Origin of the sequence: Arthrobacter celericrescens (genome assembly GCF_003614925.1) — a bacterium.
In the GTDB taxonomy this organism is placed as follows: domain Bacteria; phylum Actinomycetota; class Actinomycetes; order Actinomycetales; family Micrococcaceae; genus Arthrobacter; species Arthrobacter celericrescens.
This window is the reverse complement of record NZ_QYLP01000099.1, coordinates 55,212-102,427: the sequence shown is the minus strand read 5'-3', so window position 1 is coordinate 102,427 and position 47,216 is coordinate 55,212. Positions and strand designations below refer to the sequence as shown.

The 47,216-nt window shown below is 66.7% G+C and carries 42 protein-coding genes and 1 pseudogene (1 of these 43 only partly in view); 11 read left to right on the top strand and 32 right to left on the bottom strand.

Translation table 11 applies throughout. The features are described 5' to 3' along the window. A pseudogene (locus tag D3654_RS20870) lies at positions 1–107 on the top strand (UDP-glucose 4-epimerase GalE); the annotation flags it as partial. Positions 108–207: 100 nt separating this feature from the next. On the opposite strand, the gene D3654_RS18960 reads toward D3654_RS20870, so the two are convergent. The 3 genes from D3654_RS18960 to fdxA all read right to left on the bottom strand — a co-directional run bounded on the left by D3654_RS18960 (position 208) and on the right by fdxA (position 3,225). Further along, complete coding sequence (locus D3654_RS18960; RefSeq protein ID WP_120523006.1) at positions 208–1,491, bottom strand: citrate synthase; 1,284 nt, start codon at positions 1,489–1,491, stop codon at positions 208–210. A gap of 244 nt (positions 1,492–1,735) precedes the next feature. After that, positions 1,736–2,884, bottom strand: coding sequence for a succinyldiaminopimelate transaminase (gene dapC / locus D3654_RS18955; protein ID WP_120523005.1), 1,149 nt, complete (start codon positions 2,882–2,884; stop codon positions 1,736–1,738). A 14-nt stretch (positions 2,885–2,898) separates the two neighbouring features. After that, entirely contained in the window at positions 2,899–3,225 is a 327-nt protein-coding gene (fdxA, locus tag D3654_RS18950; RefSeq protein WP_018776555.1) for a ferredoxin, read from the bottom strand. Between the two features lie 169 nt (positions 3,226–3,394). On the opposite strand from fdxA, the gene D3654_RS20590 reads away from it, so the two are divergent. Further along, positions 3,395–3,595 carry a putative acetyltransferase gene (locus D3654_RS20590; RefSeq protein WP_245413330.1) on the top strand — a complete coding sequence of 67 codons (201 nt, stop codon included), beginning with the start codon at positions 3,395–3,397 and terminating at the stop codon, positions 3,593–3,595. Positions 3,596–4,510: 915 nt separating this feature from the next. On the opposite strand, the gene D3654_RS18945 is transcribed toward D3654_RS20590, so the two are convergent. Both D3654_RS18945 and typA read right to left on the bottom strand, forming a co-directional pair. Further along, positions 4,511–4,885 carry a hypothetical protein gene (locus D3654_RS18945; protein WP_120523004.1) on the bottom strand — a complete coding sequence of 125 codons (375 nt, stop codon included), beginning with the start codon at positions 4,883–4,885 and terminating at the stop codon, positions 4,511–4,513. 27 nt (positions 4,886–4,912) lie between these two features. Beyond that, entirely contained in the window at positions 4,913–6,841 is a 1,929-nt protein-coding gene (typA, locus tag D3654_RS18940) for a translational GTPase TypA (RefSeq protein ID WP_120523003.1), read from the bottom strand. A 283-nt stretch (positions 6,842–7,124) separates the two neighbouring features. On the opposite strand from typA, the gene D3654_RS18935 reads away from it, so the two are divergent. Continuing rightward, positions 7,125–7,967 (top strand): SGNH/GDSL hydrolase family protein, encoded by an 843-nt coding sequence (locus D3654_RS18935; RefSeq protein WP_120523002.1) that lies wholly within the window; start codon positions 7,125–7,127, stop codon positions 7,965–7,967. Between the two features lie 106 nt (positions 7,968–8,073). On the opposite strand, the gene D3654_RS18930 is transcribed toward D3654_RS18935, so the two are convergent. The 5 genes from D3654_RS18930 to D3654_RS18910 all read right to left on the bottom strand — a co-directional run bounded on the left by D3654_RS18930 (position 8,074) and on the right by D3654_RS18910 (position 15,517). Continuing rightward, positions 8,074–9,771, bottom strand: a complete 1,698-nt coding sequence (locus tag D3654_RS18930; RefSeq protein ID WP_120523001.1) for a dipeptide ABC transporter ATP-binding protein — start codon at positions 9,769–9,771, stop codon at positions 8,074–8,076. A 12-nt stretch (positions 9,772–9,783) separates the two neighbouring features. After that, positions 9,784–10,725, bottom strand: a complete 942-nt coding sequence (locus D3654_RS18925) for an ABC transporter permease (protein WP_120523000.1) — start codon at positions 10,723–10,725, stop codon at positions 9,784–9,786. Next, complete coding sequence (locus D3654_RS18920) at positions 10,718–11,644, bottom strand: ABC transporter permease (RefSeq protein WP_120522999.1); 927 nt, start codon at positions 11,642–11,644, stop codon at positions 10,718–10,720. The genes D3654_RS18925 and D3654_RS18920 overlap by 8 nt, the downstream gene beginning before the upstream one ends. 120 nt (positions 11,645–11,764) lie before the next feature. Then, positions 11,765–13,444 (bottom strand): peptide ABC transporter substrate-binding protein, encoded by a 1,680-nt coding sequence (locus D3654_RS18915; RefSeq protein WP_120522998.1) that lies wholly within the window; start codon positions 13,442–13,444, stop codon positions 11,765–11,767. 237 nt (positions 13,445–13,681) lie between these two features. Beyond that, positions 13,682–15,517: an ABC transporter ATP-binding protein gene (locus tag D3654_RS18910; RefSeq protein ID WP_162943797.1), complete on the bottom strand. Its 1,836-nt coding sequence runs from the start codon at positions 15,515–15,517 to the stop codon at positions 13,682–13,684. 82 nt (positions 15,518–15,599) lie between these two features. Between D3654_RS18910 and D3654_RS18905 the strand changes: the two genes are divergently transcribed. After that, positions 15,600–16,229: a PH domain-containing protein gene (locus D3654_RS18905; RefSeq protein WP_120522997.1), complete on the top strand. Its 630-nt coding sequence runs from the start codon at positions 15,600–15,602 to the stop codon at positions 16,227–16,229. A gap of 61 nt (positions 16,230–16,290) precedes the next feature. Here D3654_RS18905 and D3654_RS18900 read toward each other — a convergent pair whose 3' ends face one another. The 5 genes from D3654_RS18900 to D3654_RS18880 form a co-directional block, all read right to left on the bottom strand. Then, positions 16,291–17,403 carry an ABC transporter permease gene (locus tag D3654_RS18900; RefSeq protein WP_120522996.1) on the bottom strand — a complete coding sequence of 371 codons (1,113 nt, stop codon included), beginning with the start codon at positions 17,401–17,403 and terminating at the stop codon, positions 16,291–16,293. After that, on the bottom strand, positions 17,400–18,941 hold the full coding sequence (locus D3654_RS18895; RefSeq protein ID WP_120522995.1) for an ABC transporter permease: 1,542 nt from the start codon (positions 18,939–18,941) through the stop codon (positions 17,400–17,402). The genes D3654_RS18900 and D3654_RS18895 overlap by 4 nt, the downstream gene beginning before the upstream one ends. Before the next feature lie 175 nt (positions 18,942–19,116). Next, a complete protein-coding gene (locus D3654_RS18890; protein ID WP_120522994.1) occupies positions 19,117–20,895 on the bottom strand; it encodes an ABC transporter family substrate-binding protein in 1,779 nt (592 codons plus the stop codon). 253 nt (positions 20,896–21,148) lie between these two features. After that, positions 21,149–21,667 carry a DUF1877 domain-containing protein gene (locus D3654_RS18885; RefSeq protein WP_120522993.1) on the bottom strand — a complete coding sequence of 173 codons (519 nt, stop codon included), beginning with the start codon at positions 21,665–21,667 and terminating at the stop codon, positions 21,149–21,151. A 77-nt stretch (positions 21,668–21,744) separates the two neighbouring features. Next, positions 21,745–23,511 (bottom strand): GNAT family N-acetyltransferase, encoded by a 1,767-nt coding sequence (locus D3654_RS18880; protein WP_120522992.1) that lies wholly within the window; start codon positions 23,509–23,511, stop codon positions 21,745–21,747. Between the two features lie 85 nt (positions 23,512–23,596). Between D3654_RS18880 and D3654_RS18875 the strand changes: the two genes are divergently transcribed. Further along, positions 23,597–24,376 carry an alpha/beta fold hydrolase gene (locus D3654_RS18875; protein WP_120522991.1) on the top strand — a complete coding sequence of 260 codons (780 nt, stop codon included), beginning with the start codon at positions 23,597–23,599 and terminating at the stop codon, positions 24,374–24,376. 75 nt (positions 24,377–24,451) lie between these two features. On the opposite strand, the gene ychF is transcribed toward D3654_RS18875, so the two are convergent. Continuing rightward, on the bottom strand, positions 24,452–25,537 hold the full coding sequence (gene ychF, locus D3654_RS18870) for a redox-regulated ATPase YchF (RefSeq protein ID WP_074588433.1): 1,086 nt from the start codon (positions 25,535–25,537) through the stop codon (positions 24,452–24,454). A gap of 103 nt (positions 25,538–25,640) precedes the next feature. On the opposite strand from ychF, the gene D3654_RS18865 reads away from it, so the two are divergent. Then, positions 25,641–26,870, top strand: a complete 1,230-nt coding sequence (locus D3654_RS18865; protein ID WP_120522990.1) for a DNA recombination protein RmuC — start codon at positions 25,641–25,643, stop codon at positions 26,868–26,870. A gap of 15 nt (positions 26,871–26,885) precedes the next feature. On the opposite strand, the gene D3654_RS18860 is transcribed toward D3654_RS18865, so the two are convergent. Both D3654_RS18860 and D3654_RS18855 read right to left on the bottom strand, forming a co-directional pair. Then, complete coding sequence (locus D3654_RS18860) at positions 26,886–27,971, bottom strand: 4-hydroxy-3-methylbut-2-enyl diphosphate reductase (RefSeq protein WP_120522989.1); 1,086 nt, start codon at positions 27,969–27,971, stop codon at positions 26,886–26,888. A 47-nt stretch (positions 27,972–28,018) separates the two neighbouring features. Continuing rightward, positions 28,019–28,915 carry a hypothetical protein gene (locus D3654_RS18855; RefSeq protein ID WP_162943796.1) on the bottom strand — a complete coding sequence of 299 codons (897 nt, stop codon included), beginning with the start codon at positions 28,913–28,915 and terminating at the stop codon, positions 28,019–28,021. A gap of 213 nt (positions 28,916–29,128) precedes the next feature. On the opposite strand from D3654_RS18855, the gene xseA reads away from it, so the two are divergent. Beyond that, positions 29,129–30,481, top strand: a complete 1,353-nt coding sequence (xseA, locus tag D3654_RS18850; protein ID WP_120522987.1) for an exodeoxyribonuclease VII large subunit — start codon at positions 29,129–29,131, stop codon at positions 30,479–30,481. After that, on the top strand, positions 30,478–30,741 hold the full coding sequence (locus D3654_RS18845) for an exodeoxyribonuclease VII small subunit (RefSeq protein ID WP_120522986.1): 264 nt from the start codon (positions 30,478–30,480) through the stop codon (positions 30,739–30,741). The genes xseA and D3654_RS18845 overlap by 4 nt, the downstream gene beginning before the upstream one ends. Positions 30,742–30,757: 16 nt before the next feature. Here the strand turns inward: D3654_RS18845 and D3654_RS18840 are convergent, their stop codons facing one another. The 9 genes from D3654_RS18840 to D3654_RS18800 form a co-directional block, all read right to left on the bottom strand. Continuing rightward, positions 30,758–31,621 (bottom strand): polyphosphate kinase 2 family protein, encoded by an 864-nt coding sequence (locus D3654_RS18840; RefSeq protein WP_120522985.1) that lies wholly within the window; start codon positions 31,619–31,621, stop codon positions 30,758–30,760. Between the two features lie 49 nt (positions 31,622–31,670). Continuing rightward, positions 31,671–32,891: a pyridoxal phosphate-dependent aminotransferase gene (locus D3654_RS18835; protein ID WP_120522984.1), complete on the bottom strand. Its 1,221-nt coding sequence runs from the start codon at positions 32,889–32,891 to the stop codon at positions 31,671–31,673. 121 nt (positions 32,892–33,012) lie between these two features. Beyond that, positions 33,013–33,975 (bottom strand): ABC transporter substrate-binding protein, encoded by a 963-nt coding sequence (locus tag D3654_RS18830; RefSeq protein WP_120522983.1) that lies wholly within the window; start codon positions 33,973–33,975, stop codon positions 33,013–33,015. Beyond that, entirely contained in the window at positions 33,972–34,715 is a 744-nt protein-coding gene (locus D3654_RS18825; RefSeq protein WP_120522982.1) for an ABC transporter permease, read from the bottom strand. The genes D3654_RS18830 and D3654_RS18825 overlap by 4 nt, the downstream gene beginning before the upstream one ends. Continuing rightward, complete coding sequence (locus D3654_RS18820) at positions 34,715–35,422, bottom strand: ABC transporter permease (protein ID WP_120522981.1); 708 nt, start codon at positions 35,420–35,422, stop codon at positions 34,715–34,717. The genes D3654_RS18825 and D3654_RS18820 overlap by 1 nt, the downstream gene beginning before the upstream one ends. Continuing rightward, entirely contained in the window at positions 35,422–36,507 is a 1,086-nt protein-coding gene (locus tag D3654_RS18815) for an ABC transporter ATP-binding protein (protein WP_120522980.1), read from the bottom strand. Before D3654_RS18815 ends, D3654_RS18820 begins: the two co-directional genes overlap by 1 nt. A gap of 133 nt (positions 36,508–36,640) precedes the next feature. After that, entirely contained in the window at positions 36,641–37,819 is a 1,179-nt protein-coding gene (gene rsgA / locus D3654_RS18810) for a ribosome small subunit-dependent GTPase A (protein WP_120522979.1), read from the bottom strand. A 250-nt stretch (positions 37,820–38,069) separates the two neighbouring features. Next, a complete protein-coding gene (locus D3654_RS18805; RefSeq protein ID WP_120522978.1) occupies positions 38,070–38,522 on the bottom strand; it encodes an NUDIX hydrolase in 453 nt (150 codons plus the stop codon). A gap of 61 nt (positions 38,523–38,583) precedes the next feature. Continuing rightward, positions 38,584–40,380 carry a glycoside hydrolase family 35 protein gene (locus D3654_RS18800; protein WP_120522977.1) on the bottom strand — a complete coding sequence of 599 codons (1,797 nt, stop codon included), beginning with the start codon at positions 40,378–40,380 and terminating at the stop codon, positions 38,584–38,586. Between the two features lie 49 nt (positions 40,381–40,429). On the opposite strand from D3654_RS18800, the gene D3654_RS18795 reads away from it, so the two are divergent. Further along, positions 40,430–41,461, top strand: coding sequence for a pirin family protein (locus D3654_RS18795; RefSeq protein ID WP_120522976.1), 1,032 nt, complete (start codon positions 40,430–40,432; stop codon positions 41,459–41,461). A gap of 32 nt (positions 41,462–41,493) precedes the next feature. Here D3654_RS18795 and D3654_RS18790 read toward each other — a convergent pair whose 3' ends face one another. Next, positions 41,494–42,429: an N-acetylglucosamine kinase gene (locus tag D3654_RS18790; RefSeq protein WP_120523015.1), complete on the bottom strand. Its 936-nt coding sequence runs from the start codon at positions 42,427–42,429 to the stop codon at positions 41,494–41,496. 25 nt (positions 42,430–42,454) lie between these two features. After that, positions 42,455–43,432 (bottom strand): LysR family transcriptional regulator, encoded by a 978-nt coding sequence (locus D3654_RS18785; protein ID WP_120522975.1) that lies wholly within the window; start codon positions 43,430–43,432, stop codon positions 42,455–42,457. Positions 43,433–43,527: 95 nt separating this feature from the next. On the opposite strand from D3654_RS18785, the gene D3654_RS18780 reads away from it, so the two are divergent. After that, positions 43,528–44,763, top strand: coding sequence for an MFS transporter (locus D3654_RS18780; RefSeq protein WP_120522974.1), 1,236 nt, complete (start codon positions 43,528–43,530; stop codon positions 44,761–44,763). A 21-nt stretch (positions 44,764–44,784) separates the two neighbouring features. On the opposite strand, the gene D3654_RS18775 is transcribed toward D3654_RS18780, so the two are convergent. Next, a complete protein-coding gene (locus D3654_RS18775) occupies positions 44,785–45,948 on the bottom strand; it encodes a trans-sulfuration enzyme family protein (RefSeq protein ID WP_120522973.1) in 1,164 nt (387 codons plus the stop codon). A gap of 131 nt (positions 45,949–46,079) precedes the next feature. On the opposite strand from D3654_RS18775, the gene D3654_RS18770 reads away from it, so the two are divergent. Then, positions 46,080–46,583, top strand: a complete 504-nt coding sequence (locus D3654_RS18770) for an Lrp/AsnC family transcriptional regulator (protein ID WP_120522972.1) — start codon at positions 46,080–46,082, stop codon at positions 46,581–46,583. A 15-nt stretch (positions 46,584–46,598) separates the two neighbouring features. Here D3654_RS18770 and D3654_RS18765 read toward each other — a convergent pair whose 3' ends face one another. Then, positions 46,599–46,826: a 2-nitropropane dioxygenase gene (locus D3654_RS18765; protein WP_120522971.1), complete on the bottom strand. Its 228-nt coding sequence runs from the start codon at positions 46,824–46,826 to the stop codon at positions 46,599–46,601. Further along, positions 46,823–47,216: the 3' portion of an ArsR family transcriptional regulator gene (locus tag D3654_RS18760; protein ID WP_120522970.1), read on the bottom strand. It continues 260 nt past the right edge of the window; the window shows 394 of its 654 coding nt (coding positions 261–654); its start codon lies beyond the right edge, outside the window; its stop codon occupies positions 46,823–46,825. Before D3654_RS18760 ends, D3654_RS18765 begins: the two co-directional genes overlap by 4 nt.

Genomic DNA, 47,216 nt, shown 5'->3' with positions numbered 1-47,216 from the left:
CCGCCCTGGCAGACCTGGGCTGGTCCACCACCAAAACCATCGACCAAATGACCGAAGACCACTGGCGCTGGCAAAAAAACAACCCCCACGGCTACAACGCTTCCTGATACCGGAAGACGCCAGGCACAACGAAAGCGGCCGCCCACTTCGAAAAGGTGGGCGGCCGCCGTCGTACTGTGTTTGTTTGGGGTTTGTTTGCGCCGCCGGCTACAGGGCCGGGTAGTCGCGCTCCGGCTCCCCGGTGTAGAGCTGCCGCGGGCGGCCGATCTTCGTGGCGGGGTCGGTGATCATTTCGCGCCACTGGGCGATCCAGCCGGGCAGGCGGCCGATCGCGAACAGCACGGTGAACATCTTCTCCGGGAAGCCCATGGCCTTGTAGATCAGGCCGGTGTAGAAGTCGACGTTCGGGTAGAGCTTGCGCTGGATGAAGTAGTCGTCCGCCAGGGCCTTCTCTTCGAGGCGCATGGCGATGTCCAGCAGTTCGTCGTTGCCGCCGAGCTTGCCGAGGATCTCGTGCGCGGTGGCCTTGATGATCTTGGCGCGCGGGTCGTAGTTCTTGTAGACGCGGTGTCCGAAGCCCATGAGGCGGACGCCGTCTTCCTTGTTCTTGACCTTCTCCATGTAGTCCTCGGGCTTGATGCCGTCGGCCTGGATCTGGCGCAGCATCTTCAGCACGGCCTCGTTGGCGCCGCCGTGGGCGGGGCCGAAGAGGGCGTTGATGCCGGCGGAGACCGATGCGAAGAGGTTGGCGTTGGCCGAACCCACCAGGCGCACGGTGGAGGTGGAACAGTTCTGCTCGTGGTCCGCGTGGAGGATGAGGAGCAGGTCCAGGGCCTTGACGATGATCGGGTCCAGCTCGTACTGCTCTGCCGGCAGGCCGAAGCTCAGGCGCAGGAAGTTCTCCACGAGGTTCATGGAGTTGTCCGGGTACAGCATGGGCTGGCCGATGGACTTCTTGTGCGCGTACGCGGCGATGACCGGCAGCTTGGCCATGAGGCGGATGGTGGAAACTTCCACGTGGTCCGGGTTGAACGGGTCCAGGGAGTCCTGGTAGAAGGTCGACAGCGCAGAGACGGCCGAGGACAGCACCGGCATCGGGTGCGCGTCGCGCGGGAAGCCGCCGAAGAAGCCCTTGAGGTCTTCGTGGAGCAGGGTGTGGCGGCGGATCTTCTGGTCGAACTCTTCCAGTTCGGTGGGGGTCGGCAGGTTGCCGTAGATCAGCAGGTAGGACACCTCGAGGAAGCTGGAGTGTTCCGCGAGCTGCTCGATCGGGTATCCGCGGTAGCGCAGGACGCCGGCATCGCCGTCGATGTAGGTGATCGCCGAGGTCGTGGCGGCGGTGTTCATGAAGCCGGGGTCGTAGGTGACGGCGCCCGTCTGCTTCAGCAGCTTCGAAACGTCGTAGCCCTCGTTCCCCTCGACAACTTTGATCCGCGGGAGTTCGAGTTCGCCGCCGGCGTGGCGCAGGGTGGCGCTGGTGGTCTCAGTCATGGAGTCCCCTTCATGAGGCTCTTGGCCTCCGTAGAAAGCTTGATCCAACCAACTTCCGGTGGCGCCCGACCGGGCGCATCCCGCCGGTTGTGGTCCGGGCGATTGGACTGCTTTCCTTCGAAAGCCACCATCAATAGTCAGTAATAAGCTACCCCCAGCGCCCGGGAGGAACTAATCCGGGAAGCCCGGTTACCGCGCCGAAGCCGCTGAATGTGCCGCAGCTCACAGCGCGGGCGGGGCGGGCTCAGCCGCTGGCGCCCAGGCGCTCCACCGCGGCGTCGATCCGCTCGTCCGAACCGGTCAGTGCCACCCGGACGAAACCGTTTCCGGCGTCGCCGTAGAAGACGCCGGGGCCGACGACGATGCCGAGTTCCGCGAAGCGTTGCACCGTGTCCCAAGTGGCTTCGCCCGCGGTTGCCCAGAGGTATAGGCCCGCCTTTGACTCGTGGATCTGCAGGCCGAATCCTTCAAGCGCGGGCAGCAGCCGTTCCCGGCGGGAACGGTAGAGGTCCTTCTGCGCCAGGACGTGCCCGGCGTCGCCCAATACCACGCGCATGGCTTCCTGCACCGGGTAGGGCACAATCATGCCCGCGTGCTTGCGGCTGTTGACCAGGTTGGCCACGATGGCCGAATCCCCCGCCACGAACGCGGCACGGTAGCCGGCAAGGTTGGACTGCTTGCTCAGCGAGTAGACGCTGAGGAGTCCGTCATTGGAGCCGCCGCTGACGCGGGGGTCCAGGATGCTGGGCACCGCTTCGCCGCCACGCTGGGCGTCCCACTCCCCCCAGCCGAGCTCGGCGTAGCATTCGTCGGAAGCCACCACGGCCCCCACCTGGCGGGCCTGCTCCACGATCGCCTTCAAGGACGCAGCGTCGCGGACGCTTCCGGTGGGGTTGCCGGGCGAGTTGACCCAGACCAGGCGCACTTTGGCGCGGGTCGCGGCGTCGAGCTCGTCAAGATCGTCCGCGGCGACGGCGGTGGCACCGGCGAGGGTGGCGCCGATGTCATAGGTCGGGTACGCGACCGTGGGCCGCACCACGACGTCGCCGGGACGCAGCCCCAGCAGGAACGGCAACCAGGCCACAAGTTCCTTGGAACCGATGGTCGGCAGGACATCCTTGGGGTCGAGGCCCGGCACTCCGCGGCGGGTAGCGAACCACGCGGACACCGCCTGGCGCAGGGCTTCGGTGCCGTGGACCGTCGGATACCCGTGCGAGTCCGAAGCCGCCGCCAGGGCGTCCCTGACCAGCTGGGGCGTCGGGTCGACGGGAGTCCCAATGGACAGGTTGACTACACCGCCCGGATGTTCCGAAGCCTTGGCCAGGTACGGGGCCATGGCTTCCCACGGGTAATCGGGCAGGTCAAGGCCGAAGGACGGCGCCGCGGAGATCAAAGGGGCACCCGGTCCTAGTGGTCCTGGTTCTGCGGGGGCAGGGCGGCGATGAAGGGGTGGTCCTTGCCGGTGTTGCCGATCTTGGCGGCACCGCCGGGCGAGCCGAGGTCGTCGAAGAACTCGACGTTGGCCTTGTAGTAATCGGCCCACTCTTCCGGGGTGTCGTCCTCGTAGTAGATGGCCTCCACCGGGCACACGGGCTCGCAGGCGCCGCAGTCAACGCATTCGTCCGGGTGGATGTAGAGGGACCGCTCGCCTTCGTAGATGCAGTCGACCGGGCATTCTTCGATGCATGCCTTGTCCTTGACGTCCACACACGGCTGCGCGATTACGTAAGTCACGTCCCTTGCCTCTCCAGAGTTGCTCCAGGCAGGTGCCCGGATGGTGCATCCGGCCTTGTCCGCCGGACCTGTTGAATTCTGAGCCTATTATCCAACAAGCCCGACGCACGAACCTAGCCGGGCGTCCTACTATGAACTGGTGAACCCGTCCCGTCCCCAGGATTTCCTCTTGACCGCCGCTGAAGGAACACGCGTGGTGGTGCGTTACCGGATCGAAGGAGGCTTCACGGACGCACTCGGTTACCTGCTCGCCTCCGCCGCCGGTTCCTGCACCATCCGCACCCGGCAGTCCGACGTCGAGATCCCCCTGGACCTGGTGGTGGCGGCCAAGGCCGTGCCGCCGCCCCCGCCGAGGAGGAGTGCGCGCTGACGTGGCCCCGCCCGCACGGACATGTCCGCTTTTCGCGAGGAGGCCTGGACATAACAGGGAAATGCGCAAGGTTCTGACCGCAAGGGTTGGAATTCCAAGCCGTGTTGTGATGTTCCAGCGTCTTCGGTCTTCTTCGAAACTCTGTTTGTCCATGTGGAATTCCGCGCCGTCCGCCTCGATGCCAAGCCTTCCATCGACCATGAGTTCAAGGTGCCCCATACCAGGAACGTTCACCTGGGACTCCACATGGAACCCTGCCCTGATGGCGGTCAGCGACAGCCGCTTGAGGGCGACGGCCGATTCAACGATGACCAGACCCTCCGGCTCTGGCAGGCAACCCATGGCCAGGACCACCGAATCCAGCAACGTCGGCGGGGACGGAGTCCTGTGGCAATGAAATCCCGGGTACCTCCGGCTGTGCGGCACTGCGATGTGGGGTTCGCCCGGAGTCCGTAGGACCCACAGCCCGGCAAGCTCCGCTGCCGAAACGCAAGCGGGCTCAGCCGGGAGCGCGCGGATGGCACGCAGTGTTGGGTTGGCGCCGTGCGACGCGTAGACACCACGCGCAATCCTGGACACTTGTCCGCCGGTCAGAGCCGCCTGGATCTGACGGTTCGAAATGCCGGCCATGGAAAGGTGCTTGGCGCGCGCTACACCTCCGTAAACGGATAGCACGTCACTGATGTTGACCATGAAGCCATGCTTCCGCGCAGCCAAAGAGCTCGGAAGTCCCCGGCGGGCGTATGTGGATAAGCACATGCGCTGCCTCGGCATCAAAGGGTGGACATGTCCCTCCTTGGCCGGTCCGCCGCGAAGGACGCGAAGGACATGTCCGGCCAACGCCATGACGATTGGACATGTTAGTGAGATGTCCAATCCTGGTCTCCGGGGCAGGACATGTCCGGCCTGGAGGTATCAGCGCCGGCGCGCAAACACCCGCCCCACCATCAGCATCACCAGGGTGACGCCGGCGATCCCGTACACCCACAGGTTGCCCGGAACGTCGGCCAGTATCAGCTGTTTCCCGGGCCCGGCCGCGGCGAGCACGCCCACCAGGACGTAGCAGGCGACGCCGGCCACCGCCGTCGGGATCAAGGACCGGTAGCTTCCCGCCAGCAGCAGTTCCAGCGCCGCGAGCAGCAGCAGCGCGGCCACCGGTCCCCAATAGAGTTCGACGCCGGCCAGCAGCACCGCTTGCCGGTGCAGCGCGGTGCCGGCGAGGGCAGCAAAAAGGGCCACCGGAAGCGCTGCGGCGATGCCGCGGAACGCTCCGGTGACCCTCTTTCTCATTGCTTAAACCGGACTGCTGCCGGGCCCTTAGGCCTTGGCGCGGGCGCGGGCAGCCTTGGCACGCTCGTTGGAGTCCAGGATGACCTTGCGGATGCGGATGTCCTCGGGGGTGACCTCGACGCACTCGTCTTCGCGGGCGAACTCGAGGGACTCTTCGAGGGTCAGCTCGCGCGGCGGGGTCAGGTTCTCGAAGGAGTCCGAGGAAGCGGCACGCATGTTGGTGAGCTTCTTTTCCTTGGTGATGTTGACGTCCATGTCGTCGGCGCGGGAGTTCTCGCCCACGATCATGCCTTCGTAGACCTCGGACGTGGGCTTGACGAAGAAGGATCCGCGTTCCTGCAGGTTGATCATGGCGAACGGGGTCACGACGCCCGCGCGGTCGGCAACCATCGAACCGTTGGTGCGGTACTCGATGGGGCCGGCCCACGGCTCGTAGCCCTCGGCGATGGAGGAGGCGATGCCTGCGCCGCGGGTGTCGGTGAGGAACTTGGTGCGGAAACCGATCAGGCCACGGGCGGGGACGATGAACTCCATGCGGCACCAGCCGGTACCGTGGTTGGCCATGTTCGTCATGCGGCCCTTGCGCGCGGCCATGAGCTGCGTGACGGCGCCAAGGTATTCCTCGGGCACGTCGATGGTCATGTGCTCCATCGGCTCGTGGACCTTGCCGTCGATGGTCCGGGTGACCACCTGCGGCTTGCCCACGGTCAGCTCGAAGCCTTCGCGGCGCATCTGCTCCACGAGGATGGCCAGGGCGAGCTCGCCACGGCCCTGGACTTCCCAGGCGTCCGGACGCTCGGTGGGAAGGACCTTGATGGAGACGTTACCAATCAGTTCCTTGTCGAGGCGGTCCTTGACCTGGCGGGCCGTGACCTTGGCACCCTTGACCTTGCCGGCCAGCGGCGAGGTGTTGATACCGATCGTCATGGAGATCGCGGGGTCGTCCACCGTGATCAGCGGCAGCGGCTGCGGGTTCTCGACGTCGGTGAGGGTTTCACCGATGGTGATGTCCTCGATGCCGGCGACGGCGACGATCTCGCCCGGACCTGCGGATTCTGCCGGCACGCGATCCAGTGCCTTGGTGGCCAGGAGTTCGGTGATCTTCACGGTCTTCAGCTCGCCGTTCTGGCGGGCCCAGGCAACCTGCTGGCCCTTGCGCAGCGTGCCGTTGTAGATCCGGAGCAGGGCAAGGCGGCCGAGGAACGGCGAGGCGTCAAGGTTGGTGACGTGTGCCTGCAGGACACCCTCGGGGTTGTACTTCGGAGCGGGGATGTGCTCGATGATGGTCTTGAACAGCGGCTCGAGGTCTTCGTTGTCCGGTGCGGAACCGTCAGCGGGCTGTTCGAGGGACGCGCGGCCCACCTTGGCGGCGGCGTAGACCACGGGAACTTCCAGGACCTTGTCCAGGTCCAGGTCCGGGACCTCGTCGGCCAGGTCGGAGGCCAGGCCCAGGAGCAGGTCCATGGACTCGTGGACAACCTCGTCGATGCGGGCGTCCGGGCGGTCGGTCTTGTTGACCAGCAGGATCACCGGCAGGTGAGCGGCGAGGGCCTTGCGGAGCACGAAGCGGGTCTGCGGGAGCGGACCTTCGGAGGAGTCCACCAGCAGCACGACGCCGTCAACCATGGACAGGCCGCGCTCCACCTCGCCGCCGAAGTCGGCGTGGCCGGGGGTGTCGATCACGTTGATGGTGATGGTTTCGCCGTTGGACGACGGGCCGTTGTAGGCAACCGTGGTGTTCTTGGCGAGGATGGTGATGCCCTTTTCGCGTTCCAGGTCGCCGGAGTCCATGACCCGGTCTTCAACCTCGCCGTGCGCTGCGAAGGAGTTGGTCTGCTTGAGCATGGCATCGACCAAAGTGGTCTTGCCGTGGTCAACGTGGGCCACAATCGCTACGTTGCGGAGATCACTGCGCGAGGCAGTGTTCGCGGCAGTTTGGGTGGTGGTTTCAGACATGCGTGATGGCTCGATTCAGTGGTGAAGTCAGCTGTGGTATCGCGCCATTTCCAGGGACGGAACGCACGACAATCAGACCCTTTGCACAGGGCACCTCCCTAAATTCTAAATGCTGCGGCAAGGGTTGGCCTAACGGCAAGCTGCCTTCCGGGCCAAAAGTGTCCGCCATCACAACCCTCCGCCTCGGTTTGTTGCAGAACAGAAATACGCGGGCCCTGTCTTTTGGGATCCCGATGCCCCAGCATTGCAATGAAGATCGCAGCAAGCCGCCAGGAGAACCCCAATGCGAACCCGACGCGCCGCCCTTCTCGGCGCTGCCCCCCTCCTTGCCCTCGCCTTGGTCTGCTCCGGATGTACACAGCCGCCCGGAAGCGAGGCCACGGCAACAAGCAAACGAACCACCGTCCCCGTTGCCGCATCCGGCCAGCCTGTCGCCGCCCCCAAACCGCAGGCGGGGCTGTCCGAACCGGATCCGGCGAGCCTTCCGCCGGGCTCCGTGTTCCGGAACCCGCGCAACAACCGCGACGAGGTGGTCCTGGCCGACATCCGCCACACCGCCGTGCTCATCGGCGACTCCCAGTCCGAGCCGGAAGGCTCCTGGCCCCGGAGCGCCCTCGCCGCCGTCGGCTACACCGTGTTCTACGCGGGCAAGAGCGGAACAGGCTTCGTCGCACACAACGGCAGCACCGGCAATTACATCGACGCCCTGCAGAACGGTGACTGGCTGCTCCCCTACGGCACCCCGCCCCTCATCGTGGTGCAGGGCGGAGGCAACGACGTGCGCCAGGGCGCCGACGACGCCCGGATCACCGAGAACGCCGACCGGCTGCTCTCGGCCCTGCGGAGCCGCTACCCCGGCAGCCGCCTGCTGATGATCGGCACGCTGTCCCGCGGTGCCGCCAACGGCGGCGGCAGGCGCGCGGAAGTCGATGCCCTGCTTGGCCGGATCGCCGACAATGCCGATGTCCCGTTCATCAGCGTCGGCGACTGGGTCACCCGCTACGACGTCGCCGGGGACCTTGTGGACGGCATCCACCTGGCAGCCCCGGGGCACCGGAAACTCGCGGCGGTCCTCACCCGACGGCTTTCCGAACTCGGCCTGGCGGCCGACGACCCGGAGTCCTGAAATCCGGAAGTCCGGTCCCGCAACAAACACACTGGAATAACGTACGACGGCGACCTTCCGCCCTTGAGGCGGGAGGTCGCCGTCGTGCGTCAGGCGGAAAGCGGTGCTACGCCACGGCGGGCGGGAGCAGGAGGCTCGCCCCGGGAATGGCGTTCAACAGGGCCCGGGTGTAGTCCTGCTGCGGCGCGTCGAAGACGTCGTCCGTGGTGCCGGTTTCGACCAGCTTGCCCTTTTCCATGACGCAGACGTGGTCCGCGATCTGGCGCACCACGGCGAGGTCATGGGTGATGAACAGGTAAGTCAGGCCCAGCTCCGACTGCAGTTCCGTGAGCAGGTTGAGGACCTGTGCCTGGACGAGGACGTCCAGCGCGGACACGGCCTCGTCGCAGATGATCACCTCGGGGTCCAGGGCGAGCGCCCGGGCGATGGCCACCCGCTGGCGCTGGCCGCCCGAGAGCTCGTTCGGGTAGCGCTGCATGGTGCCCTGCGGCAGGGCCACCTGGTCGAGGAGTTCACGGACCTTCTTCTCCCGGCTGGCCGCGTCCCCGATCTTGTGGATCCGCAGGGGCTCCTCGATGGTGCGGTAGATGTTGTACATCGGGTCGAGTGAACCGTAGGGGTCCTGGAAGATCGGCTGCACCCGCCGGCGGAACGTGAAGAGCTCCTTGCCTTTGAGCCCCGCGGTGTCCACGCCGTCGAAGATGATCTGCCCTTCGGTGGGGCTCTCCAACTGGAGGACCATCTTCGCCACGGTGGACTTTCCCGAACCGGACTCGCCCACGATCGCGGTGGTGGTGCCCCGCTTCACGCTGAAGCTGACGTCGTCCACGGCGGCGAAGTCGGTACTCTGCCCCAGGCCCTGGCGCAGCTTGTAGACCTTGCGGAGGTTCCGGACCTGCAGGACATCGTCCCGGCCACGGCCCGTGGCTGCCGGAGCCAGCAGGTCACCGGCCTCGATGCCCTGCTCCTTCGCGGACTGGATGCGGCGGGAGGCCAGGGACGGCGCGGACTCAACCAGCCGCCTGGTGTACGGGTGCTGCGGGTCGCGGAGCAAATCCAGCGACGGCCCGGCCTCGACCACGTTGCCCTGGTACATGACCACGACTTTGTCCGCACGCTCGGCGGCCAGGCCGAGGTCGTGGGTGATGAGCAGCACCGAGGTGCCCAGCTCCGTGGTCATCTTGTCCAAGTGGTCCAGGATCCTGCGCTGCACGGTGACGTCCAGGGCGGACGTCGGCTCGTCGGCGATCAGCAGTTTCGGCGCACAGCTCAGGCCGATCGCGATCAGGGCGCGCTGGCGCATGCCGCCGGAGAACTCGTGCGGGTACTGCCGAGCACGCCGGCGGGCGTCAGGCAGTCCCGCTTCAGCGAGGACGCGGGCGACGTCGTCGGGACCGTCGGGGCGGCCGTTCGCCTTGAGCGTCTCCCGCACCTGGTAGCCGATCTTCCACACCGGGTTGAGGTTGGACATCGGGTCCTGCGGGACCATGCCGATGTGGCTGCCGCGCAGTTCGATCATGCGCTTCTCGGACGCATGGGCGATGTCTTCGCCGTCGAGCAGGATCTGTCCTCCGGTGACCCGGCCGTTGCCGGGCAGCAGGCCGATGGCGGCGAGCGCCGTCGTCGACTTCCCGGAACCGGACTCCCCCACGATGGCGACGGTTTCGCCCGGCATGATGCTCAGGTGGGCGTTCTTGACGGCCTTGAACTCGCCGGCACCGGTGGTGAAGGTGATGGCGAGGTCCTTGATTTCAAGGATCGGCCGGTCCTGGACCGGGGTTTCCTCGATCTTGACGGTACTCATCTTTTCGCCTCCCTAGCGCTGGCGGCTCTTGGGATCAAGAGCATCGCGGACGGCGTCGCCGAGCATGATGAAGCTCAGGACGGTGATGGACAGGGCACCTGCCGGGTAAAGCAGGATCGACGGGTTGGTGCGGATGGAGGCATTTGCCGCCGAGATGTCATTGCCCCAGGACATGACGCTCGTGGGCAGGCCGATGCCTAGGAAGGACAGGGTTGCCTCCGCGACGATGAACACGCCGAGTTCCAGCGTGGCGAGCACGATCACCGGCGCGAGCGCGTTCGGCAGCACGTGGCGCACCAGGGCACCGAAACGGGAGACGCCCAGGGAACGGGCCGCCGTCACGAAGTCGGCGTTGCGGACCTCGATGACCGCGCCCCGTGTGATGCGGGCCATCTGCGGCCAGGCAAGCATCGAGATCACGAACACTACGGTCCAGACGCTCTTGTTCTCGCGGAACAGCGGCAGCTGGGTGATGACCAGGGCGCCGAGGACGAGGGGCAGGGCGAAGAAGATGTCGCCCAGGCGGGCGAGCACGGCATCCAGCCAGCCCCCGTAGTAGCCGGCGAGCGCACCGAGCGTCACGCCGATCACGAGCACGCACAGCACCGACAGCACACCCACGGACAGGGAAGCCTGGGTTCCATGGATGACGCGGGCGTAGACGTCGCAGCCCTGGAGGGTGAATCCGAAGGGGTGCCCGGCGGTGGGGCCGGCTTCGGAGTTGGAGAGCTGGCAGTTGTTGTTCGGATCGACGCCCGTGAAGACTCCGGGGAAGAAGGCGACGAACAGCAGGAAGAGGATCATCAGCGAGGAGATGATGAACATCGGACGACGGCGGAGCTTGCGCCAGGCGTCCGCCCACAGGCTCAGGGGCGCCTGGTCGGTCCGCAGGGAATCGGTGGCCCGCAGCGGGGTGTCCTCCACGGGGGCCACGAAGTGCTTGGTGTTACTCATAACGGATCCTCGGGTCGAGCCAGGCGTACAGGAGGTCAACGAGCAGGTTGGCGACGACGAATACCAGGACCAGCACGCTCACGATGGCAACCACGGTGGGGCCTTCGCCGCGCTGGACGGCCTGGTAGAGCTTGTTGCCGACGCCTGGCACGTTGAAGATGCCCTCCGTGACGATGGCGCCGCCCATCAGGCCGCCGAGGTTGGCGCCCAGGTAGGTGACCACCGGAATCATGGAGTTGCGCAGGATGTGTGCCAGGACGACGCGCGGCCGGGACAGGCCCTTGGCGGTGGCGGTCCGGACGTAGTCGGCGTTCATGTTCTCGATGACGGAGGTCCGGGTCAGGCGGAGCACGTAGGCGAAGGACACCAGGCCGAGCACGACGGCGGGCAGGATCAGGTTGCCCCAGTTCGCGCTGGCACCGACCGTGGGCTTGGCCCAACCGAGCTGGACGCCGAAGACCAGCTGGAAGACGAAGCCGAGCACGAAGGTGGGAACGGCGATGACGACGAGCGACGCCACCAGGACGGTGGAGTCGAAGAGCTTGCCTTTGCGCAGGCCGGCGAAGACGCCGAAGAGGACGCCGAACACGGCCTGGATGATGAGGGCTTCGATCGCGAGCATCGCGGTGACCGGGAAGATCCGGGCGAGCGTTGCCGCGATGGGCTGCTGGGTGAAGTCGACGCCGAGGTTGAAGGTGAAGAGGTTCTTCAGGAAGAGCCCGTACTGGACCCAGAAGGGCTGGTCGAGGTTGTACTGGTTCCGCAGCGCGTCGATGACGCTTTGCGGGGGCTGGCGGTCTCCGAAGAGGGCCGCTATGGGGTCTCCGGGGAGAGCGAAGACCATGTAGTAGACGAGGAGGGTGGTTCCCAGGAAAACGGGGATCACCTGGAGGAGGCGTCGGATGATGTACCGGATCACGGCTGGCTCCTCCTTCCGATGCGGTGGAGTGTCATGGAATGCCTTCCTGCGCAGCAGGCAGACGGGGGCCCGGCTTGTGGCCGGACCCCCGCGCCTGGGGGCAAGTTCAGATGCCTGGGGTTACTTGGCCTCGATGTTGTAGTAGAGGACGCCGCCGTTCCAGCCGGTCTCGGCCTTCACGACGTTGTTGCTCCACACGATCGGGGTGGCCCGGTACCAGAGCGGCAGGCCGGGCAGGTCCTTGAAGAGGATCTCCTGGGCCTTGTTGAACTTGGTGCTCGCCTCATCCGGGGTCTTGGCTGCCAGGCCCTCCTTGAGCAGCTTGTCGAACTCGGGGTTCGAGTACTTCTCGTAGTTGGAGGATGCACCGGTTGCCCAGACGGGACCGAGGAAGTTGTAGAGCGACGGGTAGTCACCCTGCCAGCCGGCGCGGGTCAGGCCGGGCAGCTTCTGGGACTTGCGCAGGTTGAGCACCTCGGCGAACTTCGCGAAGGGCTGGATTTCGGCGTTGATGCCGAGGTTGTTCTTGAAGCCGTTGGCGACGGCTTCGATCCATTCCTTGTTGCCGCCATCGGTGTTGGAGGCAATCTGCAGCGGCTTGGAGCCGTCGTAGGGCTTGATCTTCTCGGCCTGGGCCCACAGGTCCTTGGCCTTGGCCGGATCGAACGTCAGGACCTCGCTGCCCGGGATGGAGTCCGAGTAGCCCTCCAGGAGCGGAGCGGTGAAGTCCTTGGCCGGGGTGCGCGTGCCGTTGTAGATGACCTTGGTGATTTCCTCGCGGTTGATCGCGTAGGACAGGGCCTGGCGGCGGAGCTTTCCTGCCTCGCCCTGGAAGTTCGGGTTGTAGCCCGGGATGTTCAGGGTGGCGTTGTTGGCGTTCGGCTTGGTGGAGTTCCGGTCCGGGAAGTCCGTGGTGTAGGTCTTCAGCGCGTTGGACGGAACGACGTCGCTCACGTCAAGGTTGTCGCCCTGCAGGTCCGTGTAGGCGGGGCCCGGATCGGTGTAGAACTTGAACGTCACGCCGCCGTTCTTGGCGGTGCGGGGGCCGTTGTAGTCCGGGTTCTTGACCAGCGAAATGGACTGGTCGTGGACCCATGCGCCGTCCTTGGCGAACTTGTACGGGCCGTTGCCGATGGGGTTCTCGCCGAACTTCTTGGGGTCCTTCATGGCCTCGGAAGGAAGCGGGTAGAAGGCCGAGTAGCCAAGGCGCAGGGACCAGTCGGCTTCGGGCTGGGTGAGCTTGACCGTGATGGTGGAATCGTCCTTGGCCACGAGGCCGGACATGGTCTGGGCCTTCGGCGCCGGGGTGCTGGTGGTCTTGCCGTCCGCGCCCTTGGATTCCTTGACCGCGCTGACGTCGGCGTAGCCGTCGATCGATTCGAAGAAGAAGCCGTTGTTCTGCAGGTTGCTGCTCAGTGCCGCGAAGTTCCAGGAGTCAACGAAGGTCTTGGCAGTGATTGCCTCGCCGTTGGTGAACTTGGCGCCCGGCTTGAGCTTGATGGTCCAGTTCCGGGAGTCCGGGGACTCGATGGACTCGGCCAGGGCGTTGACCGGCTTGCCGCTCGGATCGTAGGCGCGGAGACCTTCAAACAGGAGCTCGACCACGCGGCCGCCATACACCTCGTTGGTGTTTGCCGGGAGCAGCGGGTTCTGGGGTTCATTGCTGTATGCGGTGATGATCTTGCCGGGGTCGCTGGCGGCCTGGCCGCTGCCACCGCCGTTGCCGCCGCCGCATCCGGTAGCCGCTAGCGCGACAATGGCCGCTAGGCCGAGAGCTTTGGAAGTGCGCGTGAAACGCATTCCGCCTCCTATGGGTAGTGGAGTCAGTGAGACAGGGGAATTTCGTGATTCCCCCTGGGGCCGGGCACAGGCTTCTCCTGTGACCTGACCGACATGCAGGTGTAATGCTAACCACACTTCGTCCGAAATATGGAATTGACTTGCGAAGGCCCGCAGATCATGCATTGACCGCCTCCGGGCACGCGAAAGTGCCCGGCAGCGCAATGCACTGCCGGGACGTTTTCGCTGATCAGAGCCTTATTCGATACCCGCCGCGAGAAGCTGGGCGCGCAGTTCGCGGCGTTCGCGCTGCTTCTCAGGATCGGGGAGCGGAACGGCGGCAAGCAGCCGCTGGGTGTAGGCCTCCTGGGGGTTGCGGAGAATCTGGTCGCGGGTGCCCTGCTCCACGATCCGGCCCCTCTGCATCACGCAGATCCGGTCGGCGAGCACATCGACCACGGCGAGGTCGTGGGTGACGAAGAGGCAGGCGAAACCGAGTTCGCGCTGCAGCCCTTGGAAGAGCTCGAGCACCTTGGCCTGGACCGAAACGTCGAGGGCCGAGGTCGGCTCGTCAGCGACCATGAGCTTGGGCTGAAGGGACAGCGCCCGGGCGATGCCCACGCGCTGCTTCTGGCCGCCGGAGAGTTCATGCGGGTAGCGGTTGCGGTAGCTGCGCGGCAGTTCCACCTGGTCGAGGAGCTTCTCGATCCGGCCCTGCAGTGCAGCGCCCTTGGCGACGCCGGCCAGGAACATCGGTTCCCCGATGCTTTCGCCGATCGGAAGCCTCGGGTTCAGGGACGACGACGGATCCTGGAACACCATGCCGATGTCCCGGCGGATCCGGTGCAGTTGCTTGCCGTTGCGTTTCGCGGCAGAGATGTCCTGCCCGACCACCCGCATGGTGCCTTCCGCAACCGGAAGGAGCCCGACGGCGGCCCGGCCGATGGTGGTCTTGCCCGAGCCCGACTCCCCCACCAGGCCCAGCACCTCGCCTGGATAGATCACCAGGTTTGCGCCCTCAACGGCGCGGAATGCCGGGACCCGGCCCTGTTTGGGGTACTCGATGGCAACGTCCGTCAGTTCGAGGACCGGTTCGCCCTTCCGCTTCGTCTCTTCGGCGGCGGCGACCTTGAGCGCCTCCTCGTTCTCCCGTTCGCGGCGCGCCAGTTCCTCAGGGTCCACCGACTCAAGCTCGGAGTGGGTGGCCGCGGCCAGCGCGGCCGTAACGTCCACATCGGCGCTGTCGGCACCTTGTCCGAGGTGGGGAACGGCCGCCAGGAGGGCCTGGGTGTACTCGTGCTGCGGGTTGCTGAAGATCTGCTGGGCGGTGCCGGTTTCCACGATCACACCCCTGCGCATGACGGCGATCCGGTCCGCAAGGTCCGCCACCACACCCATGTCGTGGGTGATCAGGATGATGGCACTGTCCAGCTTGTTGCGAAGGTGCCGCATGAGGTCCAGGATCTCGGCCTGGACCGTGACATCCAGCGCCGTGGTGGGCTCATCGGCAATCAGCAGCTTCGGATCGCAGGACAAGGACTGAGCGATCATGGCACGCTGGCGCTGGCCGCCGGACAGCTGGTGCGGATAGGACTTGAAGGCCTTCTCCGGGTCCGGGAGTTCGACGAGGTCCAGCATGTGCAGGGCCCGTTCCTTGGCTTCGTCCGGCGAGATCGCGTTGTGGAGCCGGAGGGTTTCCACGATCTGCGCGCCCACGGTGTACACCGGGTTCAGCGCCGTCATGGGTTCCTGGAAGATCACGGCGACGTCCTTGCCGCGCACTTCGCGGATCCTTCCGGCGTCGGGGCCGATCAGTTCCCGCCCGGAAAGCTTCACGCTGCCCCGTACGCGGCTGTTGCTCGGCAGCAGGCCCAGCAGCGCCATGGAACTAGCGCTCTTGCCCGAGCCGGACTCGCCGACGATCGCCAGCACCTCGCCCGCCCTGACCTCGTAGTTCAGGCCGATGGCCGCGGGAACCCATTTCTTCTCCACGCCGAAGTCGACGCTGAGGTCCCGGACTTCGAGGACCTTCGCTCCGGGAGCCGTCTTGTCCGTATCTGTTTCCAAGGGGATTGCCCCGGAGTTGTCAGTCATTGTTCTGGGTCTTCCCTTCCAGCCGGGCAGGACGCCGCATGGTGATTAGTGCAGCGGCCCGGAATCCTGAATCATTGGGGGCATGAGCCGAGAGTCCCATGCCGGAAATGCCGAAATCTTCACAGCGCGCAGCAGCCGGGTGTTCGCCGGAATCTGCTGGGGCACGGCGGCCATCGGAATTGCCGCCACTCTCGCTGCCGCGGGACCGGCCGGTTTGCCGGGCACCGCTCCCCTGCTGTTCATCGCGTACATGGGCTGGCTGCTCTTCTGGCGACCCGCCGTCGTCGTACGCGACACCGGGGTGACGCTGGAGAATCCCTACCGCACCATCACCGTCCCCTGGGAGGCGCTCGCCACAGTGGACACCCGGTACGCCCTGACCTTGGTGACCCCGCACGGCAAATACGCTGCCTGGGCTGCGCCGGCTCCGGGAATCTGGGGCGGCCGCAACGCCCGCCCCGAGCACCTCAGAGGCCTTCCGGGAGGCAGCTACGGCCCGGGACAGTCGGTCCGCCCCGGCGACCTCCGGAACACCGATTCCGGCGCGGCCGCGCTCATGGTGCGCTCCCGCTGGGAACAGCTGGTTGAGGCGGGACGGATCGAGGCCGGACGCGCGGACACTACCCAGGTCACTGTGGCTTTCTCCTGGCCGCGGATTGCGGTCACCTTGGTGCTGTTGGCCGCGGGCGCCTGGGCGGTCTTCGTTCTGTAACTTCACAGTCATTGGCTTCACGGTCGTTGGCTTCACAGTCGTTGGCTTCACAGGCCGGCGCTCAGCTTTCCTTGGAGTCCGCTGCAGCGGGGCCGGATGCTGCGGGCGACGCCGGTGCCGTCTCGCTCGAATGACGGCCCGAGTCCGTGGCACTCTTGGCGCGGAACTTCTTCTGCCGCGGATCGAAGGCGTCACGCAGGCCGTCACCGATGAAGTTGATGCTCAGGCAAATCGCCACGATGAACAGGCCCGGGAACCAGAACAGCCAAGGGCGGGTGGAGAAGGCTTCCTGGTTCTGCGAGATAAGCAGGCCCAATGACGTGTCCGGCGACTTGACGCCCACGCCCAGGTAGCTCAGTGCGGTTTCCAGCAGGATGGCCGCGGACATCGTGAGGGTAATGTTCACGATGAGGACACCGACGGCGTTGGGCAGGATGTGCTTGAAGATGATCCTGGCATTGGTCGCACCGGAGATCCGGGCTGCATCCACGAACTCGCGTTCGCGCAGCGTCAGGAATTCGCCGCGGACCAGGCGGGCCAGGCCCACCCAGCTGACGAGGCCCAGGAAGATGCCGAGGACCACGACGCCGTTGCTTGCAGCGAAGCCGGCGAACCAGCTGTCCGCGTCACGCCGGCCGGCCATCTGCGCGACGACCGCGGCGAGCAGAAGCACCGGGATGATGATAATGACATCGGTGAGGCGCATGAGGATGGCCTCGACCCAGCCGCGGAAGTACCCGGCGAGTCCGCCCACTACGGCACCGATCAGGCCGGCGATGGATCCGATGATCACCATGATGATGATCGACTGCTGCGCACCGCGCATCGTCATTGCGAACAGGTCGCGTCCGATGCGGTCCTGGCCGAACGGGTGCTCGCCCCAGGCCAGCGGCCACAGGGACGCGGAGGGCACGCCGTCGTTGACCAACGGCGAAACGTCCACGTGGTTGTACTTCCACCAGCCGGGGATGCCGGCGAAGCCCACCGAGGTGAAGGCCATGATGAAGATCAGCGCGAAAGCGGCCAGGCCTATCAGGGCACCGGTGTGGCCGAAGAAACGCTTGCGGACGATCTGTCCCTGACTGAGGCCCTGGTATTCGGCGCCCGGTCCGGGAACGGTTTCGTGCTGGACCTGCTGGGCCAGGGCGACTTCCTCTTGGGTTGGCTGGCTCATGCTTTGATCCTTACGCGCGGGTCGAGTGCGGAGTACGCCAGGTCCGCAATCAGGTTGAACACCATGGCGGTGACGGCCACGCACAGGAATACGCCCATCACCGGGTTGGGGTCGATATGGGTGATGCCGTCCAGGAACAGGAAGCCCATGCCGTGGACCGAGAAGACTGACTCGGTGATGACGGCGCCACCGATGAGGGCGCCGATGTCGAAGGCCACGATGGTAGCGAGCGGGATCAGGGCGTTGCGGAAGGCGTGTCCCATGATCACGGACCGTTCGGACAGGCCCTTGGCCCGGGCGGTCCGGATGTAGTCCATGTTCATGATTTCCAGCATTGAGGAGCGGGTGAACCGAGTGTAGCTGGCAAGGGATACGAGGATCAGCGCCACCGTCGGGAGGATCAGGTGGGTGAAGGTATCAATGGTCAAAACCCAGTAGTCACCCTGCAGGTTGGGGGTGCCTGCACCGATGGTGGCGATGGGACGGCCGCGGACCCTGCTGTTGTTGAAGTAGGTAGGCCAGGCCTGCATGAAGCGGTCCAGCGCTACCAAGCCACCCACCAGGAACGCGGTGATGCCCGCGGCGCGCATGGACTGGCCGCGGTCGTAACCACCCATGAGGTAGCCGACACCGACGCCGACCAGCACAGTCGCGATCGCCAGCAGGAAGATCATCAGCCCGGTGGCCTGGGCCAGGAGCGGCTGGATAACGAACCATGAAACCACGCCTAGGCCAGCGACGATCAAGGATGCCTGAAGGGCTTTGCGGTTCTTCAGGCCGGAAACCAGTGTGGTCACCGCGAAGGCCATGCCCACGCCCGCAATGCCGATCACGACGGGTCCGAGGCCGGGGTTCTTGAACCACAGGGTTGCAGAAAAGTACACCATCACGGCGGTAACCAGGGCGAACACCACGCCACCGGAGATCAGCCTCCGCTTGATTTCGCCGCCGGCGGCCACTGCGACGACGACTCCGAGCACGATCCCCGTGCCCAAGGACACGGGCAGGGGTATGACCGGGTTGCGCAGGAAGTTGTTGAAGCCGATGGCCCCGAACTCCTTCAACAGGACTGCAACCCAGAAAATGGGGAGGGAGAAGAACAGGAAAGCCATGAAGGTCACGCCGTAGTCCAGGGCGCTGTACTGGCGGAGGGCGGTCACGATGCCCAGCGTGATGCCGATGAGGATGGCAAGCACCGTGGCGCCGGTGACCAGCGTCAAAGTCTGGACAAGAGCGATGCCCAGGGCTTCGGTGATGGGTTGACCGGTGACGCTCTTGCCGAGGTCACAGGTGCCGGCGAAGGGAACGAGGCATTGGGCAGCCCCTCCCAGCCATTTGAAGTAGCGCAGCGGGGCGGGCGTGTCCAGGTCGAGCAACTGGCTGCGCGCGTCCATGAGTTGTTGCCTGTTGGGGGCATTGCTGGCACGGAGGTCGGCCAGCGGATCACCTGACGACGCTGTCAGGAGATACACCAGGAACGATGCCCCGAGAAGAATGAGAGCGGCGGTTGCCAGTCGCCTTACGACGTAGCTCAGCATGTTGTGTATGAACCTCTGTATCCGGCCCGGGGTTGACCCTGGCCTGACGCAGTAACCGGTGGACTGGCCTTCGTTTTGCTGGAGGCCGCCACTGTACTGCTTTCTTGGCAGAAAGCGCCGGGACCATGTTTCGCGGTCCCGGCGCCTGCTGCATGTGGATTTCTAAGGAGCGGGCCTACTTACGTGCCCAGTCCCAAACGTTCCACCAGACACCTGTCTGGTTCGGCATGGCGGTCACACCCGAGATCTGGTCCGAGTATGCCTTCACGTCGGGAGACTGGAACAGCGGCAGACCGTAGCTGGTGGACCAGATCGCGGCATCGATCTTGGTCTGGAGCTCATCCTGCTTTGCCTTGTCCGTGGTGATGATCAGTTCATCCATCAGCTTGTCCGCGTCCGGGGACGACAGTCCGTTGAAGTTGGAACCGCCTCCGGTCTTGAAGATCTGCGGGGTGCCGGTGACGCCGACGCCCGAGTTGATCCAGCCGAAGATGGTTGCGTCGTAGGAGCCGTCACCCAGGTGTGCACTCCAGTCAGCCTTGCCGAGGCCGCCGTCGACGATCTTGAAGCCGGCCTTGGTGGCGGATTCGCGGATCAGCGAGAAAGCGTCAACACGGTTCGGGTTGTCCTTGTTGTACATGATGCGGATCGTCGGGGTCTTGCCGGCAAGGAGCTGCTTGGCCTTGTCGACGTTGACGTCCTGGTACTCGGAGGAACCGTTGTTCTTGACCGAATCAGCGTAGGCAGCCTGCGCCGGAACGAAGATCTGCGAGTCCAGCGGGGTTGCCTCCGGGTCGATCTTCTTGATGATCTTGTCGACGATGTCCTTGCGCGGCACGGTCAGCATGAACGCGGTACGCACATCCTTGTCCGCGAACGGACCGGAGTAGTTCAGGTCGAGGTGGTCGTATGAGAGCTGCTTGCCCTGGAGGAGCTGCACGCCGTCGAGGGCCTTGATCTGTTCCACCGTGTCCGCCGAAGCCTGCGGGTTGATGATGTCAACTTCGCCGTTCTTCAGTGCCTGGACCTGGGCCGGGGCGCTGCCGATGGTGCGGACCACGATTTCGTCAGCGTGCGGAGTGGGACCCCAGTTGTAGTCCTTGTTCCGGACGAGGGTCAGGGACTGCTCGGCGACGACGTCCTTGACGATGTAGGGGCCGTTGGAGAGGAACAGGTTCGGGTCCGAGGGCAGGGTCTTGGAATCGAAGCCGGTGCTCCAGAAGTCCGCAACCTTCTTCAGCTGTGCGTTGACCGGCTTGGGTGCTGCCGGGTCACCACGCTTGACGCTCTTGAAGAGGTCCACGAGCGCCTGGGCATCCTTCAGGCCAGCCTTCTGCGCGACTACGTGCGCAGGAATGTCGATACCGCCGTTACCCGCAAATCCCAGAGCGAGTTCCCAGTCGGCGAAAGGCTTGGAGTACTTCAAGGTGATGCTTCGGTTATCCTCGCCGATTTCCGGGAAGTCCGTCAGGTTCAGCCCGGAAGTGTCGGCCGCCGTGAGGAAGTAGGTGGTGCCGGTCTTCTTCTCAGCGTTCGAGTCATCGTAGTACGCGGAACCGGAGGCCCAGGTCAGCAGCAAGTCTGCCGCACTGACCTGCGTCCCATCGGACCACTTAACGCCCTCGTTGACGGTGTACTTGACCGTCAGCGGATCGTCGGAGAGCTTTTCGTACTTGCCGAACTTCTCGTTCTTGACGATATTCAGTTTGTCGTCGATGTACAGGAAGTTCGAGTGGGTGGCGTACCCGATGTGGCCGTTGACGTCGGAGTTACCGTCCGCCGTACCAGAGTTGAAGCTGCTGAAACCGTTGGTTTCGGCAACACCGATGGTTCCGCCTTCTTGCGCCCCGCCAGACGTAGGGCTGGGGCTGCCGGTGTTTCCGGCGCAGGCGCTAAGTGCGAGCGTGGCGATTGCCAGGACCCCCACCGCTTGGGAAATACGTCCGAAACGCATTCCGCCTCCTCTTATTAGTGTGGAAAGCCGGCGTTGTTGACCCCGGCGGACAGGACGATACCCAGAGAGCAGCTGTGTCCCGTCTCACATGCTCAGAAGCCTAGTCTTCGATGGTGGGCTTTGGAACGAAAGTGCCCTCTCAGAACCGGATGTTTATCGAACTGCAACAGTTGCTTCATTTCCATTTCATACGGGTACCTATTTCGACCCTGAGGGCTGGCTGGCGCGCGGAAGCACGGCAGTCACTTGCCGTTTACCCGATCATGTAGACCATTCCGCGGCCCTCGGCTGCCAGGCCTACGGCGAAGGTCTGTGCTGTCCGCAGGTACCCCAGCGCATAGCTGACCTCCCCCTCAACTCCCTCACCGAAATACCGTATGCACCGCAGCCGGTGCTCCACGTCCGATTCGGTGATGCCGCCAAGGTCCCGCGCGATGGCCGGAAGCTCCGACGGTGTTAACGCCCGGATCCAGGGTTCCCAGCCCAGGCCCTTCATCACCACCTCGCCTTCGAACATGCGGTAGGCAGGGCGGGCTTCCGCGTCCGTTTCCCCGGGTGCCGCGACATGCTGCAAATGCCGCCAGGCCTTGTCGAGGTACAGCATGTCCCGCTCGGGGACCCGCTGTTCTCCGGTCACGTAGCTAAGGCGAGCGCCGGGCTCAAGCCCCCAGGCATCGGCGAGCGGGTCTTCTGACAGAACCTTGCGGGGGTCGGCAAGCACCTGCTCGGTCACGTCTCCGTCGAATGCATATGCGTAGTATCTGATTCCCATTCGCCAAGCATTGCCGGACTGCGGGCAGCGTGAAACCGCCGCATTCGTGTATGTGGATAACCTCCCAGTGAAGGCCCCTAGATGTTCCGCTTCAAGCCTACGTGGGCAGTCCGATATCCGAGCCGGGTGTAGAAGGCCCGGGCCCGTTCACGCGCCTCGTCGGTGGTCACCTGCGCCAGTTGCGCCCCACGCGCACGCCCGAAATCGTGTGCCCACTCAAGCATTGCGGTGCCCAGGCCACGTGAACGTTCCGTGGCGGAAACCCGCAGTCCCTCGACCTGCAGTCGGGAAGAACCGCCCCGGGAAAGACCCGGAATGATCGTCAGCTGCATCGTGCCAACGATGCGATCGGCGCCATTGCGTACAACTCCCAGATAGTTGGAACGGTCGCGCACAACCATGTTGTAGGCAGCCTCGTATCGTTCGAGCTCGACGCACTCACGGTCGGGTCCGAACTCGTCATCTGCGAGCAGCGCGGCGATGGCTGCAACGTCATCGCGAGTCGCCCGCTCCAGCCTGAAGGTCCTGCCCGACACCCGCAACAGCCCCCGAACCGAGGATCGCGCACTTGCCTGCAAACGAGCGACCAGCAGATCGAGCCAGCCACCGACGTTTGCTCGAGCCTCAACAGTGTCGGGATAGCGGCATCTCAAATGCAGACCGGACTCGTCCAGGATGAACCAAAGCATCACGCCGTCGGTGTCGATTGCCGCGCCCACATATTGGGCGTCCAGTCCGACGGAGTCGATTCGCACCGGCAGCCTGCGCAGATCCAGCCAGGAGATCGCGAACATGCCAGGAGCCACGGGCATCCCGCCCCATGGAGCGAGCACGTCAGCGAGCGGCCACGAGCCAAGCTGCACAGCTTCCTTTACCGCGGCGGCCGCAGCGCGCGGCTCTGCGACTCCCGACTCAAGTACCGAATTGGTTATGAACCAACCGACTGAGTCATGCCAGTTGCTGTCGAAGCGGCTGTGCACGGGAAAGACCGCCCGTAGCGGGGTTCCCGCCAACTCACGGGTCACTGCGGTCATCGCGACAACAGCGAGTGCGAGCGTCGAGACACCGTCGTCGCGAGCCTGCGCCGCAAAGGCGGCACCGTCGTCGAGATCGAATACATCGCGCACTTCGACACGCTCGCGCTGCGGGCCGGGCGCACCCAAGGGCAGGGGGAAGCGCGGCATGACGCCACCGCTGTCCCCGATGATGCCCTCCCAGCGCTGACGGACGTAATCCGGCGCCGTATTGCGATCCAGCAGTGCTTGGGTGTGCTCTTCGAATGCCGGCACTGGCCCGGGCAACAGTCCACGGCCCGGCTTCCCTGCATCGAGCGCCGCCAACAGGTCGCGCGCGATCACCAGCATGGACCACATATCGACGTGCGCGTGGTCGGCCGCAATCACCACGGTAAGTCCGGCAGCGGTGTCTAATACGCACAGCCGGTGGGAGGGCTGTGCGTAAGGCGAACAAGCGGCGTCGAGGACGTCCCGCACCGCGTCATTGACGGCCTGACCGGGAGCGATCTGATGCTCCACCCAGGTTCCCGGACCGATCCCGATTTCGTGAAGCTCCGGCTCACCGTCCGCACCGGGCACGAATGCGGTCCGCAGTGTGCCATGACGGGCGACGACGGCCAGCCAGCCATCGGCAATTGACTCACGACCGGTTGGGGTGGGCAGCCGGAAAGACAATGCCATCCAGGAGCCCGGGCGTTCGCCAGCCCCCACATGGAGCCGCTGGTCAAACGAGACTGGAAGCCGTCGCTTGGGCGCAGACACACTGACGTCGTAGCCCCAAAGTCGTCCGAACGGTAGTCGCAGGTGCGTGACGTTGGTCAGGCGCATGGCTGTATCCTATCGCCCCGGTTAATCTGAGTACTCAACGCGGCCGCCCGAGGTGATGCGGCCAGCCATGAAAAGAGGAGGCCTGATGCCCACTTTCGAGGTTCCCGGGGCCGAGCTCGCGGTCGCTTTGAGCGACGAAGGTGGACACCCGGTTGTCCAACTGCATGGCCTTACTTCAAGCCGCGCGCGGGATCGCGTGCTCAGCCTCGACCTCGGCCGGGGGCTGAGTGGAACCCGGCTGCTGCGGTACGACGCGCGCGGCCATGGCCGGTCGACGGGGCGGAAAGTCCCCGAGGACTATCAATGGCAAAGCCTGGCCGAAGACCTCCTGCGGCTGCTCGATCACTGGTTCCCCGGCGAAAGCGTCCACGGGGTGGGTCCCTCCATGGGTGCGGCGACACTTTTGCACGCCGCCTCCCGTGAGCCGGACCGCTTTACCGGGCTCACGCTGATGGTGCCGCCCACGGCGTGGGAAACGCGGGCTGCACAGGCTGGAAGCTACCGGGCTGCCGCCGGGCTTATCGAATCTGTGGGGGTCGAGGCATTCCTTGCTGCCACCCGCGGAGCGACCCCGCCGCCGGCCACACTTGGTGCGCCGGAGACGGTGCCGGATGTTGCCGACGCCATCTTGCCGTCCTTGTTCCGCGGCGCGGCATCCAGCGATCTGCCTGCTGCTGAGGCCGTCGCCCGAATCGACGTGCCGACGACGATCCTGGCGTGGATCGATGATCCAGGCCACCCGCTGTCAACCGCGGAATCCCTTGCCACCCTGCTCCCGCAAGCAACACTGACGGTCGCCCGCACCCCGGACGACGTCGAAACCTGGCCCGGCATCCTGAGCCAGGATGTCGCCGGCCGGTGGTGAGGGCTGAGGGCAGATGCAGAAACGCCCGGGATGCGCGAAGCATCCCGGGCGTTTTCATGCAGCAGCCGAACGGACCTAGACGTTGAAGCGGAACTCCACCACGTCGCCGTCGGCCATGACGTATTCCTTGCCTTCGATGCGGACCTTGCCGCGCGACTTTGCTTCGGACATCGAACCGGCGTCGATGAGGTCGTCGAAGGAGACGACTTCGGCCTTGATGAAGCCACGCTGGAAGTCGCTGTGGATCACGCCGGCGGCCTGCGGAGCGGTGTCACCCTGGTGGATGGTCCAGGCGCGGGTTTCCTTCGGGCCGGCGGTGAGGTAAGTCTGCAGGCCGAGGGTGTGGAATCCGACGCGGGCCAGCTGGTCCAGGCCGGACTCTTCCTGGCCGTTCATTTCCAGCATTTCGCGGGCCTCTTCCTCGGAAAGCTCCACGAGGTCGGACTCCAGCTTCGCGTCGAGGAAGATGCAGTCCGCCGGCGCAACGAGGGCACGCAGTTCATCCTGCTTCTCCGTGCTGCCGAGGATGCCTTCGTCCGCGTTGAAGACGTAGATGAAGGGCTTGGCCGTCAGCAGGCCGAGCTCCTTGAGGTGCTCCATCTCGAGCTTGTCGCTCTTGATGGAAGAGAAGACGGTGTCGCCGCGTTCCAGTACCGCCTGCGCCGCCTTGACCGCTGCCAGTTCCGCGGCGTCCCGCTTCTTGATCTTGACTTCTTTTTCGATCCGCGGGATGGCCTTCTCAATGGTCTGCAGATCGGCCAGGATCAGTTCGGTGTTGATCGTCTCCATGTCGGAACGCGGATCCACCTTGCCGTCGACGTGGATGACATCGGGATCGTCGAATACCCGAACCACCTGGGCGATCGCTTCGGCCTCGCGGATGTTGGCCAGGAACTGGTTGCCCAGGCCTTCGCCTTCGGATGCACCCTTGACGATGCCTGCGATGTCCACGAAGGACACGGTGGCCGGCAGGAGCCGCTGCGAGCCGAAGATATCGGCGAGCTGCTGGAGCCGGGGATCGGGCAGGCTCACGACGCCGACATTCGGTTCGATCGTTGCGAACGGGTAGTTCGCCGCGAGGACCTGGTTGCGGGTCAGTGCGTTGAAGAGGGTTGATTTGCCGACGTTGGGCAGTCCGACGATGCCAATAGTAAGAGCCACGAGGATTGATTCTACCTGTTGCAGGGGCTGCCACGCGTTGCCGTTCCGCGCCCGGGGAGACGCCGATCCCAAAAATGTCCGAGCCTTCTGCGAAGGTGGGGGCATGGATGGATTTGTGGTCTTGTTGGCGTTGTTCATGCTGCTGCTCGGGGCGGCGCTCGGCCTGGGAGGCGGCTTTATCGCCTTCCGGCGCCGCAGTGCCGCATTGGAGGCCGATTTCGACGGCGTCTCCGCGCGCCTGGCGGAAGTCTCCGCCGGTTATGCGGCAGCCGACGCCGAGCGGAACCTTCTGCTCGCGCAGAACCGTGAGCTTGGTGCGGCACGGAACCAGGACGGCAGCGTGCTGCGCGCACTGGCGCCGGTGGCGGAGAAGCTCTCGGCGGTCCAGCAGCAGGTCTCGCTGCTGGAACGGGACCGGCTGGAACAGTACGGACAACTGGCGCAGCAGTTGCAGGAGGCACGCCTCTCGGACGAGCAGCTCTTGCGCTCCACCCACGCCCTGGCCTCGGCGCTGCGCTCCAACAGCGCGCGCGGGCAATGGGGTGAGGTCCAGCTACGGCGCGTGGTGGAGGCCGCGGGCATGCTGCGGCACGTCGATTTCCAGGAACAGGTCCACGCGGTGTCCGGCGACGCTTCGCTGCGTCCGGACCTGGTGGTCCAGCTTCCCGGCGGCAAGCAGCTGGTGGTTGATGCCAAGGTGCCGCTGGCTGCCTACCTGGCGGCGCAGGAAAGCGCAACGTCCGGCACGCAGGGCGGCAACGGTTCGGTCCAGGGCAGTGAGCTGCTGGTGGCACATGCCAAGGCGCTGAAGTCCCATGTTGATTCCCTGAGTTCCAAGAAGTACTGGGACATTCCCGGCAACTCCCCCGAACTGGTGGTGTGCTTCCTGCCCGCGGAGTCCATTCTGGCCGCGGCGCTGGAAGCGGACCCTGCCCTGCTCGACCATGCGTTGTCCCGCAACGTGGTGCTGGCCTCCCCCGGCACGCTGCTGGCGGTGCTGAAGTCGGTGGCCTTCACCTGGCGGCAGGATGTGCTGACGGACAACGCCCGGCAGCTGTTTGAACTTGCCCAGCAGCTCTACGACCGCATGGGTACCTTGGGCGAGAATGTGGGCCGTCTGGGCAGTTCCCTGAAGACGTCCGTGGACCGCTACAACGCTTTGGTCGGAACGCTGGAGGCAAGGGTCCTTCCCACGGCACGGAAGTTGAACGCCATGGACACCGAAGGACTGGCGGTACCCGCCGCCGTCGAGGTGGTTCCGCGAGCCCTTGCCGCACCCGAGCTCCGGGAAACACCGGAACTCCGGGCGGGCGACGAGGAATCCGCGGCTTAGGAGGGAGCCCGAAGGTCAGGAGTTGGGACGGTTCCCGCGTCCGCCCAGGGCGCGGGAAACATCCCCGGCGGCCTTGAGCGTGGCGCGCAGTTCCTTCGGCAGGGAGAAAAGCAGGTCCTCCTCGGCCGTGACGACTTCCTCGACGGAGCCGTACCCGTACTCGGCAAGCAAGCGGAGGACTTCCTGGACCAGGACTTCGGGAACGGAGGCACCCGAGGTGACGCCGACCGTGGCCACGCCTTCGAACCAGGCTTCGTCCACCTCGTTGGCGAAGTCCACGCGGTGCGAGGCCTTGGCGCCGTACTCGAGGGCGACCTCCACGAGGCGCACCGAGTTGGAGGAGTTCGCCGAGCCCACCACGATCACCAGGTCGGCCTGGGGAGCGATCTTCTTGATGGCCACCTGGCGGTTGGTGGTGGCGTAGCAGATGTCGTCGCTGGGCGGGTCCTGCAGCGTGGGGAAACGCTCCTTGAGCAGCCGCACGGTTTCCATGGTCTCGTCCACGCTCAGGGTGGTCTGGGACAGCCAGATGGTCTTTTCCGGGTTGCGGACCGTGACCTTGTCCACCTCGTGCGGACCGTTGATGATCTGGATGTGGTCAGGGGCCTCCCCCGCGGTGCCTTCGACTTCCTCGTGGCCGTCGTGGCCGATCAGCAGGATGTCGTAGTCCTCCTTGGCGAAACGCACGGCTTCGCGGTGGACCTTGGTGACGAGGGGGCAGGTCGCGTCGATGGTGCGCAGGCCGCGGTCTTCGGCGGACTGCACCACGGCGGGCGACACACCGTGGGCCGAGAAAATCACGAGGGCACCTTCGGGCACCTCATCGGTTTCGTCGACGAAGATCGCGCCCTTTTCCTCCAGCGAGGTGACCACGTGGACGTTGTGGACGATCTGCTTGCGGACATAAACGGGCGGGCCGTAATGTTCCAGGGCCTTCTCTACGGCGATGACCGCGCGGTCGACGCCGGCGCAGTAGCCACGGGGCGCGGCGAGAAGGACGCGCTTGGGTCCCGAAACGGGGGCAGCAGCCAGCACTTCTTCCGGGGACCTCCGCCGGCGCGGGATGGTGGGCATCGGTACGGACACTGCGGAGCTGCTCATCCCTCCATGCTACCGGGAGCGCACGGAGGGTCAGGCCGCGTCGAAAGTCACCTTGCCGCAGGCCGGATGCTCCTTCTGCGCCGCAGGACCAGGCCGACGACGCCCGCGAGGAACACTGCACCGCCGCCCAGCGCCGTCGCAGCGACCCAGGGGGCAAAGCCGGCAATCGATGAGGCAATGAGTTCGCGGGCGAAGAGGGAACCCATGGCGCTCTCCCCGAGTCCGGCGGAAGCGAGTCCGCCGAACAGTACCGCGGACGCCTGCCAGACGCCGGCGAGGACCGCCAGGCCGATGCCGGCGCACACGAGCACCGCAGACCGTCGTCGGGCCGTCAATACTGCCAGGGCCAGTGCCATCGCGGCTCCGATGCCCGCCGGCCACCACATCGGGGCGTAAGCAGCCACCCGGTCCACCGCCTGCCGCTGGGACGGGCCGCCGAGGCTGACGACTGCGGTGTCCGGCACCGTAAGTTGCACGCCGGTGGCGGCGCGGAGTTTGTCGCCGAGAAGCTGCACCAACGGGCCAAGGTCGAGGACCAGGGAAGTCTCCGCGGCGGACTCCCCGGAGGCCGGATCGCCGGGCTGCGTGGACCCGCCGGCGGAGGACGCCGCGGGTCCGGCGAAGTTCAGTCGGTGGCTCCTGCGGACGGTTTCGTTCCAGGCCTGCGGATACTCCGGCCAGCTGCTCATGTGCTGCGCCGCGTCATTGAGCAGCGAGGCTCCGAGCTCTTCGGCCGGCGCCGGCAGCTCGAGCCCGGCTTCGATGTTGCTGACAGCGATACCGGCCAGCCGGGCTTGGAAGGCCGGATCCTTCCCCAGCCGGTCCGTCAGCTGCACGAAACCGTCTTCACGGACGATGTTGCGTTCGGTCCAGGCCGCCGGGACGGCGAATCCAGTCAGGAGAAGGGCAAGTATCACTGCGAGCGCAGAGACAAAGGTACGCAAGGGGAATCCTCGGGTCGGGGCCAACTGCCATCCTACGGGTGATTGTCAGTGCTCCCTGCAAGGGTATGGATAGAGTTGACGAGCACGGCGGGCCTTCGCAGGTCGCAGCCAATCGACCCAGCAAACAGAGCAATCAGGCAGCCAGAGCAGCAAGGACGGAACCCATGCATCAGTCGTCGCCCGGCCGGGTAACCGCCCATGGCTGCTGAGGACATGGGCGCCACGGGCGCCGGCGGTGCCGCGTCCGGCGATGCCGAGGCACAGCCGGAAGCGTCGACCCTGCCCGCAACGGCCGCCGAAACAAGCCCGAACCATCCGTGGCCGCTGCACCTTTTGTCCCGGAAGCTGAAGGCGCACATCGAACGGGCCCCCGCCGTCTGGATCGAAGCGCAGATCATCGAGCTCAACCGCCGCGGCGGCAGCGCGTTTGCCACGCTCCGGGACACCGACGCCGAAATCTCGCTGCCGGCGTCGCTCTGGTCCAATGTCCTTGACCGCCAGAAGACGCCGCTGGAGCGCGGCTCCCGCGTCGTGGCGCTGGTGAAGCCCGAATTCTGGATGAAGACCGGCCGCCTGAACATGTCCGTCCGGGACATCCGTCCTGTGGGGCTCGGCGATCTGCTCGCCAGGATTGAGCGGCTGCGGCAGGCCCTGGCCGCCGAGGGACTCTTCGCGGATTCAAGGAAGAAGCCGCTGCCCCTCCTTCCGCACCGCATCGGACTCATCACCGGGCGGGACTCGGACGCCAAGAAGGACGTACTCCGGAACGCCGCCCTGCGCTGGCCCGCCGTCGAGTTCGACGTCCGCGAGGTGGCAGTGCAGGGAAACACCGCGGTCGGCCAGGTCCTCGCTGCGCTCCGGAAGCTCGACGCCGATCCGCACGTCGACGTGATCGTGATCGCGCGCGGCGGCGGCGCCCTGGAGGACCTGCTCCCGTTCAGCAACGAGGAGCTCATCCGGGCCGTGGCCGCGGCCGCCACCCCCGTGGTCAGCGCGATCGGCCATGAAGCGGACCGGCCGATCCTCGACGACGTCGCGGATCTCCGGGCATCGACCCCCACCGACGCCGCGAAGCGCGTCGTGCCGGACGTGTCCGAGGAACTGGCCAAGGTGCGCGTCGCCCGGGAATACCTGAACCGTTCCATCCTCCGGCTGCTGGACCGGGAGAGCGACCGGCTGCACGCCCTGCGTTCCCGGCCGGTGATGGCCTCACCGGAAGTGATGGTGACGGCGCGGGAAGACGACATCAGCAGGCTCCGGAAGCATGCGCACACAGCGGTGAGCTCCGCCGTCGTCCGTGCCCTGGACCAGGTTCACCACCTCAAGGCGCGGGTGCGGGCGCTCTCCCCGCAAATGACGCTGGACCGCGGCTACGCGGTGGTCCAGGTGGCCGGCCCGGACGGCGCCGGCCATGACGTCGTCAGGACCCCCGGGCAGGCTCCCCATGGCACGCCCTTGACCGTCCGGGTGGCGGAAGGCCGGTTCGGCGCGGTCGCCGACGGCGTCCTGCCGCCTGCCCCGTCCGAGGCAGCAGAACGACCCGCATCCGAGAGAGGATCCCAATGACCGCAGAGAACGGCTCCGAAGAAAACGCCGGCAAGCAACCGGGTGCACCGGCCCCGGATGCCCTGGGATATGAGGAGGCCCGCGAGCAGCTTGCCGCCGTGGTGGCCAGGCTCGAGGCCGGCGGTGCGAGCCTGGAAGAATCCCTTGCTCTCTGGGAGCGCGGCGAAGCCCTGGCCAAGCAGTGCGAGGAATGGCTGGAGGGGGCGCGACGGCGGCTTGCCAGCGCAAGGGAAGCCACCAACGGCGGCGACGACAACTAGGAACCGGCAGGCAGGGTCAGGACGCGGCGACCCGTTCGCGCTCGGCCTCGACATCGAATTCCGCCGCAGGCCACTGCAGTGACAGCCCTTCGAGTGCCGTAATCAGCAGTCCCTGGACGGCGATCCGGGCGAACCATTTCCTGTTCGCCGGGACCACGTGCCAGGGCGCGACGGCGGTGGACGTCTTGTCGAAGACCTTCTGGAAGGCATCCATGTAGGCATCCCAGTGGGCACGTTCCGCCAGGTCGCCCGGGCTGTATTTCCAGTGTTTCGAGGGATCGTCCAGCCGGGCGAGCAAGCGCTTCTTCTGTTCGTCCCGGCTGATGTGCAGCATGACCTTGACGATGGCCGTTCCCTGCTCGGCGAGCCGGGCCTCGAAGGCGTTGATGGCCGCGTACCGGCGTTCGAGCTCAGACTCGTCGGCCCAGCCGTGGACCCGGTGGATCAGCACGTCCTCGTAATGGGAGCGGTCGAAGACGCCGACCATCCCGGCACCCGGAACCGCCGTCTCGATCCGCCAGAGGAAATCGTGCGACTTCTCCTCGTCCGTGGGAGCTTTGAACGCAGTGAGCTCCACGCCCTGCGGATCCATGGCCGCCACCACGTGGCCCACGATGCCGCCCTTGCCCGCAGTGTCCATGGCCTGCAGGATCAGCAGCACCCGCTTGTTGCTGCCGAATTTGCCCTCAGCGAAGAGCATCTCCTGCAGTTCCTTGACGCGGCCGTCGAGGTCAGCCAGCAGTGTCTCGCCGTCGCTCTTGGCGCCGGGGTAGCCCGGCGTCGAGTCAGGGTCGACGGAGGACAGCAGGAACCCCGGCGTGATCGCCAGGGTTCCTGCCGGGTCCTGCTCGAATTCCAGCGCTTTCCCTTCACCGGCCACGGGCTCTCCCTGGGGTCAGGCCGCCCTGCCGGCGGCGTGTCCCAACAGGCTAGTTGCCCGGGTAGCGCCCGAGGAAGTCCGCCATGCGGCCGATGGCTTCTTCGATGTCCTTGACGTTGGGCAGCGTGACCATGCGGAAGTGGTCCGGCCGCACCCAGTTGAACGCCCGGCCGTGGGAGACGAGGATCTTCTGTTCCTTCAGCAGGTCCAGGACGAACTTCTCGTCATCGCGGATGTGGTAGACCTCGGGGTCCAGCTTCGGGAAGAGATACAGCGCGCCCTTGGCCTGCTGGGTGCTTACGCCGGGGATGGCGTTGAGCAGTTCGTAGGCCTTGTTGCGCTGTTCGAGCAGCCGGCCGCCGGGAAGGATGAGGTCGTTGATGCTCTGGTAGCCGCCGAGCGCGGTCTGGATGGCGTGCTGGGCGGGCACGTTGGCACAGAGCCGCATGTTGGCCAGGAGGTTGATGCCTTCGAGGTAGTCGGCGGCTTCCTTCTTGGGTCCGGAAATGGCCATCCAGCCGGCGCGGTAGCCGCACACCCGGTAGGCCTTGGACAGTCCGCTGAAGGTCAGGCAGAGGACGTCTTCGCCCGTCAGGCCGGCGAGGTTCACATGGACGGCGTCGTCGTAAAGGATCTTTTCGTAGATCTCGTCGGCGAACAGCACCAGGCCGTGCTTCTCGGCCATGGCGACGATCTTGCGGAGGGTCTCCTCCGGGTAGACGGCGCCCGTGGGGTTGTTCGGGTTGATGACCACGATGCCTTTGGTGCGCGGCGTGATCTTGGCTTCGAGGTCGTCCAGGTCGGGCTGCCAGCCCGATTCCTCGTCGCAGAGGTAGTGCACCGGACGGCCGCCTGCCAGGGACACGGACGCGGTCCAAAGCGGGTAGTCGGGCGACGGGATGAGGACCTCGTCGCCGTCTTCGAGCAGCGCCATGAGGGACATGGTGATGAGTTCGCTGACGCCGTTGCCGAGGTAGATGTCGTCGACGTGGATGTTCTGGATGCCGCGGGTCTGGTAGTACTGCGAGACGGCGGTGCGGGCGGAGAAGATGCCACGGGAATCGCTGTAGCCCTGGGCGTTCGGCAGGTGGCGGATCATGTCCACCAAGATCGCGTCCGGCGCTTCAAAGCCAAACGGTGCCGGGTTTCCGATGTTCAGTTTGAGGATGCGGTGCCCCTCTGCCTCCATCTGCTGGGCGGCCTGAAGAATCGGTCCACGGATGTCGTAAAGGACATTATGAAGCTTGGTGGACTGCTTGAATTCTGCCATTCATCAAATATGCCACACCGGTGATGGACTTCCCGTGAGAGCTGCCTCACAGAAGCACGACGGCGGCGGGCGGCTCCCGCGGGTGCCGCTCGCCGCCGTCGTCGGCCGATAACGGGGCTGGTTACTTCACGATCCCCTTCTCCTTCAGCCAGGCCGCCGCGGCGTCCTTGGGGTTCTGCTTCTGGTCACCGCTGACCGCCCGGTTGAGGTTGATGAGGTCCTCGGTGGTGAGGACCTTGGACACCGCGTTGAGTGCGTCCTTGGCTTTGTCCGTCATCTTGGCGCTGTTGTAGAGGGGCACCACCTGCTGGGCCTTGAAGTTGTTCTTCGGGTCCTCGAGCACCACCAGGTCGTTGTCCTGGATGGACGGCGTGGTGGTGTAGATGTCCGCCACCTGGACCTCGTCGGTGAGGAGCGCCTGCAGGGTCAGGTTGCCGCCGCCGTCGTTGAGGGGCTTGAGGCCCTTAAGCACGCAGTTGTAGTTGGCCTTCAGGCCCGGGAAGCCGTAGGCACGGGTTTCAAAGGTTGCCGGTGCAGCCATCGTGAGGTCCTTGCAGACCTTGGCAAGGTCGGTGATGGACTTCAGCTGGTACTTCTCGGCGGTGGCCTTGGTGACGACCATGGCGTCCTTGTTCTCGGCTTTGGAAGCATCCAGCACGCCCAGGCCCTGCGGGAGCTTGCCCGGCAGCGCCTTGTAGACGTCGTCCGCGGACACTTCGGGAGCGTTGGCGTCCAGGTAGGACAGCAGGTTTCCGGAATAGTCCGGGGCGAGGTCGATCGAGCCGTCCTGCACGGCCTTGAAGTAGATCTCCCGGGAACCGATGTTGGGCTTCGTGCTGGCGGTGACGCCGGCGGCGTTGAGCGCCCCGGCGTAGATTTCGGCGATGATCTGGCTTTCGGGGAAGTCCGCCGAGCCCACCACCAGCGGCCCGCCGCCGCCCGTAGTCGCGCTGGTGCTTGGGGAGGACAGCGGGCTGCCGCCGCAGGCGCTCAGTGCAACGACGAGGCCTACGCCCACCAGGCCGCCGAGTCCGCGGCGGGTGAGCGTGCGGGGCCGGGATGCGAAGGTGCTGCTGTTCTTCATCGGGTTCCTCCTTGAAAGTCAGGGCCGGCCGGTGCCGCCGCTGCGGTGTCTTCGGCAGGCCGACGGCCGCCGCGGGAATCGGTGGACAGCCCCGGGGAGAGGATCATCCTCTGCCCTGCAGCCAGTATGAGGTCGACGGCGATTGCCAGCGCCGCGATGAGCAGGGACCCGCCGAGCATCCGCGGGAAGTCCTGGAGGACCAGGCCATCAAAAAGGTAGCGCCCCAGTCCGCCGAGCGGAAGGTAGGCGACCACCGAGACGGTCGCGATGACCTGCAGCACGGCCGTCCGGACGCCGCCGGCCAGGACGGGCAGGCCGTTGGGAAGCTCCACCCGGAACAGGATCTGGAGTTCCGTCATCCCCATCGCGCGGGCGCCGTCCACCACGGCGCGGTCCACGCTGGAGATGCCGGCGTAGCTGCCCGCAAGCAGCGGCGGAACGGTCAGGATCACCAGTGCCCACACCGGTGGCATGAGCCCGCTGCCGGCCAGCAAGGCGAAGAGGACCAGCAGGCCCAGGGTGGGAAGGGCGCGCAGGGCTCCGGCGACGGCGACGGCGACAACCCGGCCCCGGCCGGTGTGGCCGATGAACAGCCCCAGTGGCATGGCGATTGCGGCGGCGATGACAAGGACCAGTGCCGAGTATTGAAGGTGTTCGAGGAGCCGGACGGCGATGCCGCCGCTGCCGCCCCAGTTGGCCGGGGACGCCAGCCAGGCGAAGGTGTCGGCGAAGATGTCCATCAGCCGGCCCCTTCGTGGATCCGGGTTTCGGACATGGCTGCCATCAGGGCCGCGCTTCCGGCGGCGGGCATGGCGGCGGCCCGGGTCCACGGGGTGAGGACCCGCTCCAGCAGGACCAGGAGCGCATCCATGAGGAGGGCCAGCACCAGGATCCCCAGGATGCCCACCACCACTTCGGTGATGAAGGTCCGCTGCAGGCCGTCGGTGAAGAGCACGCCGAGGTTGCCCACGCCCAGCAGCGCGGCCACGCTCACCAGGGAAATGTTGCTGACCGACACCACGCGGAGCCCCGCGAACAGCACCGGCAGGGAGAGCGGAATGTCGATCCGCAGGAACCGTGCGGACGCGGTGAAGCCCATGGCCGTTGCTGCCAGGAGCAGTTCCTCGTCCACCGAGTCGAACGCGTCCATGGCGGCCCGGACCAGGAGTGCCACGGCGTAGATGGTCAGTGCCACCACCACATTGACGGGGTCCAGGATCCGGGTGCCCAGCACGGGCGGCAAGATGATGAACAGGGCCAGGGAGGGAATGGTGTACAGCAGCGAACTGGCCGTCGTCACGGCCGTACGCAGCGCCCGCCTCCCCCGCGCAAGCTGGGCCAGGGGCACGGAAATGACCAGGCCCAGGACCATCGGAACCACCGCGAGCACGAAATGCTGGCCGGCCAGCCCGAACACCGTGCCGCTGTTGGCCAGGAACCATTCCATCAGTCCGGTTCCTCCCGCCGACGGCGGCCTTCCTCTATCAGCACCAGGATTTCCTCCGCTTTGAGGACGCCTGCGAGCCGCCCGTCGCCGTCGACCGCCACGCCCAGGCCCGACGGCGAGGACAGGGCCGCGTCGAGGGCCCGGCGCAGGCTGTCCCCCGGGCGGAACAGCGAACCACCGGGAACCAGCCCGCCGCCGTCGCGCGGTGACGCCCAGCCCAGGGGCCGGGAGTCGTCGTCGAGCACCAGGGCCCATTCGCTGTTGCTGCCGGCCGCCGCGGCGGCATCGACCGTCTTGGCCGGATGCAGCCGGACGGAATCGGCGGCATTGAAGGACAGGCGCCGGAATCCACGGTCGCGGCCCACGAAGGACGCCACGAAATCGTTGGCCGGTGCCCGCAGGATTTCCTCGGGCGCGGCGTACTGGGCGAGCCTGCCGCCGACAGCGAACACCGCCACCTTGTCGCCGAGGACGGTGGCTTCATCGATGTCATGGGTGACGAAGACGATCGTCTTGTCCAGCTCGCGCTGCAGCCGCAGCAGTTCCTGCTGCAGTTCGTCCCGGACCACGGGGTCGACGGCGCTGAACGGCTCGTCCATCAGCAGCACCGGCGGATCCGCGGCGAGCGCCCGGGCAACCCCGACCCGCTGCTGCTGCCCGCCGGACAGCTGCGAGGGGTACCGCCGGCCGAGCCCGGAGGCCAGCCCGACGACGTCGAGCAGTTCCGCCGCGCGCCGCCGGGCCTCCGTTTTGGGGACACCGTTCAGCCGCGGAACCGTCGCGATGTTGTCCAGCACCGTGCGGTGCGGCATGAGGCCGGCGGACTGCATGACGTAGCCCATGGACCGGCGCAGCTGCGCCGCCGGTTCCGCCGAGACATCCTTGCCCGCCACCGTGATGGTCCCCGAGGTGGGTTCCACCATCCGGTTGATCATTCGCAAGGACGTGGTCTTGCCGCAGCCCGACGGTCCCACGAACACCGTGATGGCGCCCTGGTCGATGGACATGCTCAAGTTGTCCACCGCAGGCTGGCCGCCCTGATACTGCTTGGTGACGCTCTGGAACTCAATCATGGCTTCAGCCATTTCCGGGCTTACCTCGCTGTCGGCGAATCGGTGGAGCGGTCGGGCGGGCATTCAAGACGATGGTGCAATCAGCCTAGTCACCCCCTGTGACGATGTCAGCCACGGCGCGGCGGCCGTAAGGGATCGGCAAGGTTCAGCCGCTCTTGCGGTTCCGTCCCTTGCCGCGCAGCTCACCTCCCTCGTGCCGGTACCGTTCGGCGGCGCGCTGGCTCAGCCCCGCCCGCACGATGTTCTGGTGCCATTCGCGCTGGTAGGCACGCCGGGCGGCGGCGTCCTGTTTCCGGGCCAGGGCTGCGAGCTCGTCCTGGAGCTTGCGGTAGCTTTCCCAGTGCCGCAGCTCCACCCGGCCGTCGGCGAGCGCTGCCTGCACGGCGCAGCCCGGCTCGCGGTCATGGGCGCAGTCGGCGAAACGGCACTGGCCGAAAAGCTCCTCCAGGTCGGCGAACATGTCCTGCAGCCCGCTCTCCGCGTCGAAGAGCCCGAAGCCGCGCACGCCCGGGGTGTCCATCAGGACCGCTCCTCCGGGCAAGGGAACGAGTTCACGGGACGTGGTGGTGTGCCGGCCCTTGCCGTCACCGGCGCGGACCGGCCCGGTTTCCTGGATATCGCGGCCAGCCAGCGCGTTGATGAGGCTGGACTTCCCGGCACCGGAGGGCCCCAGCAGCACCACGGTGCCGCCGGGCGGAACGTGCAGCATGAGCTCGTCGAGCCCGTCGCTGTGTTCGGCGGACGTGGTGACCACCTCGACTCCGGCCGCGTGCAGCATGACCTGCCCGACGACGTCGTCCGCCAGCTCGGCGAGGTCCGCTTTGGTGATGATCACCAGCGGGGTGGCACCGGAGTCCCAGGCCGCGACGAGCGTGCGCTCGAGGCGGTTGGGACTCAGCGGCCGGTCCATCGGGACCACGACGCCCACCACGTCGATGTTGGCCCCGAGGACCTGTTCTTCGGTGGATGCGGCCAGTGCCCGCTTCCGGCCCAATGAGGTGCGGCGCGGCAGGACTTCGACGACGGCGGGTTCCCCCGCCCGGTTGCTGCCGAGCCATACCCAGTCGCCGGTGACCGGTGCGGGCCCGTGGCTGGGATAGGGCAGGTGGCTCAGCCCGGACGGTCCGGCGACGAGGACCCGGTTGCGGTCGAGCCGGACCACCCGGCCGGCTTGTTCGTCGCCTTGGACTTCGTCGTGGCCTGACGGCGGGTGGGCGCGGAAGTACTCCGCGGTTTCCGGGGTGAAGCCGTAGGCGGCCGGCCCGTCAAGGTTGGTGGTGTTTGGTGTTGCGGGACCCTTTGCGGGTCCGGAAGTGATTTTCAATGGTCAGCCTCTGGAGAGGCCCGGCCGCCAGGGCGTGCGAGAAGCGGAGGCTCAGTGCACGACGGATGCCGGGGCAGGAATGATGATGTGCTGAGTGCGCGGTGCGCGCGAAAATTCGGCAATCATGGTTCCACCTCCTCGGCTTGGGGCCGGCCGGTCGCTTTGTTCAAAACCTCCCCGTTCAAGGGGCCGGCAACTCATTCAGGGTAGCCAGCGGGACGCTGCATGGCCAGAGCTTCCGCGAAGGAATTCAGCCGAGCCGGCCGTTGAGGGGGCGTTCGCGGTGCAGGCGCAGGCCGATGTCCACGACGGAAACCCTGTCCAGGCCCGGCACGACCTCAAGCGGGATCCAAGCTGCGTGGGTGGTACTGCCGTCCACCTCGTGGGTGAGTTCACCGCCCGTGATCCGCGCTTCGAAGATCATCCTCAGGGCCTGGAAAGGGCGGTCTTTTCCGTCGAACCGGGGCTCGTCCGGCCAGTAGCCCACGTCCGTTCCGAGCATGGCCCCGATCTCGGCGTCATAGCCCGTCTCCTCCAGGATTTCCCGCCGGCACCCGTCCACCGGGTGCTCGGCAAGGTCGAGGCCGCCGCCCGGCAGGGTCCAGCCTTCCTTGCCGTTCTCTTTCCAGTACGCCAGGAGGATGGCGCCGTCCCGGACAATGACTCCGTAGGCGGCAGGTCGGGTGTCGAATCGCATGCTCACGAAGGACAGCTTAGGCCCCGAAGGGCCGCAGCCGCCGGGACCGCCCGGCGCGGGCAGGCCGTCAGGCGAGCACCGCCGCCTCGATCTCGGAAGTGTCCGGCGCGCCGAGTTCGGCGGATTCGCGGAGTTCGACGACGGTGCCGGGCTTGTCGAGTTCGAGCACCTTGACCGTGTTGTTGCCTGCCCGGACCAGCGGCGCGGGGACGTAGACGGTGCGCTGCGGCCCGGTTTCCCAGTAGCGGCCGAGCAGGAACCCGTTGATCCAGAGGAACCCCTTGCCTGAGTCCGGGAGGGCGATATAGGTGTCAGCCGGTTCCGCCACTTCGAAGTCCACCCCGGGCAGCCGGTCCAGCTCCGCCTCGGCCCATTCCGAGAGGGCCACAGGGACCTGGCTCCAGTGGAAGGTGTAGCGCTGGTTGACCAGCACCCCGCCCAGGATTCCCTTGCCTTGCCCGGTGAGTGGGCCGTAGTTGATCCGTCCCAAGTTCTCCACCAGGATGTCCAGTTTGGCCGGGACCCCGGTGCCGGTGACCGTCAGGCCTTCGGCGCTCGTGACGTCGTCGAGGATTCCGGCGAAGGCGCCGTCCACCCAGACGTGGGCGCGGTCGTGGAGGCCGGTGATCTTCAGTTTCGACTCCGTGGGCGCGTCAGGGCGGCCCGGCAGAACGGCCTCCGCGGAGTACAGCACCAAGCCGGCGTCGAGGCCCAGTTCCTCGAAGGACAGCGGCTTGACGCTTCGCACCGGGCTTGCCGAGCTGCGCAGGAGTTCCCTGAGCTCCGGTGCCGGCCCGAGGGGCAGGGTGGCGGCCGGGAGCACGGGGGCTTCGGCCAGCAGCTCGGGGGCAAGGACGGGAAGCTCGGTGATGCCCTGCGCCCGGAAGAATTCGGTGCGCAAGGCATGGAACTTCCCGGTCAGGGCGCCGTTTTCGGCGATGGGCGCGTCCGAGTCGTAGCTGGTGACCGTAGGCTGGATGCGGGTGCCGTCGTGGTTGGCGCCGGAGCCGAGGCCGAAGTTGCTGCCGCCGTGGGCCATGTAGATGCAGACGGAGCCGTCCAGGTCCAGGATCTTGCGGACCTCGGAGGCCGCCTCGGCCGCGTCGCGGACGTGGTGTTCCTCGCCCCAGTGGTCGAACCAGCCGCCCCAGAACTCGACGTTGAAGAACGGCTCGCCGGGCCGGCGGCGCTGCCACGTGGCCACGGCTTCGTCGCCCCGGCTGCCGAGGGTCGCCGTCGCCCAGGTTCCGTCCACGGCGCCGCCGTCCAGGAAGTAGTCCGTGCCGCCGTCGGCGGTGAACAGCAGCTCGCTGATGCCGCGCTCTTCGAGTGCACGGCGGTTCCAGCGGATGTAGTCGTGGTCGTCGCCGTAGCTGCCGTATTCGTTTTCGATCTGCACCGCCACCACGGGTCCGCCATTGCAGGCCTGCCGGGCGGCGATGATGGGCAGGAGCTGGTCGAACCATTCTTCAATGGCTGCGGTGAAGCCGGGGTCCAGGCAGCGCAGGCCGATGCCCGGCGTTCCGGTGAGCCATGCGGGGAAGCCGCCGTTGTCCCACTCGGCGCAGATGTACGGCCCGGGCCGGACAATGACGTCCAGTCCCTCTTCTGCTGCGAGGTCGAAGAAGCGGCCCAGGTCCCGCCAGCCGGTGAAGTCCGGGGCCTGTCCTCGGTGCGGCTGGTGGAAGTTCCACGCGACGTAGGTGTCCACCGTGTTGGCGCCCATGGCCTTGAGCCTGCGCAGCCTGTCCTGCCAGTGGTCGGGGTGTACCCGGAAGTAGTGGATGGCTCCGGCAAGGATGCGGTAGCGTTCCCCCGAGCGGTAAAGGACGGCGTCGCGGTAGCTCAAAACGGCGTTGTTCACGAAAAACAGAATAGTACATTTCTTAACAAATCAGCACATGGAGTGTCTCGTGACCAACTTGGAAACGGCCCCGGCCCAAGAACTCTGCCCTGCCGGGCACCCAGGCACGGGACCGTGCGTCCAATTGTGGCCGGAGCGGGAGGTGCCGCTGGGCGGAGTCCGTGCGATGAACGTATCCCGCACGCTTCCGCAGCGCGGGCTGCCGACCGTTGGCGCATGGTGCTTCCTGGACAGCTTCGGCCCGGACCGCGTGGCCATGAGCGTGCTGCCGCATCCGCACATGGGGCTCCAGACAGTGACGTGGCCGCTGGAAGGCGAAGTGCGGCACCGCGACAGCGTGGGAAGCGAGGTGGTGGTCCGCCCGGGCCAGCTGAACATCATGACGGCGGGCCGCGGCATCTCGCACTCCGAGTTCGCGGTACTGCCGCAGCCGGACGACGACGGCGGGGTGGAGGTTCCGCTGTCCCGCGGACTGCAGCTGTGGGTGGCGCTGCCGGACGCCGAGCGGCACCGGGCGCCGTCGTTCGAGCAAGTCGTGGACCTGCCGCTCGTCAGCGGGGACGGCTACACCGCCAGGGTGCTGGTGGGCGAATTCGCCGGCCAGCGCTCCCCCGCCACCATGTTCAGCCCGATCGTCGGCGCGGAGGTCAGCGGCTCCGGGGAGATCGGCTTCCCGCTGGATACCGCTTTTGAGCACGCCATCCTGGTGCTGGACGGCCACCTGACCGTGGACGGCCAGGAGGTCGGCCCCGGCCCCCTCGCCTACCTGGGCTCCGGCCGGGATTCGCTGGCGGTGGAGGCTGCCCCGGATACCCGCTTCATGGTGCTCGGCGGTGAACCATTCGAAGAGGATGTCCTCATGTGGTGGAACTTCGTGGGCCGCACCCACGAGGAGATCGTCGAAGCCCGCGAAGACTGGGAAGCCCAGGCGGCGCAGTCCGACGCCGATGCGCGCGGAGCCCGCTTCGGCGTGGTCGACGGGCACGGGCCTGACGCCGGCGCCGAGGCCGGGCGCATCCCGGCGCCGCCGCTGCCCGGCGTGCGGCTCAAGCCGCGCACCCGCGGCGGCCAGCCCGAATAGGGCCGCAGCCGGAGCTCAGGCCGAAAAGGACCTCAGCCGCGCTCGGCGATAATCTGCGGCACCCCGAAGACCGGGTCCTGGTCCAGCACGCGCACGTCCGTCACCCCGTGGGCCGCGAGGCCAGTGCGGAAAGCGGACTGCAGCGCGGCCACGTTCATGCCCAGGCCGCTGCCGAGGATGGCCGGCCCGGGAATCCCGAGCTGCCGCAGGACCTGTGCCGCGAGCTCGGCCAGGTCGCGGCCGGCCTGGTCCAGGAGCTGCCGGCTCACCTCGAGGCCTTCGTCGGCGGTCTGCACCACGACGCCGGCACGCTGCGCCCAGTAGCGGCGGTCGGTGTCCGGGGAGTGGAAGAGGGCGATCAGCTTGTTCGGGTCGTCCAGGCCGCAGGAATCCAGCAGGGCGCTGGTGAGGGCGTCGGGTTCCAGGCCCTTGTTCATCCGGCGCAGGCTGTGGCGGACGGCCTCACGTCCCAGCCAGTAACCGCTGCCTTCGTCGCCCAGCAGGTATCCCCAGCCGCCGGCGCGTGCTTCCTGTCCGGCAGCGTTCTTGCCCCAGGCCGCGGAACCCGTACCCGCGATGACGGCGACGCCGGTGCTCGTCCGGCCGGCGGCCAGCAGCAGGCGGGAGTCGTGGACCACCGAGACGGCGGCGCCCGGCACGTGCGGTTCGATGAGGGCGGCGAGCGCGCGGGCGTCGTCGTCGGTGTCGATGCCGCCGGCACCGGCGAGCACGGTGTCCACCCGGCCGCCGCCGATCCTGCTGAACAGTTCGGCGAGGTTGGCGGCCGCGGCTTCCCGGCTGACGTTCTGCACGTTGGCGCTGCCGACGGATTCGTCGCGGACTACCACCCCGTCCTCGAAGCGGACGCCGCGGGTCTTGGTGCCGCCGATGTCCAGGCCGATGACCGTACCGGGAACGGCCGGGAATGCGGGGCCGGGGCGTGACGAGGGGTTCTCAGCGTTTTCCACGTGCACAGCTTAACGCGCAGGCTTCCTAGCTCCGCCCCTTGATGAATCCGGCGAGCAGTTCCGGCCCTTCCGCGAGGACCATTTCCCGGAACAGCCAGACGGGTCCTGCCTCGCTCCCCGGTCCCCCGTTCCCCCGTTCACGCCAGGCGATGCCGATCTCCCGGTAGGCCAGCGGGGATTCGATGGCCACCTCCACCCATCCGAGCCCGGCCCCCTGCGGGCCGTGGATTCCCGGCCCCAGGCCACCCGGCGGCAGGATGCTGTAGCCCAGCCCGGCCGAAACGAGGCCCCGGACGGTGTGGGTGTCCTGGCTTTCGAACGCGGTGCGCGGCCGGATACCGGCGTCGCGGAAGATCGCGTCCGTGAGGGACCGCAGGCCATAGCCCGGACCCATCGCCACGAACGGTTCGCCCTTGAGCTCCTCGAGGCGGATCCGTTTCCGCCCGGCCGCCGCATGCTGGTGGTGCAGCACCAGCCGCAGCGGTTCGCGGTAGAGCGCGGCAGAGGCAAGCCCCCTGCCGCGCGGGGCGACCGGCGAGGTCAGGGCGATGTCGGCGTCGCCCGCTGCGAGCTCGTCCAGGCACGCGGCGCGGGCGCCCTGGCTCAGCTCGAAGGCGGTGAGCGGGTGGCGTGCGCGGAAGGCGCCGATCAGCACAGGCAGGGTGGCCTCGCCGAAGGTGTGCTGGAAGCTCACCGAGATCCGGCCGCGGACGGCGTCCTGTTCCTGCCGCACCAGGTCCAGCCCGCGGCGGAATTCGGCGAGGGCGGCGTCGACATGCGGCAGGAGCGTGCGGGCGGCGGCGCTGAGCCGCACCCCGCGCCCGTCGCGGACCAGCAGATCGGTCCCGACGACGGCACCCGCCCGGGCCAGCGCCCGGCTCACCGTCGATTGCGGCACCCCGAGGAGTTCAGCCGTCGCGGTGACGTGTTCGGTCCGCGCGAGCTCAGAGAGGATGGGCAGGAGGGGCAGCAGCTGCACGAGCTGCTTGTGGTCGGGATCCATGCAGCACCGTCTCCATTCAATGTGAATTTGCTATGGAAATCATCTCATTGATGCATTGGATACATGACTTGCCGGAGGCATACCGTGGCAGGGTGATGATGCAAGCTATCCCCGAAGCCGCCGACGGACACCCCAAAGGCTTCCCCGGCTACCGGCGGATCCTCGCCGGACTGGCGATGGCCGGCGTCGCGACGTTCGCCCAGCTCTATTCCACCCAGGCGGTGCTGCCGCTCATGTCCAGGGACCTGGGGATCACGGCCGCTGACGCCGCCCTGAGCGTCTCCCTTGCCACGGCGGGCCTTGCCGCCTCGGTGCTGCCGTGGTCCTTCGTGGCCGACCGCATAGGCCGGGTGCGTGCCATGGCAATCGCGATCGGCGCCGCGACCGTTCTAGGCCTGCTGGTTCCGTTCGCCCCCGCCCTGCCGTTGGTGCTGGGCCTGCGCGCCATGGAGGGCGTCGCGCTGGGCGGCATCCCCGCGGTGGCCATCGCCTACCTCAACGAGGAAATCGGCAAGGCCCATGCCGCCCTGGCCGCGGGCAGCTACGTCGCAGGCACCACGCTGGGCGGGCTCGCCGGCCGGCTCCTGGCCGGACCCCTCGGAGAAGCCTGGGGCTGGCGCGCTGGAACCCTGGCCGTTTCGGTGCTCGCGGCGGTATCCGCGGCACTGTTCCTGCTCCTGGTTCCAGAGCCCCGGCGCTTCGTTCCCGCGCCCGCCCAGGGCGTGCGCGGGGCGGCGGGGATCCTGCTGGGCCACCTTCGCAACCCGCGGCTGCTGGCCATCTACTTGCAGGCCTTTGTGCTGATGGGCGGCTTCGTGGCCGTCTACAACTACCTGGGCTTCCGCCTGCATGCCGCCCCGTTCGCCCTTCCCGCATCCGTGGTGAGCCTGCTCTTCCTGGCCTACCTTTCGGGCACCGTGAGCTCCCGGTGGGGCGCGGCCATGTCCCTGCGCCTGGGCCGGCGCAACGTGCTCCTCGCCGGGATCGGCTGCATGGCCGCGGGCATGGCCCTGACCCTGTGGGATTTCCTGCCGACAGTGCTCGCGGGCCTGCTCCTCTTCACGGCCGGGTTCTTCGCCGCCCACAGCATCGGTGCCGGGTGGAGCGGGACCCTGCCGGCCGGCGGAAAAGCCCAGTCGGCTTCGTTGTACAACCTTTTCTACTATCTGGGCTCCAGCGTCCTCGGCTGGCTGGGCGGGCTCGTCTTCCAGTCAGCGGGCTGGACCGCCCTCGCCTGGGGCGTGATCGCTCTGGCGTGCGCGACGGCGGTGATCACCGCCGTCGCGCACGCGTCGGCTAAGCCGGCACGCGCCGTCGTCGCCGTTTCCTGAGGCGGCGCGCCCGGTCCGGTCTCAGCGGGTCGACTCGATGGCCTGCACGAGGTCGGCGATGAGGTCGGCAGGATCCTCGAGGCCGATCGAGAGGCGCAGCATGCGCGCATGCGGCTTCGCCTCGGGTGCCACCGGGCGGTGCGTGAGCCCGGCCGGGTGCTGGATCAGCGTGTCGATGCCGCCCAGCGACACGGCGTGGGTCATCAGCCGGACCGCACCCGGGATCCGCTCGGCGTGCTCCGCGGAGGCGACGTCGAAGGCAAGCAGCGAACCGGGCCCCGACATCTGGGTGCCCACGATTCCGAGCGGATCGCATTCGGGAAGCCCCGGATAGTGGACCTTGCTGACGAGTTCGTGGCTGGCGAGCGCGGAGGCCACCTTGTGCGCGTGGTCCTGCTGGGCCCGGACGCGGACGGGCAGGGTTGCCAGTCCGCGGTGCAGCAGGTAGGCCGGCCACGGGGTGAGGATGCCGCCGGTCACGGCCCGGACCCTGCGCAGCCGAGCGGCCCATTCCGCATCCGTCGCCACCACACCGCCCATGGCATCGCCGTGGCCGCCCAGAAATTTCGTGGCGCTGTGCAGGACCAGCGCCACGCCGTGCTTGAGCGGCTGCTGCAGCACCGGGGTGGCGAAGGTGTTGTCCACCAGGACGGGAACCCCGGCCGCGTCCGCAGTGAGCCTCTTCAGGTCCACGAGCTCGAGGCTGGGGTTTGCCGGGGTCTCGACCACCACGAGCGCGGTGTCCGGGCGGATGGCGCGGCGGACTTCCTCTGGCCGGGCGAAGGTGGTCTCCGTGCCGAGCAGTCCGCTCGCGAGCACATGGTCGGTGCCGCCGTACAAGGGGCGGACGGCGACAACGTGCTTCTTGCCGTCGCTGCCCGAAGCGAGGAGCACTGCGCTCAGTGCCGCCATCCCGGTGGCGAACGCCACGGCCTCCGGGGCGGACTCGAGCGCCGCGGTTCCCTCCTCGAAGCGCGCCACCGTGGGGTTCCACAGGCGCTGGTAGACGGTGCTGTCGCCCTCCCTGCGGGCGCCGCCTCCGGCCATTTGTTCGTATGCAAGACCGCCGTCATGCACCGAAGGCAGCGGTGCAGTGGTAGAAAGATCGATGGGTACCGCGTGCACGCCCTGCTCGGTGAGTCCGAAGCGGCCGGCATGGACGGCAAGGGTGTCGATGGTGGTCACTGTGCTCCTTGAATTATTCGCCGTTGAATGGCGCAAGTATTGGGCAATAATTCGGAGTTTTACAGTGGAAATGAATGGATTGCCGGAAATTTGCGGGATATGATGAACTCATTGCAAATCCAGGAGGATCCGTGAGCACTGCCCCGAAGAATGTTCGGCCCCTCGGCGCCGGCGAGCCGTTGGACGCCATCGACGAGCGGATCCTGGCCGCCCTGGTGGACGACGCGCGGATCTCCAACAAGCAGCTCGCGGAACTGGTGGGGATCGCCCCGTCGACGGCACTGATGCGCACCCGCGCCCTCTCCGAACGCGGCATCATCGAAGGCTTCGAAGCGGTGCTGAGCCTTGCCGCGATCGGACGATCGGTCCAGGCCCTGATCGCCGTCCGGCTGCGCGCCCATGACCGCGACCAGATCGACCGCTTCACGTCGCGGGTTCCCGCCCTGCCCGCGGTCATTTCCACGTTCCACACCTCGGGGTCAGTGGACTACCTGCTGCACATCGCCGTCGCCAACACCGATGAGCTGCGCGACTGGGTGCTGGACAACCTGGCCACCGATCCCGTCGTCGGACATACCGAAACCACTCTGGTCTTCGAGCACATCCAAGGCAACCACGGGCCGCTGCCGGCCTGAGTCAGGCCGGCAACGTCAGGCCCGCGGTTCCAACCCGGAATGCGCGGCGCTCAGGGCGTTGGCGCGCAATTCGCCGAGCCGCTCCAGCCTGGCGATTGCCGCGGCCCGACGCGCGGGGTCGCCCACTTGGATGAGGCGGCGCTTTTCCGACCAGGACAGCAGCCTTGCTCCGATTCCGGCCGCGGCTGATTCGATGATGGACGGCCGGCGGTAGACGCCGCACGATGCGCTGACTGAACTCATGACTTCTTCCCTTCACTGCTTTGTGAATCCCTGCTTGTTGCTTTCCCCACCGAGGCGGGGACACCGAGGATGGGGAACGCGTTGAAATGGATCTGGACCGGACGGGCATCCTCGGCTTCAGGCTCGCTCCGGATTTCCTCCAGCAGCTTGTGGCCCAGGGCCTCCATGTCGTGCGCGTAGCGGGCCAACTGCTCCGCCGACATCCGTGCGTTGATGGTGCTGACCGTGGACACCTGCAGCCAATCGGCGTCCAGGACGTCGAGGCCGTGCTCCATGAAGTCGGCAAGCGCTGCCTGCCTGGTGCGTTCGAACTCCCGGCTCACCAGCCGGGAAGCCTCCTGGGTGGCCGGGGACGTTGCCAGTTCCGGCGAGGTGATCTGGATGGCTCCC

Excerpts from the sequence above, each read along its gene's own strand:
- D3654_RS18830 (WP_120522983.1), bottom strand. The coding sequence starts at position 33,975 with ATGAAGAACAGCAGCACCTTCGCATCCCGGCCCCGCACGCTCACCCGC.
- D3654_RS18815 (WP_120522980.1), bottom strand. The coding sequence starts at position 36,507 with ATGGCTGAAGCCATGATTGAGTTCCAGAGCGTCACCAAGCAGTATCAG.
- D3654_RS18900 (WP_120522996.1), bottom strand. The coding sequence starts at position 17,403 with ATGAGCCAGCCAACCCAAGAGGAAGTCGCCCTGGCCCAGCAGGTCCAG.
- D3654_RS18765 (WP_120522971.1), bottom strand. The coding sequence starts at position 46,826 with ATGAGTTCAGTCAGCGCATCGTGCGGCGTCTACCGCCGGCCGTCCATC.
- D3654_RS18860 (WP_120522989.1), bottom strand. The coding sequence starts at position 27,971 with ATGAGCAGCTCCGCAGTGTCCGTACCGATGCCCACCATCCCGCGCCGG.
- D3654_RS18960 (WP_120523006.1), bottom strand. The coding sequence starts at position 1,491 with ATGACTGAGACCACCAGCGCCACCCTGCGCCACGCCGGCGGCGAACTC.
- xseA (WP_120522987.1), top strand. The coding sequence starts at position 29,129 with ATGGGCGCCACGGGCGCCGGCGGTGCCGCGTCCGGCGATGCCGAGGCA.
- D3654_RS18835 (WP_120522984.1), bottom strand. The coding sequence starts at position 32,891 with ATGGCAGAATTCAAGCAGTCCACCAAGCTTCATAATGTCCTTTACGAC.
- D3654_RS18825 (WP_120522982.1), bottom strand. The coding sequence starts at position 34,715 with ATGGACATCTTCGCCGACACCTTCGCCTGGCTGGCGTCCCCGGCCAAC.
- D3654_RS18895 (WP_120522995.1), bottom strand. The coding sequence starts at position 18,941 with ATGCTGAGCTACGTCGTAAGGCGACTGGCAACCGCCGCTCTCATTCTT.
- D3654_RS18930 (WP_120523001.1), bottom strand. The coding sequence starts at position 9,771 with ATGAGTACCGTCAAGATCGAGGAAACCCCGGTCCAGGACCGGCCGATC.
- D3654_RS18910 (WP_162943797.1), bottom strand. The coding sequence starts at position 15,517 with ATGACTGACAACTCCGGGGCAATCCCCTTGGAAACAGATACGGACAAG.
- D3654_RS18925 (WP_120523000.1), bottom strand. The coding sequence starts at position 10,725 with ATGAGTAACACCAAGCACTTCGTGGCCCCCGTGGAGGACACCCCGCTG.
- D3654_RS18880 (WP_120522992.1), bottom strand. The coding sequence starts at position 23,511 with ATGCGCCTGACCAACGTCACGCACCTGCGACTACCGTTCGGACGACTT.
- D3654_RS18890 (WP_120522994.1), bottom strand. The coding sequence starts at position 20,895 with ATGCGTTTCGGACGTATTTCCCAAGCGGTGGGGGTCCTGGCAATCGCC.
- D3654_RS18885 (WP_120522993.1), bottom strand. The coding sequence starts at position 21,667 with ATGGGAATCAGATACTACGCATATGCATTCGACGGAGACGTGACCGAG.
- D3654_RS18875 (WP_120522991.1), top strand. The coding sequence starts at position 23,597 with ATGCCCACTTTCGAGGTTCCCGGGGCCGAGCTCGCGGTCGCTTTGAGC.
- D3654_RS18935 (WP_120523002.1), top strand. The coding sequence starts at position 7,125 with ATGCGAACCCGACGCGCCGCCCTTCTCGGCGCTGCCCCCCTCCTTGCC.
- D3654_RS18905 (WP_120522997.1), top strand. The coding sequence starts at position 15,600 with ATGAGCCGAGAGTCCCATGCCGGAAATGCCGAAATCTTCACAGCGCGC.
- typA (WP_120523003.1), bottom strand. The coding sequence starts at position 6,841 with ATGTCTGAAACCACCACCCAAACTGCCGCGAACACTGCCTCGCGCAGT.
- D3654_RS18945 (WP_120523004.1), bottom strand. The coding sequence starts at position 4,885 with ATGAGAAAGAGGGTCACCGGAGCGTTCCGCGGCATCGCCGCAGCGCTT.
- D3654_RS18915 (WP_120522998.1), bottom strand. The coding sequence starts at position 13,444 with ATGCGTTTCACGCGCACTTCCAAAGCTCTCGGCCTAGCGGCCATTGTC.
- D3654_RS18845 (WP_120522986.1), top strand. The coding sequence starts at position 30,478 with ATGACCGCAGAGAACGGCTCCGAAGAAAACGCCGGCAAGCAACCGGGT.
- D3654_RS18865 (WP_120522990.1), top strand. The coding sequence starts at position 25,641 with ATGGATGGATTTGTGGTCTTGTTGGCGTTGTTCATGCTGCTGCTCGGG.
- D3654_RS18785 (WP_120522975.1), bottom strand. The coding sequence starts at position 43,432 with ATGGATCCCGACCACAAGCAGCTCGTGCAGCTGCTGCCCCTCCTGCCC.
- D3654_RS18820 (WP_120522981.1), bottom strand. The coding sequence starts at position 35,422 with ATGGAATGGTTCCTGGCCAACAGCGGCACGGTGTTCGGGCTGGCCGGC.
- D3654_RS18780 (WP_120522974.1), top strand. The coding sequence starts at position 43,528 with ATGATGCAAGCTATCCCCGAAGCCGCCGACGGACACCCCAAAGGCTTC.